The following is a 57,671-nucleotide window of genomic DNA, read 5'->3' as shown; positions in this document are numbered from 1 at the left end:
GCTCGACAAAATCCTCCTGGAATAAGCCGAGCCGAGAGACGTTGACTGCCACATTTAAGAGCGGCCTTCCTGCGTCCAGATAGCTTCTCAGCCACTGGCATGATTTCTCGAACATATAGCGGTCGAGATCAACCACCAGTCCGGATTTCTCAAACAATGGGATAAACTCGCCCGGCGAAATCATTCCCCGCTGGCTGCTGTTCCAGCGGGCCAGCGCCTCGGCGCCAGCGATGATGTTCCCCTTCTGTATGTTAACCTTTGGCTGCATATAAATGACAAATTCTTCATTTTCAAGGGCCTCCTTGCCAAGAGACTCCATCTCGGTCTCCCTGATGGTCTGATTGCGGATTTCCTCTGTATAAAAAGTCATCTGACTGCCGACCTGGTTCTTAATGGATTTCTGCGCCATATTGGCACGGTCAATCATATCGTTAAGCGTGAGCTCTTCGGACTGATCCTCGGTGCAGTAAACCCCCATGCAAAGGTCAATGGGCAGGTGCTTCGCCTTATCCATCCCTGATTCTGAGATTTCCCGAACCAGATCATTAAACCACTCTGTGATTTCAACACGCTCATGGTAGGATCGGATACCGGCAAAATTATCGGCTGAAACCCGACAGAAAAGATCATCTTTCCGGCTGTGCTCGAGCAGAATATCCGATAAGCATTTCAGTATCTTATCGCCTCTTTCATAGCCATATAAATCATTTAAAAACTTAAACTTTTTAATATCGCAATACCAGATACCGTACGGCGCGTTGTTACTGTCCTGCAATACCTTTTTGCCGTCAATGCGAAAGCGCGCGTTGTTGCGCTGTCCTGTCAATGGATCGGCATAGGCCGCATTCAGCAGCTCGTTCCGGCTTTTGGTCAGGATTTTTCTCTGGTGGTACAGTAAATAGAGAAAAATCAGACAGGCGGCCAGCACGATTAAAATCGTACCGATGGCCGTCTTGTTATAGTAATCTCTGACAATGGATTGGGGCGCGGCAGTTAAAATAAACCAGCCATTGACACCGACAGGCTCCAGCACTGCCATCTCTTTTCCGTCGTCACCCTCATAGGAAAAACTCAGGCTTTTCTCTTCCTGTAAGGCCTGATTTAATTTTTCCTGATCCTCAACCGACAGGATCCCCAGCTCGTTCAGCCTGGTCACATCGTCAAAACGCTCGCCCGTTTGGACGGAACGCATAATGATATCGCCGTTGCTATCAATAATATTGGTAAAGCCCCGGTCATTGAAGACAGGTGTATCAATAATTTCCCGGAGCACGGAGGCCTCATTGACCGCGCAGAGCACGCCGACAACCTCATTGTTATGTCGTATAGGTACTGCGTAATAGTTAATATAATGCCTTGGATTCAGCGGGTCCTCAACGGTTCGTGAGATCACATCTCTGCCGGCCAGCGCGTCGTTAAAAAAGTATTCCCGTGAGATATCCACACTTTTATGTGTGTCGCCGTTAATGTCATAAAAGTCAATAATACCGCTTTTATCTGCAAATCCCATCCGAATAAAGACATTATTGTCGTTGATCCGCTTGAGCAGGTTGCCAACCTGGTCTGCATTCAAAACATCCAGGTCGCCAACGCATTCTGCGATACCGTCCAGCGTTTGAAAATCACCGGTAATCTGTTTTTCCACCGCGGTCTGGCTCTGCTTGGCCGACTCGTTAAGGTAGTTGGCGCTTTCCTGCTGATTCAGGCTCATAATGTGAAAAATGAACAAAAGGCTGAATGCAAGGAACCCAATACAGATAATGACTGCAATCACATAGGTTTTTATAAAGCTGTACTGGTTATCTTTATTCATCATCCGTTCTCCTTTTATCATCTCGAATTATTTTAACTCACATTGATAAGAAGCCAAGCTAAAAATAGTCTCGTTTTTATTTTACATGATAATCCGCATAAACACAAGTAATTTGGCTGATTTAAAAGGCGCCTTTTGGCTGTTCAGTATTTTTCTTTTGCTCAATTTTTCCACTGTTCCGGGCGCACTATAAATTCTAGCAGCCGGGTGCGCTCATTTCCTTTCGCGCTGTTGATCTGGGCCTGGGTTAGAAAAATACTATCGCGCAGGTCTGCGTCCTTCAGATTCGTGTCTCTGAGGTCTGCCCCCAGCAAATTGGCCCCCTTTAGAGAACAGCCCTCCAGGTTGGCGGCAATGAGCAGGCTTTGGCTGAAGTCCTGTCCATCCAGCGACGCCCTTTTAAAATTACGGCCAATGAAATCCGGTGATTTTTTATCTCTGGCCGGCACCTTCTGGGTTTTCTGCACGCTGTGCCAGGCCTCCTTCAACAGCTGATTCGTCCGATCACGGCATTCATCCAAATTAACCTTCAGTAGCATTTCTGGTGTCTGCCGCGTAAGTCTGTCCAAATCCTGAATCACAGTTTCGACTGCCCTGCGGATGTCCGCTGCCGGAATCAAAGTGGCCGCCTCTGTCAGATACCAGAGCATCTGGTGAAGTCGATAAACTGCCAGAAACACCAGATACACCTCGTTGGCCCTGGTACCTTTATCCTGCCAGGTTTTCCCCTGATAGATTGTTTGCGTTACCTTTTGCCCGGCGCCAACACAGTCATAGGCCATGCAGCCTTTGAGCTTCCTCTTTTTCAGCTCGGTATGTACACGACAGCTGAAATCCCTACACAGATTAACACAGGGCTTACCAGCTGCCTTATTCTGCGGAAATCCTTCAGCTTTTGAAAAATACAGGGCCACACAGCACAGCCCGCAGCAGCTTCCACAATCAATGGTGAGCGCCTCATACTGTTCGATGTTTATATTGTTACGCAGCTTTTTAATACGAATCCCTTCTTTCCACTAAAAAATCCCTGAAAAGCATTTTCTTTTCAGGGATTGTATACAATTCCAATCCGTGCTTCCACACTTATTATAACCCAGCCGGCTGGTTTAGTATATCCACAAAATCTGTCATGGCAGGGGAAATTTGCAGCTGCTGCGGACAGACCTCCTCACAGCTTTTGCAGCCAATACAGGCGCTCGGCTGTTTTTCCTCTGGCAGCGCATCCACTGCCATCTGTGTGATAATGCTGTTGGTAAAACGGGCGTCATTGTAAAGTGATAAAAGGGTAGGGATATCCAGTTTTTGGGGACAATAGGTGGTACAGTAGCGGCACGCTGTGCACGGGAGGCTGTCCAGCATGCTGTCCGCCACTTTTATAAGACACTCCAGCTCCTGTTCATTTACGGGCTTTTCTTCCTCATAGACTGCGATATTGGATTTCAGCTGATCTTCATCTGACATACCGGAAAGTACCATTGTCACTTCCGGGATAGACTGCAAGAAACGAAATGCCCACTCCGGCGCGTCTGCTTCCGGGCGGAGTTCCTTCAGCTCAGCCATATTCTTATCCGAAAGGGCGGCCAGCTTACCACCGCGGAGCGGTTCCATGACCCAGATCGGCATATGATAATCCTTCAGCAGCTCAACCTTTGCCTTCGCGTCCTGGAGGCTCCAGTCCAGATAGTTCAGCTGTATCTGGCAAAATTCAAGCTGGCCGCTGTAAGCTTCTAAAAAGCGCTTGATGGTATCATATCTTCCGTGGGCCGAAAAACCTAAATGCTTTATCCGGCCGGCTGCTTTCTGCTTCAAAAGATATTCCATTATTCCGTTTTTTTCATCCATATAGGGATCAATGTTTTTTTCATACACATTGTGAAACAGATAAAAATCAAAATAATCAACACCGCATTTTTTCAGCTGCTCCTCGAAAATTGTTTCTACCTGTCCCATGTTAGAGAGGTCATAGCCTGGAAATTTGGTGGCCAGATAATAGCTCTCGCGCGGGTAATGGCTCAGTACCCTTCCCATGACAATTTCTGACTGACCGTTGTGGTAGCCGTAAGCCGTATCAAAATAATTAACCCCATTTTTAATGGCATAATCAACCATTTCTGCTGTTGCCGCTTCATCAATTGCAGCATTGGGATCATCTCCCTCCACCGGAAGGCGCATTGCGCCAAACCCCAAGGCCGAAAGTTTTAAATCCTGAAATTCTTTATAAATCATTTTAACTCCTTTTGATCTTATCGTCATTTTATTCACGCTTTTCTACAATACTTAGCTTAGCACTTGGAGTTCACTTCAAGTCAAGGGGTTTTTTCAAAAAAATCACAAAAGCCGTATATGCCTGCCGAAAAAATTCCAGCTTATATACGGCTTTCCGATTTAATGTTTAGAGCATTGTAATGATCCTGATAATGTTCGATCCTTTTTACAGAAGGCCCATTTTTTGAGCAATCTCAATATTTACTTTTAACACATTCACACGGTCCTGACCAAAAATACCCAAGAACTTACCTTCCGTATTGTCTGCAATTATTTGCCGCAGCTCATCCTCAGGAATACCGCTCGCTTTTGAAACAGACGGAACCTGTATCTCAGCCGAGGCTGGTGAGATATCCGGGTCAAGACCTGAGCCCGACGCTGTCATCAGGTCTGCCGGAATATCCTCGCGCCGGACACCTGGATTGGCCGCCAAAAATTCATTGATGCTTTCTTCCACCCGGGCCTGCAGCTCAGGATTGCTGTTTCCATAGTTTGAACCGCCGGAGGCGACGCCTGTATAGTTCGCCTCGCCTGTCTCCGGATCCACCTGCAGGTCTTCCTCGGTGTAAGTATTGTAATTATAGGCAGAGACACGTCCCTTCAGGAAATACGGCTCTGTAAACTGCTGACCCACATGTTCTGCTCCCACTTCCCTGCCATTCACACTGATAATACTGCCATTCGCCTGATGATTAAAGGCAAGCTGTCCAATCCCCGTCAGCGCGAGTGGGTAAAGCAAGCCGCATATCAGCAGCAAAACAACGGTCACCAATAAAGCCGGCTTTAAATTTGTCGTGATGATTTCTTTCATTTAAACCAATCCTTTCTTATATTCCGAGCCCGATCGCCATAACCAATGGCGCGATGATCAGGTCTATGAGTTTTATTCCTATAAAGGGGACCACCACACCGCCAAGACCATAAATCAAAATATTGCGCAGCAGCATTGACTCTGATTTCATGGGCTTATACTTGACACCGCGCATTGCCAGCGGAATTAACAGCGGAATAATCACCGCATTAAAAATTAACGCGGCTAAAATAGCGCTGTAGGGCGTCGACAAACGCATGATGTTGAGAATCTGCATCTGAGGGATTGCCAAGGTGAACATTGCGGGAATGATCGCAAAGTATTTAGCGATGTCATTGGCAATGCTAAAGGTTGTTAAGGCGCCGCGTGTAATTAACAGCTGCTTTCCTATCTCAACAACTTCAAGAATCTTGGTTGGATTTGAATCAAGATCCACCATATTGGCAGCTTCTTTTGCAGCCGTTGTCCCACTGTTCATGGCCAGGCCGACATCTGCCTGCGCCAGCGCCGGGGCATCATTTGTCCCGTCGCCGGTCATCGCGACCAGCTTTCCTTCAGCCTGTTCTTTTTTGATAGCGTCAATCTTATCTTCTGGCTTACATTCTGCGATAAAGCTGTCAACACCTGCTTCCTTCGCGATGGTGGCCGCTGTCAAGGGATTATCTCCAGTGCACATAACGGTCTTAATCCCCATCTGGCGGAGACGGGCAAAGCGTTCTACCAGTCCGGGCTTAACCGTATCCTTCAGGTAAATAACCCCGTAAATACGCTCATCCACACATACCACCAGGGGTGTGCCGCCCAGACCCGCAACATGATTTACGGTTTCTTCAAGGTCTCCTGGAATGACACCGCCCATTTTTTTGACGCGTTCTATAATGGCGTCTGAAGCTCCTTTGCGAATTGTTGTACCATCCGGCAGATCTATACCACTCATCCGGGTTTGAGCAGAGAATTCAATGAACGCTGCATTTTTAGCTTCCTCTGTTACTCCCTTTGTATTAAGCTCTTTGCCCAATTCAACGGTTGATTTGCCTTCCGGTGTCTCATCATTGATCGAGCACATGACAGCGTAATCCGTCAAATCACTTTTGCTTTCTGTCCCAACAGGGATAAAATCTGCCGCTAAGCGGTTACCATAGGTAATTGTCCCTGTTTTATCCAAGATCATTGTATTGACATCTCCGCAGGCTTCAACGGCCTTACCGGACATTGCAATGACATTAAACCGGGTAACACGGTCCATTCCGGCAATGCCAATCGCGGAAAGCAGTGCACCAATGGTCGTTGGTATCAGGCAAACCGCCAGGGCAATCATGGTCGAAATCGGAATCTGAACCCCTGAATAGCCCGCAAGCGGATATAACGTGACAATGACTAATAAAAAGATAATGGTTAACCCAACTAAAAGTGTTGTCAGGGCAATCTCATTGGGTGTTTTCTGACGCGACGCGCCTTCGACCAGCTTGATCATTTTATCTAAAAAGGATTCGCCCGGGTCTGCTGTGATCCTAATTTTCAACCAGTCACTGACAACGGTTGTGCCTCCGGTGACAGAAGCAAAGTCACCCCCTGCTTCGCGTACGACCGGTGCTGATTCACCGGTAATCGCCGACTCGTCCACTGAAGCGATCCCTTCGATGACCTCGCCATCATTCGGAATCATCTCACCTGCTTTGACAAGTACCACATCGCCCTTCTTAAGCTCATTTGAGCTCAGCGTTTCTTCACTTCCATCTGCTTTTATCACTCTGGCCTGTGTATCTTTTTTAGTTTTCTTTAATGATTCTGCCTGCGCCCGGCCACGTCCTTCAGCCACCGATTCAGCAAAGTTTGCAAAAAGAACCGTAATCAGTAAAATAACTGCAACAATACCATTATAGAGCCTTAAATGACTGATATCCCCAATGTCTCCAAATAAGGTCGGAAAAATGGTCAGTACCAGTGAGATAAAAAATCCAATTTCAACAACAAACATCACTGGATTTTTAATCATATAGGCCGGATTTAGTTTTTTAACCGATCCAATCAAGGCATCTTTGAGTATGTCGCTTGTTATAAATTTCGTTTGTTTTTCTTGTTTACTCATTTATAATCCTTCCTTTATTAGAACCACAATGTAAGATGCTCTGCAATTGGTCCAAGTGCCAGAGCTGGGAAGAATGTCAGCGCGCCGACGACATAGACGATCAAAACCAGTAAAATCATGAACATCGTATTGTTTGTTTTCATCGTGCCTGCGCTTACGCTGACAGACGTTTTATTCATCAGGGAGCTTGCAAAGGCCAGCTGAAGAATGATCGCCAGATAACGGCCAAAGAACATTGCCAGGCCGGCTGTAACATTCCAGAACACAGAGTTATCAGCCAGTCCTTCAAAGCCCGAGCCATTGTTGGCGGCCGAAGAAGCATATTCATAAAGCACCTGAGCTAATCCGTGGAAACCTGGATTGGTGATGCCGTCAAGACCAGCCTGTACCGATACCGCCAGGGCCGAAAAGCCTAAAATCAGCAGCGGATGGATAATAATCACCAGCGCCGCCAGTTTCACTTCCCTGCTTTCAATTTTTTTTGTTAAAAATTCAGGTGTACGGCCAACCATCAGCCCGCAGATAAACACTGTCAGCACGGCATAGGTCAAAATGTTCATCAATCCGACGCCCTCACCGCCAAACACACAGTTTAACATCATGTGAAGCAGCGGAACCATACCGCCCAGAGGGGTCAGGGAATCGTGCATGTTGTTAACTGTACCTGTTGTAAATGAGGTGGTGACTGTTGTGAACAATGCGGACTGGTCAATTCCAAAGCGGACTTCCTTGCCTTCAAAATTGCCCATGCTCTGATTTAAGCCGACTTCAGCCAGTGCCGGGTTGCCCGCATGTTCAGCCGTCATGCATACGCCAAGGCCAATAATGAAAATAATGGCCATCGCTCCAAAAACCATCCATCCCTGCTTTTTGTCCTTGATCATGAGACCAAAGGCAACGACCAGAGCGCCCGGAATGATCATCATTGACAATAATTCACAGATATTTGTTAAAATCGTCGGGTTTTCAATGGGTGTCGATGAGTTCGCACCAAGGAAACCACCACCGTTTGTGCCTAAATGCTTGATAATTTCAAGCGCCGCAACTGGTCCGCGAGCAATATCCTGCAGACCACCTTCCAGTGAAGCAACCGTTGCAGTTCCCAGCAGGGTCTGTGGAACTCCCTGTGAAATAAGGAAAGTCCCCAAAATAATGGATAATGGCAATAAGACGCGGGTGGTAATGCGGATAAGATCCGCGTAAAAATTCCCCATCGCTTTTCGGCCATCCCTACCGCCAGCAAGACCTCTGATAAAGGCCACACAGACCCCATAGCCCGATGCCGCAGAAACAAACATCATATAAATAATGACAAGCATTTGGCTTAAATAGGAGAGGCCAGATTCACCTGAGTAATGCTGAAGGTTTGTATTTGTCATAAAACTAATGATCGTGTTAAATGACAAACTGGCTTCCATCCCCTCAATCCCATTTGGATTGAATACAGGTAAAAACTGAATTCTTAAAATAATGTATCCAATAAAAATCATAAAAGCATTGGTGACGACCAGCGCAACAGCGTACTGTTTCCAGTTCATCTGCCGGTTCATATCGACGCCACACACTTTATAAATGGCATTGTCAACTCTGTCAAAGACCGGATCCGCAAAGGTCTTTTGATTGGTTGCGATGTGATAAATGTAAGTTCCCAATGGAAAAATAATAATCACAAACAATGCTAAAGTTAAAGCAACTTGTAACATTTAATACTCCTTCATCTCTTTTTAGTTTTCCTGCTGCTATCTCAGCAATATTTTATTTTTAAAATTTCTCCGGATTTATGAGTGCATAGGTAAGATAACCAAACATTGCCACAATAATAATTCCAAGTACCAGCATTTTTTATTCCTCCTTTTTGACAGGACTTTTCTTGTCCACCTGCTTACTGCAAAAAACAGTAAAGCCTATCATTGAAGCGATACAGACAATTAATGTCCCTACCATCATTACATCCATCATTTTTTTATTCCTCCTGTTGCATATTTGATACTGCGAGTTTATTCTATCTGTTTTGATATAAATAAAGTGTATAGAATTAAAAAAAGACATTAAGAAAAAATAAATATGTCTGCTGAGACCGGTTAATTTTTTGACTTCGTTAAAACAACCTGAATTTCATGCAATAAAAAAAGCCCTCTAAAAGCTTATGTATGAAGCTTTTAGAGGGCTTTGATGCTTACTCCCACTCAATCGTTGATGGGGGCTTGCTTGTAATATCGTACACGATTCGGTTAACGTGAGGAACTTCATTGACGATGCGGGTGGAGATGGACTCCAGCACATCAAAGGGGATTCTCGCCCAGTCGGAGGTCATGCCGTCAACGGAGGTAACGGCTCTCAGGCCAACGGTATAATCATAGGTGCGTTCATCGCCCATGACGCCGACACTGCGGTTTCCGGGGAGAACGGCAAAGTACTGCCAGATTTCTTCATCCAGACCAGCCTTTGCGATTTCATCGCGGAATACAAAATCAGCTTCACGCAGCAGATCCAGCTTTTCCTTGGTGACTTCACCCATAACGCGGATAGCCAGGCCTGGGCCTGGGAATGGCTGCCGCCATACGAGGTCATGGTCGAGACCGAGCTCTTCGCCAAGCTCGCGGACTTCATCCTTAAAAAGGTTACGGAGAGGTTCGATGAGCTCAAAATCCACATCCTCCGGCAAACCGCCGACGTTGTGATGGCTTTTGATCACTGCGGCATTTTTGGTGCCGCTTTCAATAACGTCTGGATAAATGGTTCCCTGGAGCAGATAGTCGATATTTTTTAGTTTGCTGGATTCTTCCTCAAAAACACGGATAAACTCTTCGCCGATGATCTTGCGCTTGCGCTCAGGATCGTCTGCACCGGCCAGCTTCCCGAGGAAACGGTCCTCACAGTTTACACGGATAAAGTTCATTTTAAAACGGTTTTTGAAAATCTCTTCTACCTGATCACCTTCATCTTTACGCAGCAGGCCGTGATCAACAAAAATACAGGTCAGCTGGTCGCCGATGGCACGGTGCACAAGCGTGGAGGCTACAGAGGAATCCACACCACCGCTCAGGGCACAGAGCACCTTCTTATCGCCAACCCGTTCGCGGATGGCTTTTGTCTGTTCTTCGATAAAGTTTTCCATGGTCCACAGGCCCTGACAGCCGCAGACATCATAGATAAAGTTACGCAGCAGCTCTTTTCCGTATTGGCTGTGCTCCACTTCGGGATGAAACTGTACGGCGTACATTTTCGCTCCGGCGTTTTCCATGGCGGCCACCGGACAGGTTTCCGTTGTAGCTGTAATTTCAAAACCGTCGGGCACCTGGGCAATATAGTTTGTATGACTCATCCAGACAATGGAGTTGTCCAGGACATCCTTAAACAGCAGGCTGTCCGATTTCCCGATTTTCACAGCCTTTTTGCCATACTCGCGAATCTCTGCCGAGTCGGTAGTTCCCCTCAGCTGCTGGGCCATAAGCTGCGCGCCATAGCAGATTCCCAATACTGGAATTCCCAGCGTATAGATATCAGGGTTACACCTTGGAGCGCCTTCTTCATGGACGCTGGAAGGTCCCCCTGTAAAGATGATCCCCTTTGGATTGATTTCCTTAATTCTCTCAATGGATACATCGTAGGGTACCACTTCAGAATAAACTCTGGCTTCACGCACCCGTCGGGCGATGAGCTGATTATACTGGGCACCAAAATCGATGATCAGAATTGTTTCTCTTTCTGCCATTTTTCCTCCTTGATGAGTTAATGTATATAGTTTATCCGTTAATCGCGCTTTGTCAAGCCCTTTTCAGCCTGTATTTTCTGGTAATCGTCAATCAATTGTAATAATTTCTGCGCCGAAGGGCATCAGCGCCAGCTTCATAAATTTAAAATGCTGAAGTCCGAAGGGAATTCCCACAATGGTGACGCAGTAGAGAAGGCCAAAGGCCAGTGACGCCAGCGCCAGCTCCCAGCCAAAAAAGATGATCCAGAGGACATTTACCAGAAAAGAGCCGGTGCCCATTCCGCTGAAATCAATGTCCCGCCCAAAGGGCCAGAGCACAAAGCTGGCGAATTTAAAGGCCTGTAATCCTACTGGTATCCCAATGATGGTCACACAGCAGATGATGCCGGAAATCACCCAGCCAAGGGCGCAGAACAGTCCGCCAAACAGAAACCAGATAATGTTTCCCAGTGTTCTCATAGGCTTTCTATGCTTCCTTCTTTGGCAGATGAATGGACATGCCAAAGGTATCCATCGCAGCCTCAAACAAGGCTTCGGAGATGGTGGGATGCGGGTAGATAATCCGGCACATATCCTCAATGGTTCCTTCTAAAGCCATTATGGTTTCGGCCTGGGTAATGAGCTCGGTGGCGCCTGGACCGGCAACATGTATCCCCAGAATCTCACCGTATTTATCCTCGGTGATAACCTTGACAAAGCCCTGGCTTTCATCACGGATCAGCGCTCGTCCGCTGGCACTCATGGGAAAGCTTCCTACGCGGACGTTTGGATAGGCTTCTCGCGCGGCCTCCTCCCGCATACCGACCGAGGCCACCTCGGGAAGGGTATAAACACAGGAGGGAATCAGGCTGTAGTTCATTCTGGTGGGTTTACCGCCAAACATGTTCTCAACGGCACGCATGGCCATGGCGGATGCGCCATGTGCCAAGTGGGATTTGGCGGTCACGTCTCCGATGGCATAGACATCGGGCACAGAGGTTTCCAGATAATCATTGACATCCACCCATCCCCGGTCAAGCTCAAGATTCAGGCTGTCCAGTCCTTTCAGGTTCGCGCAGCGGCCTGTGGCCATGAGCACATCGGCGCAGCAAAAACTTTTTGGCTGTTCCTCGTTGCGCATTTCAACCTCCAGATGGAAGTTTGACGCGGAATCCTTATAAATATCCCGTACAAAAGCGTTGTAATGAATGGTGACGCCGTTTTTAACCAGGCTTTCCTCAACACAGGCGGTCCCTTCCTTGTCAAATCCGTTGATCAGGCTGCTGCCGTTTTGCAGCATGGTCACCTTAGTGCCAAAGATACTGAAAATGGTGGCAAACTCACAGCCTACCACACCACCGCCCACGATGATGAGCTCCTTGGGCAGGTAAGGAAGGTTCAGGGCTTCGCGGTTGGTCAACAGCCCCGGAATATCCTTAAACAAATCGGGAACGGCCGGATTGGAGCCGGTGGCGATGATCAGCTTTTCCCAGCCAATGACCTCCTCGCCGCCCTCCATGTCTGTTATTTTAGCGGAATAATCCGGAAAGACTTCTCCGGTTCCCTGATAGACGTCCACGCCATTGCTTTTCAGCAGCATTTTGATGCCGTTACCCAGCCGGCGGACCTTTTCATCCTTATTTTTTATCATCTGAGCCATGTTGACACTTGGCTGTGACATGACAACGCCGCGCCTTGCCGCGCCGTCACAGGCCTTGATTATCTTTGCGTTCTGAAGCATGAATTTGGTGGGAATACAGCCGACATTCAGGCAGGTGCCGCCAAGGCGGTCTTCCTCGATTACCGCGGCCTTCTTTCCAAGCTGGGCGGCGCGGACCGCTGCGGTGTAACCGCCAAATCCGCCTCCAAGTACCACCAGGTCATAATGTTTAAAATCTTTACTCTCACTCATTTTCTCTGACTCTTTCTATATGAATTCAGAATAGCAGCAGGGCTGGATTTTCCATGTAGCTCTTGACCGTCTGGAGGAACTTGGCTCCTGCCATTCCATCTGCCACACGGTGGTCCAGATTCAGGCTGATTTTCATCACCGATCTCGGGGCCGGCTCTCCTTTATAGATACGGACTCTGTCCACCACCTCGCCAACGCTCAAAATCGCGCTGTTGGGCTGGTTGATGATGGCCGTAAACTCAAGGATACCGTACATTCCCAGGTTGGTTACTGTGAAGGTGCTGTCTTTAAAATGATCGCCTGTCAGCTTTTTGGCTTTGACCAGCTTGAGCAGCTCGCTGCGTTTTTCGACCATCTCGGAAAAGCTTGCACTGTGGGCGTCACGAATAACAGGGACGATCAGGCCGTCATCCATTCCCACGGCCATGCCCAGATTGACAAAATCGTGGAATATAACGCCATCCTCACACAGGCTGCTGTTGATATAGGGATGCTCCGTTAAAGCCCTTGAAACGGAAACCAGCAGGAAATCAGTGTAGGTGCACCGGTAGCCGGTTTCCTTTTCGACCTTTTTGCTGATCTTTTTACGCAGCTCTTTAACCTCAGTCATATCCACCTCGGTCGTCAGGGTGATCACCACGTTTTCAAGATTGCTCTTAACCATACGGTCCGCAATGATTCTCCTTTTGGCAGGCATGGCTTCAAGCCGCCCGTTAACCGGAGGATTTTCTTCTTCCGCTTCTGTTCTTTCTGCTATCTCAATGGTGGGCTCGGGCAGTGTCATAACAATGACTTCCTCATCTGCCTCATGATCCGGCACGGCCTTTTCCTCAGGCACTTCGGGCTGGAGCGCTGCCGGTTCTGCTTCTGCCGCCTCATCCTGGGGAGCTTCTGCCTGAACCGGAACCTCCTCGATCACGCTTTCAAGACGGCTTGAGCCTTCGGCCATGGCTTTCAGAACATCCTCTTTCATGATACGTCCGTCAGGTCCGCTGCCTTCGGAAATGCTGTGTATATCAATGTTCTCGACCGCGGCCATTTTTTCTGCCAGCGGTGAGGCGCTGAACACCTGGGTGGCCGCTGGTTTCTCTGCCGGTTTCTCTATATTGGCGGCCGGCTCCTGCACCGCTGCCGCTTCCAGAACATCTCCCTCATGGGTTTTACCGCCAAGCTCGGCTTCAAGGCTGCCCATTCCAGCCACCAGATCCTCAAGGGTCATATCAAGAGCTCCGGCCATCCCTGGATTGGGTTCTGAGACTGGGGCTTCTTCAGGTTCTTCGGCCACGATTTCTTTGGGCTCATCGTCCTGCTGAGGCACTTCGTCCAAAACCGCCTCCAATTCCGTTTTTTCTTCCCTGGGTTCTGCAAAGACCTTCTGCTGAGGTACCTCTGTCTTCTCAACTTTTTTGGAGACATCCAGTAAAGCCTCGATGTCCTCTACCTGGATACGGCCCTTAGGGCCGCTGCCGCTCACATTGGACAGGTCGATTTTATGCTCGGCCGCCAGGCGTCTGGCAGACGGGGTAGCGCGGATGGTTTTGCCCACGCTCGAAAAGCCCTCGCGGGTAGAACTACGCATGGCCTTCAGGGCCGCACGATCCTCATCGGTGAGGTGTCCCGGGCTCTGCATCGTGTTAAGCGGGGAGACCGCTTGATGCTCCGGCACCTGCTCTTCAGCCTCGCCGATACAGCCAATGACTGTAAACACGGGCAGCTCTACCCCTGTTTCATAGTAGCGCTTTAAAAGAACCCCGCTGTCCTCTGCCTCTACTTCAATGTTAACCTTATCGGTCATAAGCTCAAACAGTGGTTCCCCCTTTTTAACAGTGTCTCCCTCGTTTTTATACCATGTCATAATGGTTCCGGACTGCATGTCCATTCCTAGCTTTGGTAAAATAATATCTGCTGCCATATTTGTAATCCCTTTCTATTTACTCGTCGCATCCGACTACCTGATAAACGGCATCCATAAGGTCCTCCGTCTGGGGGACCACAGCGGCTTCCAGATTACGGTTATACGGAATGGGCACATCCAGTCCGCCGAGGCGGATAATCGGCGCGTCCATATAGTCAAAGCAGTCGCTTTCTGCAATGCGGGCGGCGATCTCACCACCGACGCCGCCGGTTTTGGCTGCCTCATGCGCAATGATCAGACGGCCGGTTTTCCTGACCGATTCCATAATTGGACCCATGTCCATGGGATAAAGCGTCATCGGATTGACCACCTCCACCTCTATGCCTTCCTCTGCCAGCTTTTCAGCCGTTTCCATGGCCTTCACGAGCAGTGTGCCCCAGGCCACGATGGTGGCGTCTGTTCCCTGGCGCTCCACAAAGGTCTCGCCGATGGGAACCAGGTAACTGTCATCGACAGGCACCATCCCCTTCATTTTGTATAAAAGCTTATGCTCGATAAAACAGACCGGGTTATTGTCACGGATCGCTGCCTTCAAGAGCCCCTTCGCCTGGGCCGGTGTGGACGGCGTAACCACCTTCAGGCCTGGTACGTGGCACATCCACGCTTCCAATGTCTGGCAGTGCTGGGCGGCCGCCCCTGTGCCGGAGCCTGAGGGCAGGCGCACCACCATGGGCACTTGAGCCTCGCCGCCGAACATATAGCGCAGCTTGGCCGCCTGATTGACCAAGGAATCCATTCCAAATGAGATAAAATCCATAAACATCATTTCACAGACAGGACGGAGCCCTGTCACGGCCGCTCCTGCGGCAGCTCCCACAATAACCGATTCGGATATGGGGGTGTCCAGAACACGGTCCTCACCAAACTCGTCAATCATTCCAACAGAGACACCAAAGCCGCCGCCGTAAACACCAATATCTTCTCCCATAAAAATCACGTCGTGATCGCGCCGCATCTCCTCTGACATGGCCAGGCGGATTGCTTCACGATAAGTCATTTCCTGCATTTCCATAACAAAGCACCTCCTAAGCGTATACGTCTTCCAGAACTGCGGTAACGGGCGGTTCAGGACTGTTTTTAGCGAATTCTACGGCGTCCTCGATACTCTGGTACGCCGCCTCCTTAATCTGGACCATCTGATTCGGGAGCATGATCTTATCTTTTTCCAGGTACCGCTCGAAGCGGGTAATGGGATCCTTCTGCCGCCATGCCTCTACTTCCTCCTTGGTCCGGTAAACCTGAGCGTCACTCTTAGAATGCCCATTATAGCGGTATGTCTTGCTCTCGATGAGCACTGGGCCTTTGCCCGAGTGGGCATACTGGCGGGCCTTGCGCACAATCTTATAAACCTCGATAATGTCATTGCCGTCAATGGTAAGCCCTGGAATACCATAGGCCGCCGCGCGGTCCGAGATGTTTTCGATATTCATATGCTTCTCAATTGGGGTGGACATACCGTACAGGTTGTTTTCAACATAAAAAATAACCGGCAGCTTCCAGACCGAGGCCAGGTTCAGAGATTCATGAAAGTTCCCCTCATTGGTCGATCCGTCGCCTGCAAAGCAGAGCACAACCTTGCCGGTTTTTTTGTATTTCTGGGTCAGAGCAGCGCCGCAGGACAGCGGATAACCGCCGCCAACCACACCATTGGCTCCAATATTTCCGGATTTTAAATCCGCAATATGCATGGAACCGCCTTTGCCCTTGCAATAGCCGGTTTCCCGGCCTAAAAATTCAGCCATCATCCGCTTGACATCAAGGCCAAAGCCGATCGCCTGTGAATGGCCCCGGTGGGTCAGAGAGACGAGGTCTCCCTCCTCCAGTGCCAGACAGGCCCCTACCGCAGAGCCTTCCTGTCCCATGGACAGATGGGTGGTGCCGTGGACCTGCCCTCTTGAAAACAGCCAGGCAACCTTTTCCTCAAAAAAGCGGGCCTGGTTCATTCTATAATACATTTTTGTTAATAATTCTTTATCAAATTCCATCATCGATAATCCTCCAAATCTTCGTATCTTTGATGTTCTAGGGCCGGATAAATGTCCTATTTACCCATTATTTATTATTCATTATATATTATTATAGCTTTTTTTGGCTTAAAAGGAAAGTATTAATTCCCTTCTGAAAAAAGAATGAAGTCTGAACACCTTTCTGAATTCTTCAAATGTTTTTCAAGACTGTAAAAGTCAGTTGTTGCAGGGCTTTTTAAGTGCTATACTGGTTTTATGATTACATTTAAAAAGAGAGGTTTATTATGAAATCAAGCACCCCGTCTTCCCTGTCAAAAGGCCGCCTGTCAAGGCTTCTCTGCTGCGCTCTCGCCGCACTGTCCCTGTTGATCTGGCCCTTTGGCGTCTTGGCGGAGGAATCCGGCACTTCGGCTGCACCCTCCGCAGCCCTGAACATCGAAACCCCCTCAGAGACAGAAACCACCATTGCTCCTGGCAGAAGCTTCTACGTTCTCGGCAGCATCGAGAACGGCAGCAGCATACCGGATAACGCTGTTCTGACTGTTTCGCTGGCAGATGAAGAGGGCAGACCCGTCCGAAACGTCACTGCTTCAGTCAAGGGCAACACAAGTCTCTATCTTCCCAGCAGTCTGAATTACTACAGCCCGGTTACCGAAGAGGAGATCAAAAACTCCGGCATGCCTGAGCTGATCAGCAAAGACCCTGTTAATGGAAGCGACTTTAATAACGCCTCCATCAAGTGCTACTATAACGATGATGCGTTCTATGCCATGATCGCAGGCGGCAATGACATTGACCAGATGAACTGGCGGGACGAAAATGGCGTCCCCTATCCAGAGCTTTCTGAAGGGGATTACACCATTACGGCTACACTGGAGGCTCCTGATTCCACAGTGCTTGCTCAGGCTCAGAAGGCCATTACCGTCGGCGTCTCTGAAAACAAGATACTGGCACGTTTTTCTCCCGATGAACATCTGAGCTTTGTAAAAGCCTGGGCAGACGATAACGGCTACCGTATTTACAGCGACCCCTTCCCTGGCTACTGGTCACAAAGTGTTTTCTGTGAGATTCTGCCGGAATGGCGCGCCGCTGACGCACTCGAGTACGCTGCTGGCAAGGTTCACTGTGTTTTGTACAATCTGAAAAAAACAAGCTCCAGCTATAGCGTTGAGCTCGGCGCTCTCCAGGCCCAGGGCGTTATTGATAACCCAGAGCGCATGGCCTATTACTACTACAATATCGGAGAGCCCTCTCTCACCGTTGAAGGCAGTACTGTCAGCGCAGAGCTGGAAGCGCTGTCTGCCGGACAGAAGGTCGCCTTTACCCGCGCCGAAATAATCACAGGTACTACGGATGAAAACACTTACGATACCGCTGATACGGTCACTGGAACAGACCTCAACACCAAAGACGGCATTACCTGCGGATCTGCCGGAGAAACCCTTGCCCTCTACGGCGTCACTGCCCCCATTCAGCTGGATGCTGAGGATATCATTGACAATGGCGACAATTCCTATACCCTGAACAACAAAATTACCAGACTTCATTATGACATCACCGGCGACGGAGTCGATCTGGATGTCGACAAAGCCGTCGACACATTGACGCGTAAGTCAGGCACTTCTGAGCTTGAGTTCAAGCATGATATTCCCATTGACGAGAGCATGGCTGGCAAAACGCTCGGTATTCGTGTTACGGCCTATGACCGTCACGATAATGCTGTCTATAGCGTAGCACTCGCCGTACCGGACGTGTCACCGGCGGTCGAACCAGAGACGCCGCAGCCGGTAACACCAGCCAGCCCGGTCAACCCGAAAACCAGTGCGGATAACACCACCTCCCCGGCGCTGCCCTTTACCCTGCTGGCAGCAGTCCTCACGGGTACTGCCGCCATTTCCCGCAGGCAGGCCTGCTAAACTAAAGCCGGCTTTCAGCCGTCCAGGGTATAATGGAGCCGCTTTAATAAAGGAGGTCTTTTATGTGTGGACGCTACACCTTATTCTCACGAAAAAATGATCCGGAGGCCCAGAGGCTCAGGCAGCTTTTACTGAAGGGCGGGACTCCAGTGCCAGAGGGTGACATCGCTCCCTCGGAGTACGCGCCTGTTTATATCGCCGGAACCAAAAACGGCCGGGTTCCCGCGATAATGAAATGGGGCTATCCCAACCCATACCGAAAATCTCTGATCATCAACGCCCGTTCCGAAACCCTGCTCGAAAAGGAGACCTTCCGCGAAGATTTCCTGAACCGGCGCTGCCTGATTCCCGCCGGGGGCTTTTACGAGTGGACGCCCGAGAAAAAGCTTTTTATTTTTGAGGGCGGTGCTCCTTCGCTCATTTATCTGGCAGGCATCTACCGGCAGGCCGGGGACATCCGGGAATTTGTGATCCTGACCCGTGAGCCTGTCAGTCTGGTGGCTGAAATCCACAACCGCATGCCGGTTGTGATCCCGAAAGACCAGGCTGAGGCCTGGCTTTATGATCCTAACGCTGCCCTTGAGCTTATCCGCACCGCGCCGCCAGAGCTTGTCCGGCACTGCGTAAAATAGCCAAGGCACTTTCAGAAAGCCAGGACTTTTCATATAGCTTTTGCATTTCATACACTGCTTAATAGTTTCCTTTTTTGGTTTAAGGGTATATAACCTTTAAACAAAATGATAAGGAGCTGATCAAATTGGCCAAAAAAGTTACAATTATAGGTGCCGGGACGGCTGGACTCGCGGCAGGCATCCGCCTCCTGAAAAACGGCTATGAGGTTGATATCTGCGAACGCCTGCCGCAGGCTGGCGGAAAAATGAACCAGATAAAAGACCAGGGCTTTACTTTTGACGTGGGACCGACCATTGTCATGATGCCCGATATTTACAGAGAAATTTTTGAATACGCCGGAAGAAACCCAGAGGATTATATTCCAATGAAACGGCTGGACCCAATGTATGTTCTCACCTTTCCAGACGGCGAACAGCAGCGGGTATCCTCAGAGCTGACCGAGCTGACCGGTATGCTGGAGGCCATCAGCCCTGAGGATACCCTTGGCTATTTTAGCTATCTGGCCGACGTCTACAAGCGCTACCTGGTGGCCAAGGATGAGTTTATTGATAAATCCTTCCGTGACCGCGGTGATTTTTATAATCTCAAATCGCTGGCCAACGCTATGAAGCTCAAAACCTTTGACGATGCTTATACCTCTATTTCCAAGTTTGTAAAAAATGAAAACCTGCGGAAAGCGCTGGCCTTCCAAACCCTGTACATTGGCATTTCTCCCTATCAGGGGCCTTCGATCTACACCATTATTCCCATGATTGAGCTGCTCTACGGCGTCTGGTACATGCCTGGCGGCATGTACACCATGACAGAAGGTTTGGTACGCCTTTTTAAAGAGCTGGGGGGTACCCTGCGTCTGGACACACCGGTCGACTGCATCGACATTGAGAATGGCCGGGCTGTGGGCGTTCACATCGGTGATACGGTGGAATCTCCCGACTACATTATCTGCAGCGCGGATTTTCCCTATGCCATGAAATCCCTTGTTCATAACAGCGAGGCGAAGGGTAAGTACACGGATGATAAAATTGACGACCTAGAATACTCCTGCTCCTGCTTCCTGCTATACCTGGGGCTGGATAAAAAGCTGCCAAACCTGTCCGTGCATAATATCCGTTTCGGCGGCGATTTTGACCAGAATGTCCGGGAAATTTTTGAAACCTATACCCTGCCGGAGGATCCCTCCATTTACCTGTATGTGCCCTCCAAAATCGATTCTACCATGGCTCCGGAGGGCTGTGAGGCCCTTTACGTGCTGGTACCTGTATCCGAGCTGTCCAAGGGCGATATTCTCTGGGACAACCGGACCATTGAGGCCTACCGCGGGAAGGTTCTGGACAAGCTGTCTGCCATTCCGGGACTCGAGGATATCCGAAGCCACATCGTTTTTGAGAAAAGCCTGACCCCGCTGGATTTCAAGGATACCTTCCACGCCTATAACGGCGCGACCTTTGGGCTGAAGCCAACATTGTTCCAGAGCAATTACTTCCGTCCGCACAACAAGGCTGACCACTGCGAAGGACTATATTTCTGCGGCAGCAGTGTGCACCCCGGCGCCGGTGTTCCCATTGTGCTGACCTCGGCCAAGCTGGCGGTGGACGAGCTTTTAAAGGATGACGAACTGCTATGAACGCCCTACTCGAACAGGATTACGCCTTCTGCGAGGACGTGATCAGAGAAAACTCCAAAAGCTTTTACCGGGCTTTCTCGGCACTTCCCCGGCAAAAGGCTCTGTCCATCTTTGCCGTCTATGCCTTTTGCCGCAGGGCCGACGACCTGGCCGACGTCCAGCGGGACAGCCGGGGGCTGGAGGCTTTCCAGGAAACCTTCCAGTCCTTCAAGGCTGGCGCCACTCCGGACGAGCCCATGTGGCGTGCTCTGCGCCATACGGTGGACCACTACAATATGAGCTATGGCCCCTTTGATGACATGCTCACTGGCCAGCGTATGGATCTAAGCTTTGAGCAGCCCGCCACCCAGTCAGCACTCGAGGACTACTGTTACTATGTGGCCGGCAGTGTGGGGCTCATGATCCTGCCCGTGCTTTCAAGGCACCACCGCCTTTTGGAACAAAATGCCGTGGATTTAGGCAAGGCCATGCAGCTCACCAATATCCTTCGGGACGTGGGCGAGGACCTGGAAAACAACCGGATCTATATTCCCCGGGAAATCCAGAAGCTTTATGGCTATTCCGATAAGGAACTTCGGGAGCGGGCAGTCAGCCATACCTTTAAGCAGCTCTGGGAATACGAGGCCCGCCGTTCCGAGTTTCTCTATAAAAAGGCGCTGATGGGGCTTCCCCTGTTTGACGCTGACAGCCGTCTGCCCGTGCTGCTGGCGGCTGTTCTCTACCGTCAGATACTGGCCACTGTCCGTGACAACCGCTATGACTGCTTTAACAAGCGGGCTGTCGTGCCAAAGGCCCGCCAGCTTTTACTCTACCGCCAAAGCAGTGAGGCGGTCCGGAATCTGGGAGGTACCCCTCTATGATGAGTACAAACTTTCTCGGGATCATCCTGTCCTTTATCTATGTTTTTATAATACTGGGGCTGTCCACTCTGCTGCAAAAGCGCGGACTGTCCACCGAAGGCTCCCGCAAGCTCGTGCATATCGGGGTTTCAAACTGGTGGCTCATTGCCATGGCCTGCTTTGATAACGTAGTATGGGCTTCGGTGGTACCGGCAGTCTTTATTGTGCTCAACGCCATATCCTACCGAAAGGATCTGTTCAGTGCCATGGAACGGCACGAGGGCCGGGGCGATCTGGGGACGGTCTATTACCCCATCTCTCTGCTGATTCTGACGATCCTATGCTTTGGCGGCTACAGCCTGCCCTACGCCGGGGCCCTGGGCGTTTTTGTCATGGGCTATGGGGACGGTCTGGCCGCAGTCATTGGAAAGCGGTTTGGCAAAAGAAAATATTATATTTTCGGCAATACCAAAAGCTATGTGGGCAGTCTGACCATGCTGGTGGTTTCCTTTGTGGTCTGCGCTTTAATCCTCTGGGCCACGACGCCGGTCTTTCTGGGAACCGTTCTGCTTCAGGCTCTGATTCTCGCGGTTTTTGCCACAACGGTGGAAGCGGTCTCCCCCTTTGGGCTCGACAATCTGACAGTCCCCCTGCTCACCTTTTTTCTATATCAGCTGTTTTTTTAAGGAGTAACCTATGAAAGCATTACTACTCGGCGCTCTCCTGAGCGCCATCATCGGCTTCGCAGCCTACAAAAAAAATGCCCTGAACAGCAGCGGCTTCGCGGCGGCAGTGGTGCTCGGCACAGTCGTTTACCTATGCGGCGGACTCTTATTCTGGCTGACGATGATCGCCTTTTTTATTTCCTCAAGCCTGCTGACTTTTATCAAGTCCAGCAAAAAAGAAACGGCCCAGCGGCTCAATGAAAAGGGCGGCCGACGCGACGCTGTCCAGGTCTTTGCCAACGGCGCCCCGGCCATGGCTGCGGCCATTCTGTTCTGGTTTTACCAGAACCCTGTTTTTCTCATCATCTTCGCCGCTTCCTTTGCCTCCTCCAACGCGGACACCTGGGCCTCAGAAATCGGCGTTTTAAACCGGAAGCCGCCGGTCTCTATCATTGGCTTTAAGCCCATGGAGCCTGGCACCTCGGGTGCGGTGAGCCCTCTGGGCATGGCCGCCGCCTTCGCCGGCGCGTTGTTCATCGCGTTGGTCTTCTGCCTGTCTGGCGGGCTGGTCTGGGGGCTGCCGGTCCTCCGCTTTTCATGGGTGCTCATCATCACCGTCAGCGGTTTTCTGGGCTGTCTGACCGACAGTCTCCTGGGGGCCGTGGTTCAGGCGCAGTACCGCTGTGTGAGCTGTGGACGCCTGACGGAAAAGACCGTGCACCACGGCGAAAATGCCGTGCTGGTCAAGGGCTTTAAGGTTATGAACAATGATATGGTCAATTTCCTGAGCAGTCTGGCCGCCGGCCTGCTCGGCAGTATTTTCTTCAGTTTTCTCTGAGCAACAAAGCGTAAAAAAGAACCATTTCCCAGCTGGAAAATGGTTCTTTTTAATGCTCTCCTGAAAACAGATCAATCAGCGATTCGGCGATGATCAGATCCTCAGGGGTTGTGATCTTTATATTATTGTAATGTCCCCGGACGATTTTGACCGGCACGCACATGCGCTCGACCAGAAAGGCGTCGTCGGTTCCCTCCACCTCTTCCTGAATCGCCTTTTCGTGGGCGTCCAGAAGCAGATCGTAGGTAAAGGTCTGGGGAGTCTGGATTTCAAACAAAAAATCCCGGTTCGGGGTATACTCCACAAAGCCGTCCTTCTCGACCACTTTGATGGTATTTTTGGCCGGCACAGCCACAATGGTGGCTTTGTGCTGGATGGTTTCATAGATGCTCTGGACGATAATGTCCTCCCTGATCAGGGGTCTTGCGCCATCGTGGACCAGTACAATATCTGTCTGAGGGCTGACCCTTTTCAGTCCCTCATAAACAGACTTTTGACGGGTCGCGCCGCCCTCCACCAGCTTTATTTTAGAATAACTGTGCGGATTTAAAACCTGCTGACGGCAGATTTTAAACTCGTTTTTATTGATGACCAGAATGATTTCATCAATGAGGGAGCAGCGCTCAAAAACATCCAGCGTATAGGACAAAATGGGCTTTCCCCTCAGGGTGAGGTACTGCTTGTTGATGGGCGCGTTCATGCGCGTTCCCTGCCCGGCAGCGGGGATAATGACACTGGTTTTTATCTTTTCCATGCTTTCACCATCCCAATTTTTTCAGGCCGTTAATGATTGCTTCGTCCTCTGTCTCAATGGTGACGAGACGCTCCTCCGGTTTCCCGGTCTGGTCCAGGGTAAGTATAACTTTTGAGGCGAAGGGATAATCACCGGCCACCTGAGGCCATTCAATGATCAGGCTGCACCCCTCGTCCAGGTAATCCTCAAAGCCCATCTCATAGAGCTCCTCCGGGTCGCCGAGACGGTACAGATCAAAATGATAGACCCTTTTGTCTCCGTCCTCATAGGCATTGACAAGGGTGTAGGTCGGGCTGCTGACATCATCACAGATGCCCATTCCCTCGACAATCCCCTTGGTGACAGCCGTTTTTCCGGCCCCCATTCCCCCTGCCAGCAGGATGGTATGCGGGCCGTCTAACAGACTGCCGAAATCTGCTCCCAGCTGCCTGGTGGCTTCGGGAGATTCCGTTTTTATTGTGATTTTCATGAACATTCCTAACTATCCGATTTTTTCTGATCGTCTTCGTCGTCGACAATCTCGTACTCAACCTCAACTACGTTGTCATCCTGGGCGGCGCTGCTGCCCTTATCCTTGATCACCGCGGATAAAACCACATAGACCAGAATACTGATCACGCCGGAGATAAAATTGAGTACAAACGGCAGTACGGGTAAAATAAACAGCACCCGGAAAATCCAGGGCGAAACGCCCAGATATTCCCCGATCCCCTGGCAGACGCCGGAGATGATTCCGTTTCGCTTGTCTCTGAGCAGACGTTTTTTCTGATTACGCATAAAACTATTATCCTTGTATATAACCGCTCATAAAGCGCTGCAGACGGTCCATGGTTTCTTCAAGCTGTGTGGGCGCCGGCAGAAAGACCACTCTGAAATGGTCGGGCTCTGCCCAGTTAAAGCCTGTGCCCTGCACCAGCAGCACCCGCTCCCGCTTTAGGAAATCCAAAGCGAACTGAACGTCGTCGGTAATGTTAAACCGCTTGATATCAACCTTCGGGAAGCAGTAGAGCGCGCCGTCTGGCTTGACGCAGCTGATGCCCGGGATCTCATTGAGACGCTTGTAGACAATGGTGCGCTGCTCATAAAGCCGACCGCCCGGACGCACCAGATCGTCGATGCTCTGGTAACCGCCAAGAGAGGTCTGGATAGCGTACTGGGCCGGCACATTGGCGCACAGGCGCATGGTTGCCAGCAGGTTTATGCCCTCAATATAATCTCTGGCCATTTCCTTATTGCCGGAAAAGACCATCCAGCCCACTCTGAAACCTGGGACACGGTGGGATTTTGACAGCCCGTTAAGGGTGACCACCAGGGTTTCATCGGTCAGTGTCCCCATGGGCACATGCTCGATTTCATCATAAATAATCTGGTCGTAGATTTCATCTGAGAAAATGATCAGCTCATTTTCAACTGCAATCTTGACAATGCCCTCCAGGATTTCCCGCGGATAGACTGCCCCGGTCGGGTTATTGGGATTGATAACGACGATCCCTTTGGTATTGGGGGTAATCTTTTTTCGGATGTCCTCGAGGTCTGGATACCAGTTGGATTCCTCGTCACAGATGTAATGAACCGCCTTTCCGCCCGCCAGCGTGGCGCAGGCCGTCCAAAGCGGATAGTCCGGAGCCGGGATCAGGATCTCGTCACCGTCATTCACCAGGGCCTGCATACAGAAAGAAACCAGCTCGCTGGAGCCATTTCCGATATACACATCCTCCTCAGTCAGGCCCATGAGGCCCTTGGTCTGATAATACTGCACAATGGCCTTGCGCGCCGGGAAAATCCCCTTGGAGTGACAGTAAGCTTCGGAGCTTCTGAGGTTATAGCGAATGTCACGGATAACCTCGTCCGGAGCGTTCAGATTAAAGGTCGGCGGATTGCCGGTATTGAGCATAATGATGTCAATCCCCTCCGCCGTCATCCTGTCTGCTTCCTCGACGACCGGCCCGCGGATATCGTAACAGACGTTATCCAGCTTTTTGGATTTTTTAAATGTTCTCATTAATCCTCACCTTCATTTTTGTCAAACATCCTCTCGATGATCTGACGGTACCCCTTGCCATGCTTCAGACAGCGGTTAACGCGGCTGATGGTCGCAGAGCTTGCGCCAGTCTGGTTTTCAACGTCGATAAAGGTCTTGCCCTCATATAATAAAAGAGCGATCTGAAAGCGGTTGGCCATATCGTCAACCTCTTTAATGGTACAGATATCCTCTAACAGCTCAAAGCACTCTTCTTCTGATTCGATTGATAAAATGGCCTGGGCCAACATTTTGCGTTTATCATTTGTATCCATGGTTTTACCTCTGTTTTCTTAAATTAAAATCATTATCTTTGATAACACTTAAAATTATCTTATACTCCATTAAAGTGTATGGGATTATTATATCATGCTGAACAGCTAAAGCAAAGAAATATCAAAAATTCACCTATGCCGCTCAACTTTTTACAAAGACGAGCTCGCCATCTGACGAAAGCGTTTCATCCAGCCGGTAACCGTCCTCATCAAAGGCTCTGAGCGTCTCAATATCCGCTGCCCGCCGGCGGATAATCCAGCCGGCCATCAGGCCTCTGGCCTGCTTGGACTGGGTGGAATGGGTCTTGGGTACCCCATTTTTCATAACCTTAAAGGTGCAGGTAACCATCTCCTCCGGGTTTTTTAAATGCTTCTCGACCGCCCTGCCATACTCAGCGGAAGCCAGGTTGACAATGGGCATGTCGCCGTCTGCTGTGAGCTCCCGGTAGAGCCGGTCGCCCCAGAAAGCATACAGGGACTGTTCCTTCAAAATTTTGTTTTTCATCTCAAGCCGATAGGGGTAAATGCTGTCGAGGGGTTTCAGCACTCCATAGAGCGCGTCCAGAATCCGCAGGTGCGTGTTTGCGAACTCCCAGTCCTCCGTCGTGAAGGTTTCAGCCGCCAGAGCTCTATACTGTTGTCCATCGTAGGCCAGCAGCGCCGGTGTGCCGTCCGTATCGAGCCGGAAAGCCGCACAGCGTTCCCGGTTGAGGGCTGTCAGCTGGTCGCTCAGCTGCATCGCTGCCTTAAAATCATCCTCTGTCATGGCTTTAAGAATATGCGCCAGCTCTGCCGTTTTCGCTCCAAACACCGGCAGACTGGTGACCGCGCCTGGCAGCTCAAGGGTTCTGAGATTTTTCGCAGGCGATAAGATCATCTTCATCCGTACACACCCTCTTTCTTTTTTGTATTTCTATATAGTATACACTAAAAAAAGCCCTCTTACGAGAGCTGAGTGATAAATTTTCAAGCTTTATTAAGATACCTCCTCGGCAACACTTTCGCGGCTGGCCAGCCGGTCCAGGCAGAAGCCTGCCATAGCGGCCAGAATCTGCTGGAACAGGGTTCCGATCATGACTGGAAACATGACCTCCGGCGGAAAATACTGCCCTGCAATCACAGCTCCGGCGCTGATGTTGCGCATCCCGCTGTTAAAAGTCATGGAGACCCGTCCGGCGTTGTCCTGCTTAAAGATTCTTGCGGCCAGGAAGCCCCAGATAAAGCCGCTGACTGCCAGCAGGAAAATGACAAGGGTGACCAGCAGCAGAACAGGCGTCATCTGGCTGAAAAAAGGCGCGACCTTGGTGGAATTAATGATAACCACCAGAATAAGCCCTATTTTGCTGAAGGGCGCAAGCTTTGGCGACAGCGTCTCCTTGACACGCCCCTGGGTGGCGTGGTTGAGCGCCATTGCCAGCAGCGCCGGAACGGCAATCATCAGCACCAGGTCCTTCATCATGCCAGCGACAGAGATCTCAACCGCGGAGCCCATGAGCACGTGCAGACTGAAGGGCACCAGAAAAGGCGCGACAAGGGTGTCGATGAGGATAATAGACAGGGTTAAAGCCGAATTTCCGTGGTAAATATTGACCCAGACCAGACTCACAATGCCCGTAGGCACAATGAACTCCAGCACAATTCCAGTGACCAGCAGCGGGTCGTCAAAGACCAGGCTGCCGACCAGAAAGGCTGTGACCGGCACCACAATGTGCAGGATCAGCAAAACCACAATAAGCGGAACCGGGTGCATGGCAATCTTTTTCATATCCCGAAACCCGGAGCCCAGGCTTCCCGCAAAGGTCATAAAGGCAAAAAGCCAGGGCACCAGCGGCGCGAACCGCCCCAGCCACGCCGCAAAGACCACCCCGATGACCAGACAGGACGGTGTAACCAACGGCATCCACTTTTCGATAAAAGCATTAAAACGGCTAAAATACTGCATTTTACTCTCTCTTTTCGATTCTGAATTTACAAATTACTTTAGACCATTATACCACTCCCCTCCTCTCTGTATACAATACTTTTCGATGAGAACGTAAACAGATTTTTATTTCCTTTATAGGAAAACCGCCCTGCCTATGCTATAATAAACACAATCGTAAAAAACAAAGAAGGAGAAAGCCATGAAATTATACAATACCCTTACCCAAAAAAAGGAAGCGTTTGTTCCCATTGAAGAAGGCAGGGTACGGATGTACTCCTGCGGGCCGACCGTTTATAATTATTTTCATATCGGCAATGCCCGCCCCTTCATCGTCTTTGATGTGCTCAGACGTTTTTTAGAATATATTGGCTATGATGTCAAGTTTGTCCAGAACTTTACCGATGTGGACGACAAGATCATCAACCGCAGTATCGAGGAAGGCATCACCGCAGCCGAGGTCGCGGACAAGTACATCGCAGAGTACTTCAGGGACGCCGATGCTCTGGGTATCCGCCGGGCTGACGTACACCCGCGGGTCAGCGACCACATGCCCGAAATCATCGAGATGATTAAAGAACTGGAGGCGCGCGGTCTGGCCTACAATGTAGACGGCAATGTCTACTACCAGGTCGACCATTTCCACGACTATGGAAAACTCTCCAAGCAGTCCATCGACGACCTGAAATCCGGCGCGCGCATCGACGTGAACGACGAAAAGCGCAGTCCTCTGGACTTTGCCCTCTGGAAGAAAAAAAAGGATGGCGAGCCCTACTGGGAAAGCCCCTGGGGCCAGGGCCGCCCAGGCTGGCATATCGAATGCTCCGCCATGTCCCGCAAGCATCTGGGTGAAAGCATCGACATTCACGGCGGCGGCCAGGATCTGATCTTCCCCCACCACGAAAACGAGATTGCACAGTCCGAGGGCTCCTGCGGCTGTAAATTTGCCAATTACTGGGTTCATAACGGTTATATCAACATCAACAATGAAAAGATGTCCAAATCCAAGGGCAATTTCTTTACGGTGCGTGACATCGCCAAGCATTATGACCTGGAAGTTGTCCGCATGTTTATGCTCATGGCCCACTACAGAAGCCCGGTCAACTTTTCCGATGAACTGCTGGGCCAGGCACAGAACGCTCTGGAACGCCTTTACAATGCCAAATATCAGATGGAATATCTGCTCGAAAACAACAGGGCAGAAGCCGCTTCCGAAGAAGAAAAGACCTGGATGGACAGCCTGTCACAGTATAAAAAAGGCTTTATCGACGCCATGAACGATGATCTGAACACCGCCGACGCCATTGCGGCCATCTTTGAGCTGGTCCGGGATACCAACTCTCACCTGAGCGAGGCCTCCTCCAAAGAGGCTGTACGTGCTGCTCTGGACCTCTTTAAAGAACTGACCAGCGTCATCGGACTGGCCGCCAAGGAAAAGGAAAACGACCTGGAAACCGAAGTCGAGGCCCTCATCGCCCAGCGTCAGGAGGCCCGTAAAAATAAGGACTTTGCTCTGGCCGATGAAATCCGCGACGCCCTGCTGGCCAAAGGCATTATCCTTGAGGATACGCGCGAAGGAGTCAAATGGAAGAAAGCGTAAAACAACGTCTGCACAAAAAATACACCATCGCTGAAGCAAGGGCTCTGAATCCACTGACCCTTGCCTACATCGGCGACGGCGTTTATTCCGAATACATCCGCCGGTTCCTGGTATCCGGCGGTATTTCCAACGTCAATCATCTGACAAAGGAATCCATTAAATACGTCAGGGCCGACGGCCAGTCCAAAATGGTGCTGGCCCTCATGGATTCTCTGACAGACGAGGAGCTGGACATTGTAAGGCGCGGCCGCAATACGCGCTCACACGTGCCCAAGCATGCCCGAACCATCGACTACCGTTACGCCACCGGTCTCGAGGCACTGATCGGCTATCTGGAGCTGACCGGCCAGGAGGATCGGCTCGAGGCATTGATGGTGCGCGGCATTGGGCTGCTGTCTGAATAAAAAAAGCCCTGCTTATTGATTAAAGCAGGGCTTTTTTATTTTTTGTCCAGAGCCGCCTTGCGCCAGCTTTCCAGCACCTCACGGGCCTCCTGAACGGCCTCCTGAATGTTTTCCACTGTGGCGTTGACACGCGTCTCTCCCAAAGCCGACATATGAATGCCTTCAACCAGAGGGTGATAGCAGTCAAAGATATAGGTCCCGAAATACTTCTTTTTATGAAAAGTTTCATACTCCTTACGCACAAATTGCTTCAGCTCTTTGAAAGCTGAGCGTACGATCATTTTGTCTTCTCCAGCCTGGATCAATGCTTCAACAGAGGCTATTTTTTCTTCAACAATACGTGCGCTTTTCTCGACATATGCTTTCTGATTAGTAATCCCATCCATCACTGTTACCTCCCATGTATTTTGTATATTCTATCATAAAAATAATTAATTAGATAGATGAAATCTATCATTTCTCCTAATTTTTTTCATTTTTTCCTGTAAATTATATTTTTAATTGCAGCTTACCGTATATTATGATTATTTTTTGAGGCAACATAAAAACCGCCTGCCATAATGGCAGACGGTTGACTGCTGTCTACAGATAGAACAGCACTTATATTCTGTTGTTAAGGGCTCAGATGGCCTCCTTCATGTCTGAAGGCTCTGAATTTTCCTTTTCGTCATTCTTTTGCTCACCGGCTTCTTCTCCGGTCATGGCTTCAGCTTCCTCTGAGGTCTCCTGCAGCCCGGCACTTTCGCCGTCAACGGCCTCTGTCTCTGCTTCGTCCGCCACAGCCTCTGCCACAGTGGTTTCCACCACCGGACTCAGGCTGGCCTCCGGAAGTACCGCCCCCGGCTCCGCAATCTGCATTTCATCTAAGGGTGTCTCTGCCCTTCCGCTTCTGGCCGCCATTTCCACCAGGTAGCCCAGACCGCCCAGCGCAGCGGCATAAAAAATATACGGACCACAATTCGTTACAAAATAAACGATGATGTCTGTCAGACTCTCCGATACCGTGATGTACTGCGTGCTGATCAGATTTGAAATATAAAGGGCCGTATTGATTAAGGAAAAAATTGCATAAATACCGAAAAGCACAGCGACAATGTAGAGCGTCAGGCTGGCCTTGTTCTTCTTTTTAACTTCCGTTTTCATGTTAACTCCTTTGTGACTTGATAATAAATAGGATACCAAAGTAATCTGACGGCTGCCTGACAGCTATGTGACCGTTTAGTGAAGTTTTTTCAAACACCTTGATCAGAACCACATTGCATTTTACAGCTTATTTCATAGCTTTTCGAGCTCATAAATGATAAAATATAAATGATACACTAAAAAATAAAGGATGAATACCTTGAAAGACACACACGATCTCCATCAAATTGTCTATAACCATTATGCTGATAAGATCCGCTTTGGGATTTACCGGAAGGGCGATTCCCTGCCAACCATTGAAAAAATAAGCGGGCAGTTTAATATTTCCATCAACACGGCGCGCCAGTCCCTCATTAATCTTGAACAGGATGGCTACGTGCGCCTCACGCGGGGAAGGCCGGCTATCGTCACCGCTTCCTACAGTGACGAGGAGTGCCGCGCGGGCTATATTGAACATTTCACCGTCCGTCACGACGCGCTGGAGGAGCTGCGGGCCTTTCTGCCTGTAATTTTCGCCAAAACCCTGCTCCATGCGCTCTATTTTATGAAACCAAAGGGCTCCGAAAAGCTGACGGAATTGATTTTGCAGACCCGTCTGGAGGACAGCCTTCCTTTCTTCTATCCTCTGCGTTTTGTTCTCTCAAGTCTGGGAAATCCTTTGCTCGAGAGCATACATCTGGACGCTTCCATGTTTACGCACCTTTCCCGGAAGAGAATGAACGACATTGGCATCCCCTACGATATGAGCGTCTTTACCACCTTTCTAAATGATTTCAGCAGGATTTCTGATTTTAAGGCCAGTGAAGACTACGCGGGCATGTGCCAGCTTCTTACCAAAATCTGCACGCTTTTATCCGAACAGATCGGCCATCTAAACAGAACCGTAACAGACCAGTTTGGCGAAAATCCTGACCAGCTTCCTTTTATATGGCATATACAGGCCGGCAGGCCACAGGTATACTACAGCGTGGCGGTCCGCATGATCGCCGAAGTCCGCAAGGGACTTTACAAAAACGATGAATTCCTGCCGACGCCGTCCGTTCTGGCCGAGAAATACGGCGTGTCTCTGATCAGCATCCGCAGGACCATCGCACTTCTGAACAGCGTGTGCCTGACCGAGACCATCAACGGTCTTGGAACACGCATAAGCCTGAACCACAAATCCCTTGAGCATCTGGACCTGTCCAATCCCGGAACCCGTAAAAGCCTGCTTTTCTACCTCATGGGGCTTCAGCTGGTCACCATCTGCATCCGCAGCATTGCCAGGGAATCCTTTGATACGATCCCTCCCGAAAGAATCCAGGAGATTCTCCGTTTCTACGAACAGGAATCTCAAAGCGGGCAGTATCTCTTTACCCATGGGCAGATTCTTAAAACCGTGATCTACTCCCATAAAAATTCTGAAATCTGGGCGATCTTCAGCCCGCTCATCCATATCATGTCCTGGGGGATTCCCCTGAATTACCTCGGAGACTCCGATATGGCATCAAAGGGGACGCAGCTCGATCTCCTGATCGGACTGCTGCAGTCTGGCGACAAAGAGGGCTTTGCCAAACATCTGGAGCAAAGCAGCCGGAGCAGCCTTGTCCGTGAACGGCAAAAGCTTCTGGACGCCGGGCTGAGTGACGCCGCGGACATTCTGGTGCCTGAGCCGTCTATCCTGGAGCTGGCGGAATCCTGCATCCATTTTGAACTGCAATAAAAAACGCAGGGAAACCAATTGGTTTCCCTGCGTTTTAATTTTTATCAGCGGTAAGGCCGGGATCACGGGCCAGTACACCGTTTGGGGAGTGCTGCTTCCTACAAGAGCCATTCGCTTTCAAAAATCTAACAACATGATAGGTGGAGAAAGGTAGGTTTACAGCAGTGTCTGACCATCGCAATCCCTCCTTACTTTCAAATAAAAAGGAATCGTCTGACGGGATACGCATCCGCCGGATGCTTTATCATCGCTTTATTATAATCCAAAGTTGAAGCCTGCGCAAGCTTAATTTATGTTTTAATAAAGCCTGTCCAGCCTTATCCACAACTGGCTTTTCAACCGCTGTCTTTCTCCGAATTCCGCACCCTGTATTTTGTTAAATTCCAAGCAGATTTACGTTAAAATTCCAATATCTTGTATCTGTTCACATTATCAACAGGTTATCCACATCCTCTATGGATAAATGTGCATATGTGGACAGCTCAGCTCCAGAAGGAGGTTTTGCCCTCCTGGTCAAAGCGTTTGACCATAGCGCTCAGCTTTTCAGCGCTCTTGGGGAACAGGCCGCCGCGGTTGCCTACGTAGTTGCGCACCGCATTGCCAGAACGGGTGCCCGCGCAGATTTTAAACAGGTCGGTAAGAACAGACTCGACGGCAGAGCCGCCGCCCTGGATGCGCGGCAGTATCTTTTGCAGAATGGCGTGGTCCAGACCATCCTCCTGGCTCATGAGGCCATACTCTGCATTGTAGAGCAGATAGAAACAGATTTCGTCACGTACCCGGTAGCCAATCTGCGCGTTGGCTTTCATGAGAATGCCGTTCATGGCCTCGAGCAGGGTGACGACCTCCTGGATCATATCCCGCTGGCGGGTGCAGTTGGCCAGCACCAGGACATCGCTCTTTAAGAATTTATTGCCAAGATGGATCGGCTCTGGCATGGTGCGCGGCGGATTCTGAAGGTGCAGGCTGACCTGTCCAATCTCGATGAGGCTCGCCCGATCCAGCACTTTTCTGCTCAGGGCAAAGGCTGTTTCCTCACTGCTGACAGTCCCGATAATATAGAGATTTTCCGGCAGATAGAGCTCGCTGTAGCGTTCTCTTGCCAGCTCGTCCCGGCCAAAGGCCTCATCGCCCAGCAGCGCGTCGGTGACGGTGCGGCCGTCCCGGTCGCGCCGGGTTTCCATGACGGATAAAATCTCACTGAAATAGTATTCGACCCGGGCCAGATTCATTTCATCCAGACATAGGAAATAAGGCTTTCTGGGGTTGTCCACCGCTTCTTTTATAAAATCATTGAGCGCGCCGGGCACAAAGCGTCCGGAGGAATCCAGGTAGCCGAGAAGGCCTCTGGAGTCCTTCCAGTCCGGGCGGACTGGCACCTGCTTATAACGGCCGTTTTCCGTATTGGCGCCCATGGCCTCAGCAAACAGGCGTGCCAGGCTGGACTTGCCAATACCTGCGATGCCAGTCAGAATCACAAAGGGCTTAGCTTTCAGACAGAGATAGAGGTTTTCAACAATGCCCGGCGTGCAGGTAAAGCCGTGGGCGGTGATGTAAGCGCCTACCTGGCGGAGGGTGCCTGGAATATCCACAGGCTCTTCCACCAGGTTTTCGACCCGCTCCAAAATGCGTTCCACCGCGTTAACTTCCTCCGTCTCAGCAGAGGATTCTTCCATGACACGCTTGGTTTCCAGATAAGCCGCCTCACTGATGCTGCGGGCTGTCTTTTGAGGTGTATCGGCAGCTGGCTGCTCTGCCACAGGGGCAGGTTCAGGCTGACCCGGCCCAGGAACGGCGTCCACAGGCTCGGACCGCGCTTCAGCCACAGCCGGTGTTTCTTCCTCCACCGGCTCCCATTCGATGATTTCAGGCTCGCTGTTTTCCTCAGGCTCAATGCTTTCAGCGGCCTCTGCTACCTGAACCACAGTTTCCGCTTCGGCTGCATCTTCAGCTGCCGGCGCTCCAGCTTCTGGGGTTTCCTCCTCTTGAGCCTCAGGCACCTCCGGCTCAGCAGGTTCTTCCTCCTCGGGGTAAAGGTTCAGGATACAGCGCTCGTAATAATCGTTGTAGACAGCCAGCATTTCCTGAAGATCCTGCTCCAGCTGGGCGTCGCCAGGCACCATACGGTCGTATTCCCTGTAAAAAACCACAGCCTCCCGGAAACGGTCGTCATACAGGTCCACATCCTTGCTGCCAGTGTCAAAGCCTCTGGGGTCCACCCTTCTCTGTATTTCTGCCACCAGAGGCCGCAGAGCCGCTGCCACGATGGCCTTCACGTCCTCCTCTCCGGTTTTCAGCACTTCCTCCTCGATTTCCTTAAAGCCGTGGAACAGACTCAGGTACAGCTTCTGGGTATCCTTGTTGAGCAGGTACTGCACAAAGACGCCCGTGTTCGGTACTCTTGTGATATTACGGTCCAGCACTGCCACCCAGGGGGTCTCGGTCCATTCCTCCACGCCGGCAAAGCCCGTGACCTTGTAGCGGTCACCGTCCACAAATTTCAGAGCCTCAATACAGCCGGGAATGCCATCGGTCAGGATGTCTTTAAAGGAGTAGCGGAAATCTCTGGTAAAATAATGGCCGTACTCATCGATAAGACTGGTCAGGTTTTCCTGAAGGCCCGGGCCGTCCATGCGCTCAAAATAGTGCTCAATTTTCTGGTCCAGCAGCTCGATGATAAGCCGCTTGTCATCTGTGCTCAGCTCGTCGAGCATACTGACCTCCAGAGCAAAATAGAAGTGCTCGTCTATGGTCTCCATGACCAGAAAGCCTTTTTCCGCCATGAGAGCGTAAGGACCGTCCATCAGAAAAGCCAGCACGTCATCCAGGCCTGCTTCCTTCACATTTTCGATGGTTTTGTCCGCGTTTTTATCCTGAGATTTGCCCTGGGCCTCCCGGGCTTCGTAAAACTTCTTGACGCCGGCAGAGACCATAAACACATCAGCCTTGCCGCGGTTGTCAGCCTGCTCCAGGTAGTTTTTCAGAAAGACCATCTCGTAGGAGCTCTTAAAGGAGACCACGGTTTTTCCAGGGCCGAGGTAGTCAAAAAGCGCCTGCTTTTTGGTCAGAGCTTCGTCGGTGGGCAGGATCATCTTGACCAGAAATTCGTCGGCCTCCAGCTTTTCAAACTGAAGGATCGGCCGTTCGTCCAGCTGGTATTCGGTCATGTTGGCAAAGAAATTTTCATAGTCGGGGAAAAGACCGATAAACTTGCTGCTCAGAGCCTTGCTCCAGGTCAGCTTGATGTTGTTCGCGCTGTTTTCGCCAAAGCCGCATTCGATATAGGAGGGGAACTCCCGCCCCTCAAACAGGAAGATAACCCGTGTCTCGCCGCTCTCAGCGCCGAAAAATTTATTCAGCTCCGCGGGAATGGTCATACCGCCGTCCCTGAATACAAGCAGGTCGGTAATAAAGGTCACGGTATAGTCGTTCAGCATTTTCCATGCGTCGTTAGGTCCGAAATTTCGCTCTATCATATATGAATCACCTCGTTGATTTGGTTATCGTTTGATTTTTCCTTACAGATACTATTGTAACATTTCTATCCTTAAAGGGATATTCAATATTTTTACCTTTAAAGATAAAATCCCAAGGGTTCAGGCCTGATATACTCTTGCGTTTACAGATACGCTGATGAAAATCAAATCTTTAAATCCTAAATAAAATCATCAAAGCTGTTGCTGTAAATGCTCAAAAAATCATAAAGCTCACGGTCTTCATCCATTTCGCCCCAGACTTTTGGTGCAGCAGTCCAATACTCCTGCTGGAACCGCTTCCAGTTTTTCGCACCGAAAAAAACGGGACCCAGGTGCAGACCTATCTTGATAAAATAGAGGCGATGCTCTCCCTTAAAGGCTCTGATCGCACGATGGGGGTCCTCAAAAACAGGCTTTCCCTCAGCGTTCAGCCCCACAGCGTAGTCCCCTGTATTTGGAACTCGGTAGGCCCGTTCGCTTGATCTGCCCAGAGGTGACACTATCCTGGCTTTCTCAGGATTCAGATAGTGGTCGTCATCGCCGAACAGCTGGATTCCAATCCAGGTGGCCGCATAAAAAAATACGACTGCAGCAAGCAGTACGCCCGCCTCCCTCAAAAACAGTCTGTTTTTTTCATTTAATCCCCCCTTGCTTTGACCATAAAAGCCTCTCGTGCTAAAATCAATGGTTTATTTGATTTTAGCACAGCTTTTGGCCTTTGCAAAGGGCATCCCAAACTTTGCTTCAGGCTTAAGAAAAAAGAGAGAGCCCTATGCACTCCCTCTTACTCGTTTCAGTTCCTCCTAAAGGTCTCGGAGAATTTCCAGAATATTCCTTTTTTCTTTCCCAAAGTCTGGGTCCATAAGCTGTTCCAGAGGATCCCTTTTTTCAAACTCCCTCTCTATCTCCCTAACGATCTGCCCCGGCCTCTTGCTGAAAACCAGTATCCGGTGGCCTAATACCAGGGCCTCCTCAACGTCATGCGTGACAAAAAGGACTGTGGGGCGCAGATCCTGCCACACTGATAAAACCAGACTCTGCATCTTTGGCCGCAGCTGGGCGTCCAGCGCGGCAAAGGGCTCGTCCATGAGCAGGCATTGGGGCTCCATGACCAGCAGCCGCGCCAATGCTGTCCGCTGCTGCATACCGCCTGACAGGGCACTGGGATAGTAGTCTCTGAAATCAGACAAACCCGTGAGCTCCATAAAGCGGTCCACCCGCTCCTGCTGCTCTTTTCCCCGCACACCTGCCTGCCTGAGGCCAAAGGCCACGTTCCCTGCGGCGGTCAGCCAGTCAAACAAAACCGGTGTCTGGAACATCATGCCCCTCTCAGCGCCAGGGCCTGTCACAGGACGTTCATCAAAGCACACGGAGCCGGCTGCCGGCCTTTCAAAGCCGGCGGCCAGCTTTAAAAGCGTTGACTTGCCGCAGCCGCTTGGCCCAAGCAGCACTGTAATCCTTCCCGGCTCTGCATTGAATCTGACGTCCTTTAAAACCTCCAGACCGCCGTAACCATGTGACACATTTTTAAATTCCAGACTCATTTTTCACGCCTCCCCGCGGGTAAATTCTCCTGCATACGGCCACCAGTAAAAAGTCAGTCAGCTTAGCTGCCACCGCGATCACAATCATGGCTGCCAGAACCATATCCACATGACCGAGCATCCGGGCATCGCTCATGATAGCGCCCAGCCCTTTTGTCACCCCGGTCACTTCACCCAGCACCAGATAAGCCCAGGCCACCCCCAGGCCCAGCCGCAGGCCGACCGCCGCCTGGGGAAAGGCTGCCGGAAGAACAACCGCCCGAAAAAGCCCAAAGCCCCGGACGCCCAGCATACGTCCTGCCTGCATATAGGCCTCTGGAATGCCGGCCGCTCCGGCGGCAGTATTGACATAGACAGGAAAGAAGGCTGCCAGAGACATCAGGAAAAGCGTGTTTCCCTCTCCTACACCAAACCAGACGATGGCAATGGGCAGCCAGCCGATGCCCGGAACTGCCTTGATCAGATGGATTACCGGATCAAAAAGGCGCCGCAGCACAGCCACACGCCCGGTCAAAAAGCCCATGAGCATGCCCAGTCCTCCGGCGATCAAAAAACCCATTACCACCCGGAGCAGGCTGACGCTCAGGTTTTCCCACAGCGCGCCAGAATAGGGCGTGATGCCAAGCCGGCCAAAGGCAAAGTCCGCCAATACCCGGAGCAGGTCTACCGGGGACGGCAGCTTGTAGGACGGTATCTGCCCGGAGGACGAAAGCCAAAGCCACACCAGCACCACCAGCGCCGGGACTACCCATCCCACCGGGTCCACCCGCTTCACAAGGTTCCGAAACCTTTCCATGATCCTGCCTAGCGCCGTTTGGCAGCCTGTTCCAGAAAGCTGAGATCAAACATGGTCTCGACATCCGGCACACTGTCGATCATGCCCAGCTCTTTCATACGGTCTGCCAGATTTCTGGTGTTCTGAATAAAGGCAGCGTCAATGTCTGAGCAGAGCTCAATGTTATCAGCCGAAATTTCCAGCAGTGCCTTGTCTGTGCCAAATTCCGCCGACTTATCCAGCCACTTCTCCCGGTCAGCATTCAGCATTTTAGTGGCATCCACATGAGCGTTAACCAGATCCTGAACCATTTCCGGTTTGTTTTTAATGGTATCCTCTGTAACGATCATGGCCGCATTGATGGTGCCAATGCTGTCGTCAAAATAGGGATAGCTCAGAATACGTCCATACTCCTCCTGCACAGCCTGGGACGGATAGGGCTCACCACTTAAAAAGGCGTCGATGTCCCCGTTGACCAGAGCCTGGCCCATGTCAAAAAAGTCGATGCGCTTAAGCTCCACATCCGTATCGGGGTTGATGCCGTTGCGCTTAAGCACCTCCAGCAGCAGAGCGTGGTGCATGGTGCCGGGCACGTAGGCGATGCGCTTGCCCTTCAGGTCTGCCTCGCTTTGGATGCCGGAATCTTTGCCCACCACCAGCGCCGAGCATTTGTTGCACAAGCTGGTGACGATCTTGACCGGCTCACCCTTGGAAGCAGCTGTGATCGCTGTGACCAGTGTGGTGCCGCACATATCCAGACTTCCGGCCAGCAGAGCGGTTTTCTGGTCGCCAGGATTGGTAAAGGGCAGAACCTCGACGCTTTCAGGCATAAACTCATCGTAAAAATAAGGCGTGATCGTCTGGGCTGTTTTCCAAGTTCCCACGGTTACCTTCTCGTCCTTCGAGGCCGTATTCTCTTCAGGGCTGCTGCAGCCCACCAGCATTCCCACGGCCATCACCGCGGTCAGTGCCATTGCCATCCATTTTTTAAATTTCATTTTCTTCTCCTTTTTCACACGTCATTTCCGGTTCGGCACACAGGGTATAACCGGCCTGCTCAAACCATTCGCCCGCTGTCTGGGCGTCAAACTGATGCCATTTTTCCTTTGGCAGACAACAGCTGTCCCGTGGGATGGAGCCTGTCTCGACCACCGCCACATTGGCGCCAAAGCGCATGGCCTTTTGCGTGGCCGGATGCACACAGATGTCCGGTACGCGTCTGCCCCCAGCCAGGCGTGTAACGGCCACGATCTGAGCCAGACGGCTCTCAGATATCTGCGGGTGCGCGCCCAGAGGTGTTCCCGGCACCGGTACTCGGGCCATACCGCCAGTCACGATGGCCTGATGCTCAATGGCGCACAGGCAGATATCCACGATTTCCTCATCACTGTGCTCAATACCAATGGGCTCAACCAGAAAGACCAGCTTAAGAGGTGAATCCTTAACAGCGCGCAGGGTCCTCAGCCGCTCCTCAGGATCAAAACGGGTATCCTTACCCTCACCAAGGCGCAGAGAGTGGTAAATAAAATCTACCCCGGACCGGTGCAGCGCATTGGCCTTTTCCAAATCAAACTCACCCACATTTAAGCCGATTTCATAGCTGCCCGGCACAGCCCTGCGGATTTTTCCAATAAGGTCTGACAACACATCCAGGCTGTAAAATTCTGTTGTCCGCAGCACGATCCAGCGCACCTTGTTTTCAGCGTAATCCCGCACACTCTCGATGATCTCGGCCTCCGAGAAATCCCGCTCCCGGTCAGGCTCTACAATCCCCCAGGCCTCACCCAGTGAACAAAAATCGCAATTCATGGGGCAGGCCTTGTAATCCACGCCCATGGCGCCCCAGAGGTAAGCCCTGTCGCCAGTTACCTGGGCGGCCACACGTCGGGCGGCCAGACCCAGACGGTCACAGGCCTCTGAATCCGGGTCAATGCCGAGCAGACGGACCAGCTCGCTCCGTTCAATCGCCTTGTCCCCAAGCGCCTTTTTTTCGACCTTTTCAATAAAGCTAAATAGCTTTTCTTCTTCCTGCATCTCATTTCCTTTCACACATAACATTGTTCTTCTATTAGACTTTGTCATATAGACGTCAAAATGTAGTATAGCGTTTTTTAAGACGTTTGTCCAGATGATTTTTGGCCTTGCGCACCTTCTCAATAATAAAAAAATCCCGGAACCTGTGTTCCGGGACGCTGTTTCCTGCTAATTATTAATCATATCTGTGGCCTTCTTAGAGCCCTCCAGCATCAGGCTGGAAGCTTCCATCGCCATACCATCAGCCTCGCCCGCTTTGTCGATGAGCGCGTTCAAGCCCGCCTCATCAATATTGCTGGGATCAATGGGAGCGCCAAAGCATTCCTTATAAAGGGTAATGGCGGACAGCATTTTATCCGATGCCCCCTTAAAGCTGGACTGGACATCCTCCATTTTTTTCGGAGCCTTCAGAGCGCCCAGCTTGGTCCAGCTGGCCTCCATTTCAGAAAGCTTTGACTGCACACTGTTGATCCAGTCCTGGCTTTCATAATCCGCTGTGTTTAAAAGCTTCTGCCAGTCTGTATTTTCCTGAGAAATTTCAGTCGCCAGACTGGTGAATTCTTCGGCATAAGCCTGGGTTCCGTCATCGCCGCAGCCGGTAATAGACAGCATCAGGCATAAAACGACCAGCAAAACCCCCAATAGTTTCATTTGTTTTTTCATTTTTTCTCCTCTCATCACAAATGATTACAACCATTTTAACATGGATCTCATTCTAATAAAAGGCGACTTTAAAGCCTTCAGTCCAACAGGATTTCTTTTATTTCACTTTATGAGATTGTCCTGAAATCCTGATTCCCTGAACATACCCGGCTATGTCCTTCAAATAAAATAAGAACTTGTCTTTCTTTACAATTTAAGCTATTCTAATAATAAATCGAACACCACTGATTGGAAAAGGCCCATCCTGTATGAGCGCAAACCTGAATAACCTTAGGAGGACTTTACCATGTCCAATATTTTTGATTACCTAGACTGGCGGGGAGACCTTACCCTTGACCAGTCCCCCTTTAACGCGGTGGATAATCTGATTCTCAGCTGCATTTCCTATATCCGCCTGGAGGGCATTGTGCCAAACAGCACCGAAACCGTCAGCATCGCTGCGGTTTCTTCCCGTTTTTTTGCCCTGCCCGAAGATGAGCGGCAGCTTCGGCTGCGGGTGGAGGAGGACGGCCGCCTTTTAAAAGCGCTGGCCTGTACCCGCCGTTTTGCGGATATGGGGCTTTGTCTTTACGATGACCAGCTAGACCCTGTCCTTGAGAAGCAGTTCTGCGGACTCACCATTCTGACCGGCGACGGATTGGCCTTTATTGCCTACCGGGGCACAGACAACACTCTGGTTGGCTGGAAAGAAGACTTTAACATGAGCTTTAAAACCTGTGTTCCCTCCCAGACCGAGGCAGCTGAGTACCTGAAGCGTGCCGCCGGCAGTCTTGGCGCCGTCCGCCTGCGCATTGGCGGACACTCCAAGGGCGGTAATCTGGCTGTGTACGCCGGTATCCACTCCGGCCCATACGCAGGCCGGATCGAAGCAATCTACAGCAACGACGGCCCTGGCTTTCCCGCAGAGGTTCTGGAAAGTCCTGCTTATCAGGACGTAATCAGCCGCATCCGCACTTTTGTGCCCCAGACCTCCATTGTCGGCATGTTGCTTGAGCACGCTGAGGACTATACCGTGGTTCACAGCCGGCAAATCGGTATCGCCCAGCATGATCCCTACTCCTGGGAGATTCTCGGCCCAAATTTTGTCTGTCTGGAATCCGTCACTGCTGGCTGCCGCTTTATGGACGAAACCGTCAAGGCATGGGTTGACGATATGACACCCGGGGAGCGCGAGCAGTTCATTGACACCTTTTATGATATTCTCTGTGTGACGCAGGCACAGACCGTCGGCGATCTCGCTCACTTCTCACTGAAAAATGCCCGGGCCATCAAACAAACCCTTGAAAACACTGACCCCGAAACCAAAAAGATGATGACTGAGGCCATTTCCAAGCTCCTGGAAGCTGCCAGAGAATCCTTCCATACCCTGCTGCCACACAAAAAAGCCTCAGACTGATCTCCGAAGGCTTTTTTGCAAGAAATATCAAAGGAAAAAGCGATTTTGCAAAAATACGATACGCACGCCCGTTTAACAGGCACCCTGCCGCAGAAGGTCGTGGTAGTCCCTTAAGACCGATTCCCATACTCTTTTTTCGCCGTATGCGATGCCGTCGAGCTGGCGTACAGGCATCATTCCCATCAGAGCGTTGGTGACAAAGGCCTCGTCAAAATCACCGGTTTCCTCCGGCAGGATCACCCTTTCTTCCACATCGTAACAGCTGATCAGATAATCCCGGATCGTACCTGGCAGCAATCCACAGGACCGGTCGGGCGTGACCAGACGCCCTTTTTTTACAAAGAACAGATTCGTGACTGCTCCTTCGGTGAGCTGTCCACAGGTATTTAAAAATACCGGCTCATCAAAGCCCTGGACGGCTGCCCGCCTTTTTTCCAGAATATTTTCCCCATAACAGAGTGTCTTATGATAGGTCAGCGGAGAGGTCTCATTGCGCCGCACCGGGCTGGTCCGCAGCACAAACCCACGCTCGTAGTCCATCCAGGTATAAGGGTTTTTACGACAGGACCACAGGCAGTTCTCTTGGGACACCATGATTTTGAGCACTCCGTTTTTCATGGGGTGGGCTCTTAAAATTCTGTCCACCCATTCCCGGGTGACAGGGTTTGGAAGCTCTAAAAAATTCAGAGCCTCTCCAATCCGTTTCAGATGCGCCTCTAAAAAAACCGGGCGTCCGTACATCACCGCAATGGTTTCAAAGGCCCCCAGTCCAAAACAGAAGCCATCGTCCATATTAATCTCCTGCCCGCTCATTTCATGGCCTCCAGAAGTGCCCTGGCTTTTTGCTCGGTCTCCTCATATTCAAATTCCAGATCCGATTCGCAGGTAATGCCGCCGCCCACCCCCAATGTGTAGCAGCCATTCTGGTAAACCGCGGTACGGATCACAATGTTCAGATCACAGCTTCCATCCAGTCCCAGATAACCCATTGAGCCCGTGTACAGACCTCTCCGGCTGTGCTCCAGCTCGTCGATGATTTCCATGGCCCGTATCTTTGGCGCGCCGGTAATGGAACCGCCCGGAAAGGCCGCGCGTAGGAGATCGGACGTTCCCAGGCCCGCTCTCAGCCTCCCGACAATATTAGAAACCAGATGAAAAACGGTTGCGTAAGTCTCCACATCAAACAGGCTGGTGACCTTCACGCTGCCAGGCTCACAGACCCGGTTGAGATCGTTGCGCTCCAGGTCCACGATCATGAGCAGCTCGCTCCTATCTTTCCCGGATGCCTGAAGCTCCTTTTTCAGAGCTGCATCCTCCTCTGGCGTCTTGCCACGGCGGCGCGTCCCCTTGATAGGCCGGGTTTCGACCAGGCCGTTTTTCATACGCAGAAACCGCTCCGGAGAGGCACTGATGATCTGAAAATCCCCGTAGTTAAAATAACCGCCAAAGGGAGAGGGGTTATTGACGCGCAGGCACTTGAACATGGCATAGGGAGGCTTCTCACTGTATGCCACGATGCGTCTGGTCATATTGGCAATGTAAATATCTCCCTCCACAATATAGTCAATCATTCGGTCAACAGCCTTTTTATAAGCCTCCTTCTCAAAATCCGAAGTGATTTTTACAGGATATTCTTCCCATTTCCCAGCCTTTTTGCTGGGGGTAAAGGCACTGATTTCAGCTTTTAGTGCGTCCAGAGCTGCTCCAGGCTCCGAAAGCACGCCACTGGTTGTCAGGTACAGCTTATTTTCATGCCGATCCTCAATGATGAGGTTGTCATAAAAACTCAATATACAGTCTGGAATACTCTGTTCCCTGGGGTGACGGCTTTTTATCTGCTCAAAGCCGCGTCCATAATCGTAGCTGAAGTAACCGATGGCGCCCGAGATCATGGGCAGGCCGGTATCGTTCTCCTCATAATGCGCTGCCATATAAGGACCCAGAACTTCCTCCAAACTGCCCTCTGCCGGACAGCCGTCCACATACAGAGCATTATCCTTTACCGTCAGGGTTTTATAAGGGTTTAACCCGATTATAGAGTACCGCCCCATCTCATTGACCAGGGAGGAATCCAGCAAAACAGCGCCGGTCCGTCCGCAGTAAAGGTCAAAAAGCTCGGCTGCACCGTACTTAAGAGGCCATTCGGTTATTTTTGTTTTCATTCTGACACCACCACTCCTCACTTAATCGAATAAAATTACTCAGAACCGCGTGACCCGATTCGGTCAGTACCGCCTCTGGATGAAACTGGACGCCATATATGGGGTAATTCCGGTGTGACAGGGCCATCACCACCCCGTCCTCAGACCGCGCGTCAATCCGCAAAGTCTCCGACAGACCGCTTTCCGATACCACCAGCGAATGATAGCGTGTGACCGGCAGTCTCTGGGCAAGCCCTCTAAACAGGCCCCTGCCCTCGTGGCAGACTGGTGTGGTCTTTCCATGCATAGGCTGCTCTCCTTTTTTCACACCAGCGCCAAAAACATGGCCGATGATCTGATGCCCCAGACAGACCCCCAGAATCGGCACTCTGCCCGCAAAGGCGCGCACGATCTCAGCAGATTTTCCGCAATCCCCAGGGTTTTTGGGGCCCGGGGAGATGATGATTCCCCTGATATCCCTGCGCCTGTACAGCGTCTCAATGTCGGCCGCGTCATTGCGGATCACTTCGATCCGCTGTCCCAGCTCCTTAAAATAAGCAGCAAGGTTATAGACAAAGGAATCATAATTGTCAATCATGATATACATTTGTGGTCCTCCTGTAAATTTGGTGTACAAAAAAAGCCAAAAACAAACACGCCCGCAGCGCTTTTGTTTCTGGCAGTCTTCTTTTCGTTGAAAAGGCACACCATATTCGGTTCATTGTTTTTATCTTAACTGATTTCCCCTCAAAACTCAAGGGCATTTTTCAAAAAAGGGAAACGGCGCTGTTGATGATTAAAACAGCGCCGCTTTCCAAATATATTTTAATTTAATAGAGGGAGCAATTTAGAGGTTTTCTTTGAAGAATGCTTCTAATTCTGCAATGGCGGTATCTTCGTCCGGACCGTCAGCCTGTACGGTGATGGTTTCGCCGTTTTTAGCGCCTAAGCCCATTACACTTAACATGCTCTTGCCATTGCCGGTTTTGCCATCCTTAACCAGACTGATTTCAGATGAGTACGGCTGGGTTTTTTTAACGAGTAAGCCTGCTGGTCTTGCGTGAATACCTGCTGGGTCCGTAATTGTGTAATTAAATTCTTTCATTTTAAGTTCTCCTTTGGACTATAAAAATTTCTAGTATTATATTAACATTTTTACCCAAACTTGCATAGCAAATCTTGTCTATTTTCTAAAAATTTTTATATTTATACTAATCTGGCATAAATTTTGCTATTAAATGATTATACCGCTTCTTTCTTTAATGGCTTTTTCAAAATCGCCAGCAGAATCATACCGACGACCGATCCGATCAACAGAGATACGATATAGAACAGCGGGTTGCCCACAACAGGGAACACGAACACGCCGCCGTGAGGCGCCATCAGCGTACAGCCAAAGAGCATTGAGAGGCCGCCGGCCACTGCCGAGCCCACAACACAGGATGGAATAACACGGATTGGGTCTGCCGCTGCAAAGGGGATCGCCCCTTCTGTGATAAAGCACAGGCCCATGATGTAGTTGGTAAGGGCCGACTGGCGTTCCTTCTGGGTAAAGCGGTTTTTGAAGAAGGTCGCGCACAGAGCAATGGCGATGGGGGGTACCATACCGCCGATCATAACCGCTGCCATAATGTCATACTGACCGGAGCTGATGGCCGCTGTACCGAATACATAAGCCGCCTTGTTGAAAGGCCCGCCCATGTCGATGGCCATCATGCCGCCCAAAATCACACCGAGGATAACCTTGGAGCTTTCGCCCATGCTGTTTAAGCCGTTGGTCATGGCAGTATTCAAGGCCGCGACCGGCGGGTTGATGATGAAGACCATCAGCGCGCCCATGATCAGAAGACCAAAGAAGGGGTATAAAAGGGTCGGTTTGATGCCTTCCAGCGCATCGGGCAGTTTGTCAAATAATTTGCGCAGTCCCAGCACCAGATAACCTGCCAGGAAACCGGCGACCAGAGCACCGAGGAAACCAGAGGTCCCGCCAGTGGTAATGGTCATGGTGCCGTCTACCATGCCAAGGATATAGCCCTGGCTGGCAATATAGCCGCCTACGAAACCAACCGCCAGACCAGGACGGTCTGCGATACTCATGGCAATGTAACCTGCCAGAATCGGGAGCATAAAGCCAAAGGCCGCGCCGCCGATGGTTTTCAGGAAAGCTGCAAAGGGGGTATTCATCCCGAAATTGGCCGGATCGATGGAATAATCGTCAAAGAGGAAGGCCAGAGCAATCAGAATCCCGCCGCCGATAACAAAGGGCAGCATATGCGAAACGCCGTTCATCAAATCCTTGTAAATCTTACGGCCAATGCTCTGCTTTTCGCCGCTGTCCGCGGTATTTTCTTCCTTGCTGTCCGCATGGTAGACCGGGGCCTTACCCTCGAGCGCATGGCTGATCAGCTCCTCAGGCTTATGGATACCGTCGGCTACCTTGGTCTGAATGACCGGTTTGCCGTCAAAACGCGCCATGGGCACATTCTTGTCCGCCGCCACGATGATCGCATCCGCATTGGCGATCTCAGCGCGGGTCAGTTCGTTTTTCACCCCGCCGGAGCCGTCCGTTTCAACCTTGATGCTGACGCCCATGTCCTTGGCTTTGCCCTCTAAGGCTTCAGCCGCCATGTAGGTATGGGCAATGCCCGTCGGGCAGGCCGTCACAGCCAGCACTTTCGGGTATCCGGTATCCACCTCAGCCGCGGCTTCACGCACCTTGGCCTCCTCTGCTTCTACCTTTTCCACAGCCTTTTCCGCTGCGTTTTCTTTTTCTTTTTTGGCGTCTTCCTCGCCGAATTTTTCTGTTTCCTTTTGGTCAATGAGCTTGAGGAACTCGTCCTTGTCCGTTGCGTTGATGAGCTTCTGTCTAAAATCCTCGTCCATGAGCATCATGGATAAGCGGCTCAAAAGCTCAAGGTGGGTATCGTCGGAATTATCTGGTACCGCGATGGCAAAGAGCAGATGGGCAGGCTGTCCGTCCATGGATTCATAGTCAGTGCCTTCCTTGCTTACCATAACGGCCAGTCCGGCTTCTTTTACGGCGCTTGTCTTGCCGTGCGGGATGGCGATCCCTTCGCCGATTCCGGTTGTTCCCTGCGCCTCTCTGGCAACGACGGCTTTTTTATAGCCTTCCTTGTCATTAAGGTTTCCGGTAGCGTCCATGAGCTCAACCAGATTGTCGATGGTTTCGCCCTTGGATGCAGATTTTCCCTGAAGGTCGATGCCTTCTTTTTTCAGTAAATCTGTAATTCGCATTTCTTTTCCCCCTGGAATTAGATTTTATTTAAAAGGTCCGTGACCTCTTGTCTTGTTGCCAGCTCCTCCGAGAAAGCACTGGCGCTTCCGGTCGCTACGCCCATTTTAAAGGCGGCTGCCAGATCGCCGGATTCCAGATAGCCCGCCAGAAAGCCTGCTACCATGGAATCGCCCGCGCCCACGGAGTTCTTGACCTCACCCTTGGGTGCGGCGCTCTTGTGCACACTGCCATCCTCGTTCAGGAAGATGGCCCCGTCGCCCGCCATGGAAACCAGCACGTTGCGCGCGCCCATTTCCTGAAGCTTTTTGGCGTATGAGATAATCTCATCATCGTTTTTAAGGGTAACCCCAAACATATCGCCCAGCTCATGATTGTTCGGTTTGATCAAAAACGGATGGTATTTTAATACTTTTTTCAGTAAATCCTTGGTGGCATCCACCACAATGTTAATGCCCCGGTTCTCAAGCCGCGCCATAATGCGCTCGTAGGTATCGGACGGCATAGAGCTGGGAATACTGCCCGCCAGCGCCAGCACATCACCTGCTTTCAGCCGGTCCAGCTGTTCAAAGAGCCGCTCAAGGGCTTGCTCTGAAATTTCAGGCCCGCGTCCGTTGATTTCGCTTTCCTCCTGGGATTTCAGCTTAACATTGATCCGCGACAGCCCATTGTCGATTTCGATAAAGTCAGAGCTGCACCCGAAGTCCCGGACACGCTTCTCGATTTCTTTGCCAGTAAAGCCGGCTGTAAAGCCCAGGGCCACGTTGTCAAAGCCGAGATTTTTAAGCACAATGGAAACATTGATGCCCTTGCCCCCCGGAAAAAGCCGTTCCGAAGCCGTTCGGTTCACCTGACCAGTCTTAAAATCATCGACCTTTACAATGTAGTCCAGGGATGGATTAAAGGTCACTGTGTAGATCATTTTTATCTACCTCCATTATCTCTGTGAATTTCAGGTATTTATGGTCCTGTAAATCCGTGGTGATAATCGTCGCGCTGCCGATGCCGCCAAAGGTAACGGACGAAATTTTATTAAATTTTGAAGGGTCGCTCAGAATGTAAGCGTCCCGGCAATTATCAAAAGCTTCCTTTTTAACCATGGCCTCATGAACGTCCGGCGTAGTATAACCCGCCGTAGGGCTGATGCCGTTGGTTCCGAAAAAGCCCAGGGTAAAATTGTATTTTCTGAGGGCTTCCACGGTTTCCTCGCCCACCATGGCTTCGGTAGAGACCCGGAGGTGTCCGCCTGGGATAAATACTTTATACCCTTTTTTAAGGAGTTTATTTGCGTGTCCAAGCCCGTCGGTCACGTATGTCGCTTCCTTTTCGCTGATATGGTCAATGAGCGCCTCGGTAGTTGTCCCCGCATCGATAAAGACAAAATCGCCTTTCTTAATGAGCGAAGCGGCATACTGCCCGATACGCTGTTTTTCCTCACTATACTGGCCGTGCTTGTAAGCCACGTCGTCTTCATTTGTTGTATAGCTGTTGTCAACGGCTGTCGCGCCTCCATGAACCTTGTTGATCAGGCCCATCTCATGCAGGGCGGTCAGATCCCGCCGCACCGTTGATTCTGAACTCCCGAGCAGCTCAGTCAGTTCCTGCACGGTCACTGCTTTTTTGCTCTCGACGGTTTTTAATATAATGTTAAATCTTTCTTCTGTTAACATCTCTTTGTCCTCCGCAACTGTATAATATCACCATTTTCAGTCATTGTCAAGCATTTTCATTCAAAAAACTTCAAAAATAATCATAAAATCCCTGAAATCATCCTTAAACCTGCTTGTTAATGACTGAATTTGACTGTTTAAGCCTACCATGCCCGGGTATAAAAGTCAACAAACACAAAGCGCTGGCGGCCGGACCGCCCTGAAAGGTTCTTTTCAAAAAATAAAAAAGAACCAAACACACAATTTGGTTCTTTTTTATCAGTGATATGCATATACTAAGTTTTTGTTTTTTCGATCATGACATCAGACGTTATCGCCGTCCTTGATGTCAAAATAGTCTGGTAAAAATTGCTGAACGTCGTTAATGCGGATTTCAAAATGGGAGTGCGGTCCGGTTGAGTTACCAGTGCTGCCCATTAACGCTACGACTTGGCCCTTTTGAACCCGGTCACCAACGCTTACCTTAAATTCGGAGTTATGACCCATTCTCAGGACGGTTTTTCCATCGTCCATCATAATGTCAACGCATAATCCGTAACCGCCAAAATCACTTGCCCGGATGACCGTACCACTCTGCGGTGCGTAAATCGGCGTCCCCATTGAGTTCGCGATGTCCACTGCAAAGCAGCCTGCATGGCTTCCTGGCTTATCTAAAGCGGAAATATTACCGGTTGCCGGTAAAATAAAGTTGTCTTTCTTTGAAGACATGGTCGGGTACTGCTTGGTTCCCTTTGAAACAATCTGAGCCACCGGCTCTTTCGCAACTGTTTCGGATAAGGTCGTTTCGCTCACAACCTTTCCGTCTTCATAGACGGTTTCGACTTCCTTATCAAGTTCTCCGTTCACACCTTGCTGTGTAACTACAGTTTGATCAACATATACATTCGGATCTTCCTGCTCAACGGTCTGGAAAGGTATGTCTTCTTTTTTAGTAGATGTTTTAGTCAGATTAATCTTTAAGATACTGGAGCTTGTCTCAGTCTCATTATTCTGGTTTTCTACATTCTCATTACTATTATTTTCAACGGTACCTTCAGCTGCTGGAGCTTCCTCTTGGGCTGGCTCATCGCTTTGGTCTCTTGCCACATCGGCTCCACCACGGCTTGCTACCTGGATTGGAGCATTCGTACTCTCTTCACTCTTACTCGGATTAGTATTACCTGTTGCTAAAAGATTAGCGCACTCGTCCGGACTGTTTAAGTCCTCGAGCGGAAAATTCTTAGGCGTTTCTACAACGTCACTCTGGATGTCGCATTTTACCAGCTTATCTGTACCCTGTACGTTACCGATCTTATTAATTGCACCTGCAATACCGGCCTGTACCTGGTCTGATGAAGCTAAGTTACCGACTTCCTGTCCGTCAACCTTTAATTCTACACCATGAACGCCGACCCGAAGGTTCTGGGCGTTCAATGCATCAGTAAATTCTTCCTCTGACAACATTGGTTTATTAAATGTGATGCTCTTTTTAATCTGTATATCATTGTAGACATATGCTGTTTCAATCGACGTTTTCGATCGCATATCCTGCTCTACCTGATCCAGACTCTGTGTAAACACAGCCGCATCTTTGGTATAGCCTAAAACCTCTCCGTCAACCATGACCTTGTAACCAAGACAGGTTGAAGAAAAGAATCCGAGAAGAAGCGCTACACAGAAACCTGTGAATACGACTTTTTCTCTTTTGCTCAAGTGCTTGGCGTAATGCGCAAGCTTCTTAAAAAACATCTGAAACTTGCCACTTGAGCGATGGCTTTCGTTGCTAATGCCTAATCACCACCCTCCTATATAATTTTGACCAAATTGTAAAGTTATTTACAATTTAGATATATTTTAACATATCCTTTGGCACTTGCCAATACCTTAACCGAAATTACTTAATATTTTATGAAAAATTCATTAAAATATACGTGTTTTAGGTTTATTTAAGGCGTCATGAGCACCTTTAGCAAATTTTAAGTATTTTTTTCTTTACATCTAACCGAAAAAGAAAGAGGAAAAATTTGTTGTTAAAAAAAAATTTACGGGAAATCCTCTGCCAGGGCCCAATAAACCTTGACAAAAGAAAATCAAAGGGATATGATAGGGATAACTTAATATTGTAAACATTATGTAAATGGGAAAAAGGTGAAATTCCTTTGCTGTAATCGCAGCTGTAATACAAAATGTCCTCTTGTGTGCCACTGTCCGCCGGATGGGAAGGTAAGAGGAATGCCATTGTAGAGCCAGAAGACCGGCATAATGTTTTCTTAAAACACTCCGATTTAGAGTTATTTAAGAGATACGTTCCCAATCCTTCCGTATTTTTTGCCTTCTCTAGCCGGAGAAGGCTTTTTTATTACACTAAATGAAGGTGAGGTATTCCCATTGATCGAAATAAAAAAACAGGCAAAACCAGCCAAGGAATTTAAAGGCGACACTGCCATCAAAAGCCTGATGACCATCAAACGCCAGCTTGAGGATAAACGCGGGCTGTTCGGTATCCATGAATATGCCTTTGCCAAAACCAGCGACCTGCTGTTTTCCATGGGCACCAGGCTCCTGTGCGAGGGCAACCAGTGCGGCCATTATGGCGCCACCTGGGCCTGCCCGCCGGCAGTGGGCAGCTATGAGAGCTGCGTCACCAAATGCCGCTCCTATGAGAACGTCTGCCTGCTTTCAACGGTCACCGATTTAAAGGGACAGTACGATTTCAAAGGCTGGCACCGGGCCCGCATGTTCCATGAGGCCGCCACAGCCAAGGCTGCCCGGCTTTTCAGAGCCCACTATCCCGGCGCGCTGGTGCTCTCCACGGAGGGCTGTATCCTCTGCGGCCAGTGCACCTATCCCAATGCCCCCTGCCGTTACCCTGACCAGATCTTTCCATCGGTGGAGGGCTACGGCATCGTGGTCATGGACCTGGCAAGCAAAACCGGACTTTCCTACAATAACGGCCCCGAGACCGTCACTTATTTCAGCTTTACCCTGTTTTAACCCTATTCAGAAAGGAGAACCACCATGAACCTGACCATTACCCCCGCTTCCTGTACCGAGCCCCTGCCCCCAGCCGTTTCGGTTTCCGATTTCCACGCACTCAAGGAAAAGTACAGCAGCCTCAGAAAAAAAGCGACCAAAGCTTACTGCGCATTGGACGGCGTTCTTTCCCTGTTTCAGGCCATTGCCCTGGAAAAGGGCATTGACTTTAACCCTGTAGTTTTCTATCCCATGTCCTCCTTTGTGCGAGAGCGGGATATCTGCCGGATAACCGAGCTGCTGCTGGAGAGTGCCTTTTCCGCGGGTGAAAAGAGAGTGGACTTTACCATCAACCTTTTTAACGCAGGCGTTATCTCCCTGTCCCTCAAAACCAGACAGCCCTGCAGGCCTCTTCCCCAGTATACAGAGGAGCTCCAGACCCTGCTCGCAGCCTATGACGGCATACGGGATACCCGGCGGATTGGCGGACGGGAGCTGACTGCCTTTATCCTGAGGCACCGCCACGGCCAGACCGAGGAAAGCTTTGGCAGTGATCTGCTATACGTCCGTTTTTAAGATTTTCTCAGCCGTTTCCTCATCAATGATCAGGTGGCGCGCAAACCCCGTGTTCAGACAGCCGATGGCCGAGCCCACATTGGCCTCGACAGGCACAATGCCAATGAAATTCTTGATCTTGGAAAGCGGCGCCAGGGGAATCTGGATGGCGAAGTCATCCTCTCCCTTAATCTGCTGCCCCTTCCAGTTAAAAAAGTAGGACAGAATATTGGAGGTTGCCCGCTCCGTGATCAAACGCCGCCCAAAGCGCAGGGCGGTGGCATGATCCGGCACGCAGGGATAGCCGCCAAGGGTCACCAGCGCGGTATCCGTCTTTTTCCACAGAGCCAGAATACTGTTGTAATTATCCGTGGTCACAAACAAATCCCGCTCCTGCTTGGTCGTGGGAAAGGCCGGCGAGATTAAAAAGTCCGCCTCAAAGCCCGTCTTCCGGGCAAACTCTGTGGCCAGCTCATTGGGGTGATAGCCCTTATGAGGCACTGTCGCTGTTCCGATCAGAGGGCAGACCTTTCCGCTGTACTGTCCGGCGAGCTCCCTGTTCGCCAGAATATCAATGACCCGGCTGATGTTATAACCCCAGCCAAGGCCCAGGATACGGGTTTTCGGAAGAATCTCCAGAAGGAAATCCACAGCGGCTTCATAAAGACGCTCCTGAGTTTCATTCTTATCCTCCGTACAGCTGACAACTTGGCAGCTCTTTAAGCCAAAGCGGTTGCAAAGCTCCCGGCTCTTTCCAATGCTGGTGCTGTCAAAGGACTTAATCTCAATTTTGACAATCCCCTCTCTGCGGGCTTTGTTCAGCAGATTGCTGACCGAGGGCCGCGAGATCCCCATGGACTTTGCGATCTCAGCCTGAGTCATATTCTCTTCATAATACATTTGCGCCGCAGTAATAAGACGGATCAGTTCTTTCTCTTTCATGATGCTCTCCTTATACAAATGTCAACAGCTTTTTTCTAAATATACTCTATTTTTTGACAAATGTCAATCTGTTGCTTTTAAGACTCAAAACCCGCAATACTTAACATTTGTCAATAAATCCCTCATTTTTTCTGTTTTTAGGGTGATTTTTAATGTTTTTAAATTATTTTACGTTTTTATTATTGACAAATGTTAAATCCAGTGATATTCTATAAGCAAGTTGAAACCGATACCGGAGGTGAGCGTATGCCAGTAGAAACCTTAAAAATCAAGAACATGTTATTGACATCTGCTAATAAAATTAAAAGCAGTGTCGAAAATTTAACCAAGCTGGACTGTGAGCTCGGTGATGGCGACCATGGAACCACCATGGAGAAGATCGCCAAGGCCATGATCTCAGAAGTCGATGCCTGGAACGAAGAAACCAACCTCAAAGAAGCGCTGGAAGCCCTGAACGATACCCTTGAGGATATCAGCGGCGGCTCCGCAGCTCCCCTGTTTGGCTCCTTTATCTGCGGAATGGCCGAAGCGGCCGACCCCAGCGAGGATACCGACAGCTTTATCAAAACCATCCTGCTTGGCGCCTATGAAGAATTTTTCGATACATCCGGCGCAAAGCCCGGCGGCAAATCCATGATGGACGCCATTTACCCTGCGACCGAGGTGATCCGAAACTCAGACAAAATCACTCAGGAAGTCCTGAACCAGGCTGCCAAAGCTGCCCGTGAAGGCTCCAATGCAACCTCAGAGATGCTCGGAAAGTACGGACGCGCCCGCTACATCGGCGACCGGGCCATCGGCCATATTGATCCCGGCTCCGTATCCTTTGCCCTGTTCTACGAAGGCCTGGCAGAAGGCTATGCCCTTTAATTACGTTTTAATTTATTAAGATTCTCAGGAGGAATTTAAAATGAAATATGAAATCATGCACGTTGGCGTTCCTGTAAAGGAAACCGTATTGCCCGAAGATTACGCCGAAGGCCTGAAGGTTTATATCTCCGGCCCAGATAACAACGACCTGAAATTTGAATACCTGCGTTTTGAAGAGGGCACACCCCTTCACCCGGATGTTGTCAACAAAACACATGTTGCCTATAAAGTACCAAACATCGACCAGTTCATCGAAGAAGAAGGCGCCACCGTCTTAAACGGAAGAATGGCCGTAGATGAAACCCTGGACATCGCTTTTGTATCCGTACACGGCACTGTTCTGGAACTCATGGAAATGAAGTAAGGTCCAGTTTTTCAAAGAAAACTGGCAGCAAGCAAAATCATTTTTTAATCTAAATTAATAGGGGGAAATACTAAAATGACAATGAAAAAATTCTTAAACCAGCCGGAAAACATCGTATCTGAATTACTGGAAGGCCTGGAACTGGCAAATCCGGATATCATCGAAGTAACAGGAAACAACCTGGTCGTAAACAAAAAATTAAAAGACGCAGACCGCGTAACCGTTGTAACCTTAGGCGGCGCTGGCCATGAACCGGCCATCGAAGGCTTTGTGGGTGAAGGCATGGTTGACATCTGCGTTATCGGGGATATTTTTGCAGCACCTGGCTATAAGGCCTGCATCGAAGCTTTAAAAATGGCAGACAAAGGCCACGGCGTTTTATTCGTTGTTTTAAACCATGCGGGCGACATGCTCACAGGTAACAAAACCATGAAGGAAGCTACTAAATTAGGCTTAAACGTCAAAAAAGTCGTTACTCAGGAAGACATCGCCAACGCGCCGCGCTCCAACGCCGACGACCGCCGCGGTCTGGTAGGCTGTGTTCCGGTCTACAAAATTGCAGCCGCAGCCGCCGCAGAAGGCAAATCCTTAGACGAAGTCGCTGACATCGCCCAGAAATTCGCAGACAACATGGCTACCATCGCTGTGGCTGCCAAGGGCGCAACCCACCCGGCAAACGGCGAAGTCATCTCCACCTTAGGCGATGATGAAATGGAAGTTGGCATGGGCCAGCACGGTGAAGGCGGCGGCGGACGCCAGCCAATGAAATCAGCTGACGAAACCGCTGTGATCATGGCAGACGAATTGATCGCAGACCTTGACCTCAAAGCCGGCGAAGACGTTATGGTATTCATCAACGGCAGCGGCTCCTCCACATTAATGGAGCTTCTCATTGTTTTCCGCAAGGTTTACAAATACCTGGAAGAAAAAGACATCCATGTCAAAGCGAACTGGGTCGGCGAAATCCTGACCGTACAGGAAACCGCAGGCTTCCAGATGTTCATGGCCCGCGTAGATGAAGAAGAGCTGAAATACTGGAACGCTCCATGCAGAACCCCATATAAGGTCGTTTAATTTAAACAGCGGCAAATCACAAAAGCGGCCTTTAAACGCCGCTTTTTAATTCAGAATAAAGGAGATCAAACCTATGGCAGATAAAGACGGCAACAAACACGCAAAAGATTTCGGCTTTGACCGGCCCGCAGAAAATAAAAGCTTCCACGTCAAGGGCATGGAAAATGTAGACTGGGGGATGAAAACCCGCCTGTCCCAGATTTTTGACCCCAAAAGCGGCAACACCATCATGCTCGCCTTTGACCACGGCTATATCATGGGACCCACCCAGGGCCTCGAACGCCTTGATTTAGCCATTCCACCGCTCATGGACTACGCAGATGTCCTCATGGGCACCCGGGGCGCATTGCGCACCTGCATTCCGCCAGACTGTAAAAAAGCCATCGCGCTGCGCTGCTCTGCGGGCAGCTCCGTCTTAAAGGATGACATGAGCCACGAAGTGGTCGGCGTGGATATCGAGGACGCCATCCGCATGAACGCCACCTGTATGGCCATCCAGTCCTTCATCGGCTCAGAGGGCGAATGTGAAAGCATCAACAACATTGTAAAGACCATTGACGCCGGCAACCGCTACGGCATTCCTACCCTCGGCGTTGTCGCCGTTGGCAAAGAAATGGAACGCACCACCAAATATTTCTCACTGGCAACCCGTATGCTGGCAGAATTTGGCGCACAGATCGTGAAGGTCTATTACTGTGATAACTTTGAGGAAGTCGCAGCCGCCTGCCCGGTTCCGCTCGTTATTGCCGGCGGTAAAAAAATCCCGGAAGCAGAAGCCCTTGAAATGGCCTACCAGGCCATCAGCCGTGGCGCCCACGGGGTCGATATGGGCCGCAACGTCTTCCAGGCAGAAGACCCCAAGGCCATGATCCAGGCCATCCGTGAGGTTGTTCATAACGGCCGCACCGGAGCGGAAGCCTTTGAATGTTATCAGGATATTAAAGCAAAATAAACCTAAAAAAAGAAGTCCCAGACCGGGACTTCTTTTTTTACTCGACTGCCACGTCGGTGGTGGTGGTGTCCACGCGCTTGGCGCCGGACATTCTGGCGAGCCCGAAGCCTTCGGGCTTGAAGATGTCGTCGGTCACGATGCCGGCCGCGCCGGTTTTGACCTCCTCGTCGGTGATGCCCTCTTTGTAATGCGGAATGGTCATTCTGAATT

54 protein-coding genes and 1 riboswitch (1 of these 55 running past the window's edge) are annotated in these 57,671 nt (G+C 50.4%); of the genes, 16 read left to right on the top strand and 38 right to left on the bottom strand.

The genetic code is table 11. The features are described from left to right. The 12 genes from I2B62_RS16305 to I2B62_RS16245 form a co-directional block, all read right to left on the bottom strand. A protein-coding gene (locus I2B62_RS16305) for an EAL domain-containing protein (protein WP_195270105.1) crosses the window boundary here: on the bottom strand, positions 1-1,816 show its 5' portion. Its footprint begins 470 nt before the window's first position; 1,816 of the gene's 2,286 nt are visible here — the first part of the coding sequence; the start codon lies at positions 1,814-1,816; its stop codon lies off the left edge, out of view. 158 nt (positions 1,817-1,974) lie between these two features. Next, positions 1,975-2,595 (bottom strand): pentapeptide repeat-containing protein, encoded by a 621-nt coding sequence (locus I2B62_RS16300; protein ID WP_195270104.1) that lies wholly within the window; start codon positions 2,593-2,595, stop codon positions 1,975-1,977. A gap of 304 nt (positions 2,596-2,899) precedes the next feature. Continuing rightward, positions 2,900-4,039 carry an aldo/keto reductase gene (locus I2B62_RS16295; RefSeq protein ID WP_195270103.1) on the bottom strand — a complete coding sequence of 380 codons (1,140 nt, stop codon included), beginning with the start codon at positions 4,037-4,039 and terminating at the stop codon, positions 2,900-2,902. 205 nt (positions 4,040-4,244) lie between these two features. Further along, entirely contained in the window at positions 4,245-4,889 is a 645-nt protein-coding gene (kdpC, locus tag I2B62_RS16290; protein WP_195270102.1) for a K(+)-transporting ATPase subunit C, read from the bottom strand. A gap of 16 nt (positions 4,890-4,905) precedes the next feature. Beyond that, complete coding sequence (kdpB, locus tag I2B62_RS16285) at positions 4,906-6,978, bottom strand: potassium-transporting ATPase subunit KdpB (RefSeq protein ID WP_195270101.1); 2,073 nt, start codon at positions 6,976-6,978, stop codon at positions 4,906-4,908. 17 nt (positions 6,979-6,995) lie between these two features. Beyond that, positions 6,996-8,681 carry a potassium-transporting ATPase subunit KdpA gene (gene kdpA, locus I2B62_RS16280; protein ID WP_195270100.1) on the bottom strand — a complete coding sequence of 562 codons (1,686 nt, stop codon included), beginning with the start codon at positions 8,679-8,681 and terminating at the stop codon, positions 6,996-6,998. A 473-nt stretch (positions 8,682-9,154) separates the two neighbouring features. Next, a complete protein-coding gene (guaA, locus tag I2B62_RS16270) occupies positions 9,155-10,693 on the bottom strand; it encodes a glutamine-hydrolyzing GMP synthase (protein WP_195270099.1) in 1,539 nt (512 codons plus the stop codon). Between the two features lie 87 nt (positions 10,694-10,780). Continuing rightward, complete coding sequence (locus I2B62_RS16265; RefSeq protein WP_195270098.1) at positions 10,781-11,152, bottom strand: YccF domain-containing protein; 372 nt, start codon at positions 11,150-11,152, stop codon at positions 10,781-10,783. A gap of 7 nt (positions 11,153-11,159) precedes the next feature. Continuing rightward, entirely contained in the window at positions 11,160-12,584 is a 1,425-nt protein-coding gene (gene lpdA, locus I2B62_RS16260; RefSeq protein WP_195270097.1) for a dihydrolipoyl dehydrogenase, read from the bottom strand. Positions 12,585-12,609: 25 nt separating this feature from the next. Continuing rightward, positions 12,610-14,496, bottom strand: a complete 1,887-nt coding sequence (locus tag I2B62_RS16255) for a 2-oxo acid dehydrogenase subunit E2 (RefSeq protein ID WP_195270096.1) — start codon at positions 14,494-14,496, stop codon at positions 12,610-12,612. Between the two features lie 19 nt (positions 14,497-14,515). Beyond that, positions 14,516-15,511 carry an alpha-ketoacid dehydrogenase subunit beta gene (locus I2B62_RS16250; protein ID WP_195270095.1) on the bottom strand — a complete coding sequence of 332 codons (996 nt, stop codon included), beginning with the start codon at positions 15,509-15,511 and terminating at the stop codon, positions 14,516-14,518. 13 nt (positions 15,512-15,524) lie between these two features. Next, positions 15,525-16,487, bottom strand: coding sequence for a thiamine pyrophosphate-dependent dehydrogenase E1 component subunit alpha (locus I2B62_RS16245; protein WP_347707834.1), 963 nt, complete (start codon positions 16,485-16,487; stop codon positions 15,525-15,527). 263 nt (positions 16,488-16,750) lie between these two features. Here I2B62_RS16245 and I2B62_RS16240 point away from each other — a divergent pair, with 263 nt between their 5' ends. From I2B62_RS16240 to I2B62_RS16215, 6 genes are all read left to right on the top strand, one after another. Next, positions 16,751-18,382: a hypothetical protein gene (locus I2B62_RS16240; protein WP_195270094.1), complete on the top strand. Its 1,632-nt coding sequence runs from the start codon at positions 16,751-16,753 to the stop codon at positions 18,380-18,382. Between the two features lie 62 nt (positions 18,383-18,444). Continuing rightward, positions 18,445-19,014, top strand: a complete 570-nt coding sequence (locus I2B62_RS16235) for an SOS response-associated peptidase (RefSeq protein ID WP_195270093.1) — start codon at positions 18,445-18,447, stop codon at positions 19,012-19,014. A gap of 125 nt (positions 19,015-19,139) precedes the next feature. After that, positions 19,140-20,639: a phytoene desaturase family protein gene (gene crtI, locus I2B62_RS16230; RefSeq protein ID WP_195270092.1), complete on the top strand. Its 1,500-nt coding sequence runs from the start codon at positions 19,140-19,142 to the stop codon at positions 20,637-20,639. Continuing rightward, positions 20,636-21,499 carry a phytoene/squalene synthase family protein gene (locus I2B62_RS16225; protein WP_195270091.1) on the top strand — a complete coding sequence of 288 codons (864 nt, stop codon included), beginning with the start codon at positions 20,636-20,638 and terminating at the stop codon, positions 21,497-21,499. Before crtI ends, I2B62_RS16225 begins: the two co-directional genes overlap by 4 nt. After that, positions 21,496-22,164, top strand: coding sequence for a diacylglycerol/polyprenol kinase family protein (locus tag I2B62_RS16220; protein ID WP_195270090.1), 669 nt, complete (start codon positions 21,496-21,498; stop codon positions 22,162-22,164). Before I2B62_RS16225 ends, I2B62_RS16220 begins: the two co-directional genes overlap by 4 nt. 10 nt (positions 22,165-22,174) lie before the next feature. Further along, positions 22,175-22,981 carry a DUF92 domain-containing protein gene (locus I2B62_RS16215; protein WP_195270089.1) on the top strand — a complete coding sequence of 269 codons (807 nt, stop codon included), beginning with the start codon at positions 22,175-22,177 and terminating at the stop codon, positions 22,979-22,981. A 49-nt stretch (positions 22,982-23,030) separates the two neighbouring features. Here the strand turns inward: I2B62_RS16215 and ispD are convergent, their stop codons facing one another. The 7 genes from ispD to I2B62_RS16180 all read right to left on the bottom strand — a co-directional run bounded on the left by ispD (position 23,031) and on the right by I2B62_RS16180 (position 27,972). Next, a complete protein-coding gene (gene ispD / locus I2B62_RS16210) occupies positions 23,031-23,735 on the bottom strand; it encodes a 2-C-methyl-D-erythritol 4-phosphate cytidylyltransferase (RefSeq protein ID WP_195270088.1) in 705 nt (234 codons plus the stop codon). A gap of 4 nt (positions 23,736-23,739) precedes the next feature. After that, entirely contained in the window at positions 23,740-24,204 is a 465-nt protein-coding gene (gene tsaE, locus I2B62_RS16205) for a tRNA (adenosine(37)-N6)-threonylcarbamoyltransferase complex ATPase subunit type 1 TsaE (protein ID WP_195270087.1), read from the bottom strand. Between the two features lie 8 nt (positions 24,205-24,212). Next, entirely contained in the window at positions 24,213-24,512 is a 300-nt protein-coding gene (locus I2B62_RS16200; RefSeq protein ID WP_195270086.1) for a PspC domain-containing protein, read from the bottom strand. Positions 24,513-24,519: 7 nt separating this feature from the next. Continuing rightward, positions 24,520-25,737: a pyridoxal phosphate-dependent aminotransferase gene (locus I2B62_RS16195; protein WP_195270085.1), complete on the bottom strand. Its 1,218-nt coding sequence runs from the start codon at positions 25,735-25,737 to the stop codon at positions 24,520-24,522. Further along, complete coding sequence (locus tag I2B62_RS16190) at positions 25,737-26,030, bottom strand: YerC/YecD family TrpR-related protein (protein ID WP_195270084.1); 294 nt, start codon at positions 26,028-26,030, stop codon at positions 25,737-25,739. The genes I2B62_RS16195 and I2B62_RS16190 overlap by 1 nt, the downstream gene beginning before the upstream one ends. Before the next feature lie 142 nt (positions 26,031-26,172). After that, a complete protein-coding gene (gene yaaA, locus I2B62_RS16185; RefSeq protein ID WP_195270083.1) occupies positions 26,173-26,913 on the bottom strand; it encodes a peroxide stress protein YaaA in 741 nt (246 codons plus the stop codon). A 93-nt stretch (positions 26,914-27,006) separates the two neighbouring features. After that, positions 27,007-27,972, bottom strand: a complete 966-nt coding sequence (locus tag I2B62_RS16180; protein ID WP_195270082.1) for a bile acid:sodium symporter family protein — start codon at positions 27,970-27,972, stop codon at positions 27,007-27,009. A 181-nt stretch (positions 27,973-28,153) separates the two neighbouring features. On the opposite strand from I2B62_RS16180, the gene cysS reads away from it, so the two are divergent. Together cysS and I2B62_RS16170 are read left to right on the top strand one after the other, a co-directional pair. Beyond that, positions 28,154-29,551: a cysteine--tRNA ligase gene (gene cysS, locus I2B62_RS16175; protein ID WP_195270081.1), complete on the top strand. Its 1,398-nt coding sequence runs from the start codon at positions 28,154-28,156 to the stop codon at positions 29,549-29,551. Continuing rightward, the gene (locus tag I2B62_RS16170; protein WP_195270080.1) at positions 29,536-29,955 is read left to right on the top strand and encodes a ribonuclease III domain-containing protein; all 420 of its coding nucleotides are present in this window, start codon (positions 29,536-29,538) and stop codon (positions 29,953-29,955) included. The genes cysS and I2B62_RS16170 overlap by 16 nt, the downstream gene beginning before the upstream one ends. 35 nt (positions 29,956-29,990) lie before the next feature. On the opposite strand, the gene I2B62_RS16165 is transcribed toward I2B62_RS16170, so the two are convergent. After that, on the bottom strand, positions 29,991-30,341 hold the full coding sequence (locus I2B62_RS16165; RefSeq protein WP_195270079.1) for a hypothetical protein: 351 nt from the start codon (positions 30,339-30,341) through the stop codon (positions 29,991-29,993). 235 nt (positions 30,342-30,576) lie between these two features. After that, entirely contained in the window at positions 30,577-31,098 is a 522-nt protein-coding gene (locus tag I2B62_RS16160; protein ID WP_195270078.1) for a hypothetical protein, read from the bottom strand. Positions 31,099-31,297: 199 nt separating this feature from the next. On the opposite strand from I2B62_RS16160, the gene I2B62_RS16155 reads away from it, so the two are divergent. Beyond that, the gene (locus I2B62_RS16155) at positions 31,298-32,800 is read left to right on the top strand and encodes a GntR family transcriptional regulator (protein ID WP_195270077.1); all 1,503 of its coding nucleotides are present in this window, start codon (positions 31,298-31,300) and stop codon (positions 32,798-32,800) included. A 482-nt stretch (positions 32,801-33,282) separates the two neighbouring features. On the opposite strand, the gene I2B62_RS16150 is transcribed toward I2B62_RS16155, so the two are convergent. From I2B62_RS16150 to I2B62_RS16120, 7 genes are all read right to left on the bottom strand, one after another. After that, a complete protein-coding gene (locus tag I2B62_RS16150; protein WP_195270076.1) occupies positions 33,283-36,276 on the bottom strand; it encodes a DUF3578 domain-containing protein in 2,994 nt (997 codons plus the stop codon). Between the two features lie 179 nt (positions 36,277-36,455). Beyond that, a complete protein-coding gene (locus I2B62_RS16145; protein ID WP_195270075.1) occupies positions 36,456-36,893 on the bottom strand; it encodes a hypothetical protein in 438 nt (145 codons plus the stop codon). A gap of 186 nt (positions 36,894-37,079) precedes the next feature. Beyond that, on the bottom strand, positions 37,080-37,820 hold the full coding sequence (locus I2B62_RS16140) for an ABC transporter ATP-binding protein (protein ID WP_195270074.1): 741 nt from the start codon (positions 37,818-37,820) through the stop codon (positions 37,080-37,082). Continuing rightward, positions 37,804-38,616 (bottom strand): ABC transporter permease, encoded by an 813-nt coding sequence (locus I2B62_RS16135; RefSeq protein WP_195270073.1) that lies wholly within the window; start codon positions 38,614-38,616, stop codon positions 37,804-37,806. The genes I2B62_RS16140 and I2B62_RS16135 overlap by 17 nt, the downstream gene beginning before the upstream one ends. A gap of 8 nt (positions 38,617-38,624) precedes the next feature. Then, on the bottom strand, positions 38,625-39,593 hold the full coding sequence (locus I2B62_RS16130) for an ABC transporter substrate-binding protein (RefSeq protein ID WP_207736038.1): 969 nt from the start codon (positions 39,591-39,593) through the stop codon (positions 38,625-38,627). After that, positions 39,583-40,629, bottom strand: a complete 1,047-nt coding sequence (locus tag I2B62_RS16125) for a radical SAM protein (RefSeq protein WP_243259575.1) — start codon at positions 40,627-40,629, stop codon at positions 39,583-39,585. Before I2B62_RS16125 ends, I2B62_RS16130 begins: the two co-directional genes overlap by 11 nt. A 168-nt stretch (positions 40,630-40,797) precedes the next feature. Continuing rightward, entirely contained in the window at positions 40,798-41,292 is a 495-nt protein-coding gene (locus I2B62_RS16120; RefSeq protein ID WP_195270071.1) for a hypothetical protein, read from the bottom strand. A 286-nt stretch (positions 41,293-41,578) separates the two neighbouring features. Between I2B62_RS16120 and I2B62_RS16115 the strand changes: the two genes are divergently transcribed. Beyond that, complete coding sequence (locus I2B62_RS16115; protein WP_195270070.1) at positions 41,579-42,688, top strand: Mbeg1-like protein; 1,110 nt, start codon at positions 41,579-41,581, stop codon at positions 42,686-42,688. A 72-nt stretch (positions 42,689-42,760) separates the two neighbouring features. On the opposite strand, the gene I2B62_RS16110 is transcribed toward I2B62_RS16115, so the two are convergent. The 8 genes from I2B62_RS16110 to I2B62_RS16075 all read right to left on the bottom strand — a co-directional run bounded on the left by I2B62_RS16110 (position 42,761) and on the right by I2B62_RS16075 (position 51,480). Next, positions 42,761-43,501 carry an aminotransferase class IV gene (locus I2B62_RS16110; RefSeq protein WP_195270069.1) on the bottom strand — a complete coding sequence of 247 codons (741 nt, stop codon included), beginning with the start codon at positions 43,499-43,501 and terminating at the stop codon, positions 42,761-42,763. Further along, positions 43,498-44,850: an aminodeoxychorismate synthase component I gene (pabB, locus tag I2B62_RS16105; protein WP_195270068.1), complete on the bottom strand. Its 1,353-nt coding sequence runs from the start codon at positions 44,848-44,850 to the stop codon at positions 43,498-43,500. Before pabB ends, I2B62_RS16110 begins: the two co-directional genes overlap by 4 nt. Further along, positions 44,819-45,436 carry an aminodeoxychorismate/anthranilate synthase component II gene (locus I2B62_RS16100; RefSeq protein ID WP_195270067.1) on the bottom strand — a complete coding sequence of 206 codons (618 nt, stop codon included), beginning with the start codon at positions 45,434-45,436 and terminating at the stop codon, positions 44,819-44,821. The genes pabB and I2B62_RS16100 overlap by 32 nt, the downstream gene beginning before the upstream one ends. Positions 45,437-45,676: 240 nt before the next feature. Next, positions 45,677-45,934 carry an HPr family phosphocarrier protein gene (locus I2B62_RS16095; RefSeq protein WP_195270066.1) on the bottom strand — a complete coding sequence of 86 codons (258 nt, stop codon included), beginning with the start codon at positions 45,932-45,934 and terminating at the stop codon, positions 45,677-45,679. A 137-nt stretch (positions 45,935-46,071) separates the two neighbouring features. Beyond that, the gene (locus I2B62_RS16090) at positions 46,072-48,084 is read right to left on the bottom strand and encodes a fructose-specific PTS transporter subunit EIIC (RefSeq protein ID WP_195270065.1); all 2,013 of its coding nucleotides are present in this window, start codon (positions 48,082-48,084) and stop codon (positions 46,072-46,074) included. Positions 48,085-48,101: 17 nt separating this feature from the next. Then, positions 48,102-49,004: a 1-phosphofructokinase gene (gene pfkB / locus I2B62_RS16085; protein WP_195270064.1), complete on the bottom strand. Its 903-nt coding sequence runs from the start codon at positions 49,002-49,004 to the stop codon at positions 48,102-48,104. After that, a complete protein-coding gene (locus I2B62_RS16080; protein ID WP_195270063.1) occupies positions 48,982-49,752 on the bottom strand; it encodes a DeoR/GlpR family DNA-binding transcription regulator in 771 nt (256 codons plus the stop codon). The genes pfkB and I2B62_RS16080 overlap by 23 nt, the downstream gene beginning before the upstream one ends. A 303-nt stretch (positions 49,753-50,055) precedes the next feature. Next, complete coding sequence (locus I2B62_RS16075) at positions 50,056-51,480, bottom strand: peptidoglycan DD-metalloendopeptidase family protein (RefSeq protein ID WP_195270062.1); 1,425 nt, start codon at positions 51,478-51,480, stop codon at positions 50,056-50,058. Between the two features lie 354 nt (positions 51,481-51,834). After that, a riboswitch (cobalamin riboswitch) is annotated at positions 51,835-52,009 on the top strand. A gap of 110 nt (positions 52,010-52,119) precedes the next feature. On the opposite strand from I2B62_RS16075, the gene I2B62_RS16070 reads away from it, so the two are divergent. Together I2B62_RS16070 and I2B62_RS16065 are read left to right on the top strand one after the other, a co-directional pair. After that, a complete protein-coding gene (locus I2B62_RS16070) occupies positions 52,120-52,725 on the top strand; it encodes a DUF2284 domain-containing protein (protein WP_195270061.1) in 606 nt (201 codons plus the stop codon). 24 nt (positions 52,726-52,749) lie between these two features. Next, positions 52,750-53,280, top strand: a complete 531-nt coding sequence (locus tag I2B62_RS16065) for a hypothetical protein (RefSeq protein WP_195270060.1) — start codon at positions 52,750-52,752, stop codon at positions 53,278-53,280. On the opposite strand, the gene I2B62_RS16060 is transcribed toward I2B62_RS16065, so the two are convergent. Continuing rightward, the gene (locus tag I2B62_RS16060) at positions 53,263-54,201 is read right to left on the bottom strand and encodes a sugar-binding domain-containing protein (protein ID WP_195270059.1); all 939 of its coding nucleotides are present in this window, start codon (positions 54,199-54,201) and stop codon (positions 53,263-53,265) included. The genes I2B62_RS16065 and I2B62_RS16060 overlap by 18 nt on opposite strands. A 246-nt stretch (positions 54,202-54,447) precedes the next feature. Between I2B62_RS16060 and I2B62_RS16055 the strand changes: the two genes are divergently transcribed. From I2B62_RS16055 to lsrF, 4 genes are all read left to right on the top strand, one after another. Beyond that, a complete protein-coding gene (locus I2B62_RS16055; protein WP_195270058.1) occupies positions 54,448-55,071 on the top strand; it encodes a dihydroxyacetone kinase subunit L in 624 nt (207 codons plus the stop codon). Between the two features lie 40 nt (positions 55,072-55,111). After that, complete coding sequence (locus tag I2B62_RS16050; protein WP_058693637.1) at positions 55,112-55,435, top strand: hypothetical protein; 324 nt, start codon at positions 55,112-55,114, stop codon at positions 55,433-55,435. Positions 55,436-55,510: 75 nt separating this feature from the next. Beyond that, positions 55,511-56,509, top strand: a complete 999-nt coding sequence (locus I2B62_RS16045; RefSeq protein ID WP_195270057.1) for a dihydroxyacetone kinase subunit DhaK — start codon at positions 55,511-55,513, stop codon at positions 56,507-56,509. A 73-nt stretch (positions 56,510-56,582) separates the two neighbouring features. After that, positions 56,583-57,461: a 3-hydroxy-5-phosphonooxypentane-2,4-dione thiolase gene (lsrF, locus tag I2B62_RS16040; RefSeq protein WP_195270056.1), complete on the top strand. Its 879-nt coding sequence runs from the start codon at positions 56,583-56,585 to the stop codon at positions 57,459-57,461. A gap of 37 nt (positions 57,462-57,498) precedes the next feature. On the opposite strand, the gene I2B62_RS16035 is transcribed toward lsrF, so the two are convergent. Further along, positions 57,499-57,663: a DUF2922 domain-containing protein gene (locus I2B62_RS16035; RefSeq protein WP_347707836.1), complete on the bottom strand. Its 165-nt coding sequence runs from the start codon at positions 57,661-57,663 to the stop codon at positions 57,499-57,501. Between the last annotated feature and the right edge of the window lie 8 nt (positions 57,664-57,671).

The organism is Eubacterium sp. 1001713B170207_170306_E7, assembly GCF_015547515.1.
GTDB lineage: Bacteria > Bacillota > Clostridia > Eubacteriales > Eubacteriaceae > Eubacterium.
The sequence above is the reverse complement of the archived record's forward strand: the minus strand, read 5'-3'. Positions and strand labels throughout refer to the sequence as shown.

Bases quoted from the DNA above. Each gene is read 5' to 3' on its own strand.
- I2B62_RS16300 (WP_195270104.1), bottom strand. From the start codon at position 2,595: ATGGCCTATGACTGTGTTGGCGCCGGGCAAAAGGTAACGCAAACAATC.
- I2B62_RS16295 (WP_195270103.1), bottom strand. From the start codon at position 4,039: ATGATTTATAAAGAATTTCAGGATTTAAAACTTTCGGCCTTGGGGTTT.
- kdpC (WP_195270102.1), bottom strand. From the start codon at position 4,889: ATGAAAGAAATCATCACGACAAATTTAAAGCCGGCTTTATTGGTGACC.
- kdpB (WP_195270101.1), bottom strand. From the start codon at position 6,978: ATGAGTAAACAAGAAAAACAAACGAAATTTATAACAAGCGACATACTC.
- kdpA (WP_195270100.1), bottom strand. From the start codon at position 8,681: ATGTTACAAGTTGCTTTAACTTTAGCATTGTTTGTGATTATTATTTTT.
- guaA (WP_195270099.1), bottom strand. From the start codon at position 10,693: ATGGCAGAAAGAGAAACAATTCTGATCATCGATTTTGGTGCCCAGTAT.
- I2B62_RS16265 (WP_195270098.1), bottom strand. From the start codon at position 11,152: ATGAGAACACTGGGAAACATTATCTGGTTTCTGTTTGGCGGACTGTTC.
- lpdA (WP_195270097.1), bottom strand. From the start codon at position 12,584: ATGAGTGAGAGTAAAGATTTTAAACATTATGACCTGGTGGTACTTGGA.
- I2B62_RS16255 (WP_195270096.1), bottom strand. From the start codon at position 14,496: ATGGCAGCAGATATTATTTTACCAAAGCTAGGAATGGACATGCAGTCC.
- I2B62_RS16250 (WP_195270095.1), bottom strand. From the start codon at position 15,511: ATGGAAATGCAGGAAATGACTTATCGTGAAGCAATCCGCCTGGCCATG.
- I2B62_RS16245 (WP_347707834.1), bottom strand. From the start codon at position 16,487: ATGATGGAATTTGATAAAGAATTATTAACAAAAATGTATTATAGAATG.
- I2B62_RS16240 (WP_195270094.1), top strand. From the start codon at position 16,751: ATGAAATCAAGCACCCCGTCTTCCCTGTCAAAAGGCCGCCTGTCAAGG.
- I2B62_RS16235 (WP_195270093.1), top strand. From the start codon at position 18,445: ATGTGTGGACGCTACACCTTATTCTCACGAAAAAATGATCCGGAGGCC.
- I2B62_RS16225 (WP_195270091.1), top strand. From the start codon at position 20,636: ATGAACGCCCTACTCGAACAGGATTACGCCTTCTGCGAGGACGTGATC.
- I2B62_RS16220 (WP_195270090.1), top strand. From the start codon at position 21,496: ATGATGAGTACAAACTTTCTCGGGATCATCCTGTCCTTTATCTATGTT.
- I2B62_RS16215 (WP_195270089.1), top strand. From the start codon at position 22,175: ATGAAAGCATTACTACTCGGCGCTCTCCTGAGCGCCATCATCGGCTTC.
- ispD (WP_195270088.1), bottom strand. From the start codon at position 23,735: ATGGAAAAGATAAAAACCAGTGTCATTATCCCCGCTGCCGGGCAGGGA.
- tsaE (WP_195270087.1), bottom strand. From the start codon at position 24,204: ATGAAAATCACAATAAAAACGGAATCTCCCGAAGCCACCAGGCAGCTG.
- I2B62_RS16200 (WP_195270086.1), bottom strand. From the start codon at position 24,512: ATGCGTAATCAGAAAAAACGTCTGCTCAGAGACAAGCGAAACGGAATC.
- I2B62_RS16195 (WP_195270085.1), bottom strand. From the start codon at position 25,737: ATGAGAACATTTAAAAAATCCAAAAAGCTGGATAACGTCTGTTACGAT.
- I2B62_RS16190 (WP_195270084.1), bottom strand. From the start codon at position 26,030: ATGGATACAAATGATAAACGCAAAATGTTGGCCCAGGCCATTTTATCA.
- yaaA (WP_195270083.1), bottom strand. From the start codon at position 26,913: ATGAAGATGATCTTATCGCCTGCGAAAAATCTCAGAACCCTTGAGCTG.
- I2B62_RS16180 (WP_195270082.1), bottom strand. From the start codon at position 27,972: ATGCAGTATTTTAGCCGTTTTAATGCTTTTATCGAAAAGTGGATGCCG.
- cysS (WP_195270081.1), top strand. From the start codon at position 28,154: ATGAAATTATACAATACCCTTACCCAAAAAAAGGAAGCGTTTGTTCCC.
- I2B62_RS16170 (WP_195270080.1), top strand. From the start codon at position 29,536: ATGGAAGAAAGCGTAAAACAACGTCTGCACAAAAAATACACCATCGCT.
- I2B62_RS16165 (WP_195270079.1), bottom strand. From the start codon at position 30,341: ATGGATGGGATTACTAATCAGAAAGCATATGTCGAGAAAAGCGCACGT.
- I2B62_RS16160 (WP_195270078.1), bottom strand. From the start codon at position 31,098: ATGAAAACGGAAGTTAAAAAGAAGAACAAGGCCAGCCTGACGCTCTAC.
- I2B62_RS16150 (WP_195270076.1), bottom strand. From the start codon at position 36,276: ATGATAGAGCGAAATTTCGGACCTAACGACGCATGGAAAATGCTGAAC.
- I2B62_RS16140 (WP_195270074.1), bottom strand. From the start codon at position 37,820: ATGAGTCTGGAATTTAAAAATGTGTCACATGGTTACGGCGGTCTGGAG.
- I2B62_RS16135 (WP_195270073.1), bottom strand. From the start codon at position 38,616: ATGGAAAGGTTTCGGAACCTTGTGAAGCGGGTGGACCCGGTGGGATGG.
- I2B62_RS16130 (WP_207736038.1), bottom strand. From the start codon at position 39,593: ATGAAATTTAAAAAATGGATGGCAATGGCACTGACCGCGGTGATGGCC.
- I2B62_RS16125 (WP_243259575.1), bottom strand. From the start codon at position 40,629: ATGCAGGAAGAAGAAAAGCTATTTAGCTTTATTGAAAAGGTCGAAAAA.
- I2B62_RS16120 (WP_195270071.1), bottom strand. From the start codon at position 41,292: ATGAAAAAACAAATGAAACTATTGGGGGTTTTGCTGGTCGTTTTATGC.
- I2B62_RS16115 (WP_195270070.1), top strand. From the start codon at position 41,579: ATGTCCAATATTTTTGATTACCTAGACTGGCGGGGAGACCTTACCCTT.
- I2B62_RS16110 (WP_195270069.1), bottom strand. From the start codon at position 43,501: ATGAGCGGGCAGGAGATTAATATGGACGATGGCTTCTGTTTTGGACTG.
- pabB (WP_195270068.1), bottom strand. From the start codon at position 44,850: ATGAAAACAAAAATAACCGAATGGCCTCTTAAGTACGGTGCAGCCGAG.
- I2B62_RS16100 (WP_195270067.1), bottom strand. From the start codon at position 45,436: ATGTATATCATGATTGACAATTATGATTCCTTTGTCTATAACCTTGCT.
- I2B62_RS16095 (WP_195270066.1), bottom strand. From the start codon at position 45,934: ATGAAAGAATTTAATTACACAATTACGGACCCAGCAGGTATTCACGCA.
- I2B62_RS16090 (WP_195270065.1), bottom strand. From the start codon at position 48,084: ATGCGAATTACAGATTTACTGAAAAAAGAAGGCATCGACCTTCAGGGA.
- pfkB (WP_195270064.1), bottom strand. From the start codon at position 49,004: ATGATCTACACAGTGACCTTTAATCCATCCCTGGACTACATTGTAAAG.
- I2B62_RS16080 (WP_195270063.1), bottom strand. From the start codon at position 49,752: ATGTTAACAGAAGAAAGATTTAACATTATATTAAAAACCGTCGAGAGC.
- I2B62_RS16075 (WP_195270062.1), bottom strand. From the start codon at position 51,480: ATGTTTTTTAAGAAGCTTGCGCATTACGCCAAGCACTTGAGCAAAAGA.
- I2B62_RS16065 (WP_195270060.1), top strand. From the start codon at position 52,750: ATGAACCTGACCATTACCCCCGCTTCCTGTACCGAGCCCCTGCCCCCA.
- I2B62_RS16060 (WP_195270059.1), bottom strand. From the start codon at position 54,201: ATGAAAGAGAAAGAACTGATCCGTCTTATTACTGCGGCGCAAATGTAT.
- I2B62_RS16055 (WP_195270058.1), top strand. From the start codon at position 54,448: ATGCCAGTAGAAACCTTAAAAATCAAGAACATGTTATTGACATCTGCT.
- I2B62_RS16050 (WP_058693637.1), top strand. From the start codon at position 55,112: ATGAAATATGAAATCATGCACGTTGGCGTTCCTGTAAAGGAAACCGTA.
- I2B62_RS16045 (WP_195270057.1), top strand. From the start codon at position 55,511: ATGACAATGAAAAAATTCTTAAACCAGCCGGAAAACATCGTATCTGAA.
- lsrF (WP_195270056.1), top strand. From the start codon at position 56,583: ATGGCAGATAAAGACGGCAACAAACACGCAAAAGATTTCGGCTTTGAC.
- I2B62_RS16035 (WP_347707836.1), bottom strand. From the start codon at position 57,663: ATGACCATTCCGCATTACAAAGAGGGCATCACCGACGAGGAGGTCAAA.